The 45,838-nt window shown below is 28.3% G+C and carries 36 protein-coding genes; 32 read left to right on the plus strand and 4 right to left on the minus strand.

The window, feature by feature from the left end:
- Positions 1 to 1,194 (plus strand): SH3 domain-containing protein (locus tag ABCM86_RS08960; protein ID WP_343003867.1); only part of this gene is annotated, 1,194 nt, incomplete at its 5' end.
- A 100-nt stretch (positions 1,195 to 1,294) separates the two neighbouring features.
- Here the strand turns inward: ABCM86_RS08960 and ABCM86_RS08965 are convergent.
- Positions 1,295 to 1,951: a hypothetical protein gene (locus tag ABCM86_RS08965; RefSeq protein ID WP_343003869.1), complete on the minus strand. Its 657-nt coding sequence runs from the start codon at positions 1,949 to 1,951 to the stop codon at positions 1,295 to 1,297.
- 180 nt (positions 1,952 to 2,131) lie between these two features.
- Here ABCM86_RS08965 and ABCM86_RS08970 point away from each other — a divergent pair, with 180 nt between their 5' ends.
- The 27 genes from ABCM86_RS08970 (at position 2,132) to ABCM86_RS09100 (ending at position 36,000) form a co-directional block, all read left to right on the plus strand.
- Positions 2,132 to 6,433 (plus strand): PolC-type DNA polymerase III, encoded by a 4,302-nt coding sequence (locus ABCM86_RS08970; protein WP_343003870.1) that lies wholly within the window; start codon positions 2,132 to 2,134, stop codon positions 6,431 to 6,433.
- A gap of 249 nt (positions 6,434 to 6,682) precedes the next feature.
- Positions 6,683 to 7,144, plus strand: coding sequence for a ribosome maturation factor RimP (gene rimP, locus ABCM86_RS08975; RefSeq protein ID WP_195930222.1), 462 nt, complete (start codon positions 6,683 to 6,685; stop codon positions 7,142 to 7,144).
- 29 nt (positions 7,145 to 7,173) lie between these two features.
- On the plus strand, positions 7,174 to 8,328 hold the full coding sequence (gene nusA, locus ABCM86_RS08980; protein WP_195930223.1) for a transcription termination factor NusA: 1,155 nt from the start codon (positions 7,174 to 7,176) through the stop codon (positions 8,326 to 8,328).
- Between the two features lie 25 nt (positions 8,329 to 8,353).
- Complete coding sequence (locus ABCM86_RS08985; RefSeq protein WP_195930224.1) at positions 8,354 to 8,635, plus strand: YlxR family protein; 282 nt, start codon at positions 8,354 to 8,356, stop codon at positions 8,633 to 8,635.
- Complete coding sequence (locus ABCM86_RS08990; RefSeq protein ID WP_195930225.1) at positions 8,625 to 8,933, plus strand: ribosomal L7Ae/L30e/S12e/Gadd45 family protein; 309 nt, start codon at positions 8,625 to 8,627, stop codon at positions 8,931 to 8,933. Before ABCM86_RS08985 ends, ABCM86_RS08990 begins: the two co-directional genes overlap by 11 nt.
- 23 nt (positions 8,934 to 8,956) lie before the next feature.
- Positions 8,957 to 10,885 (plus strand): translation initiation factor IF-2, encoded by a 1,929-nt coding sequence (infB, locus tag ABCM86_RS08995; RefSeq protein WP_195930226.1) that lies wholly within the window; start codon positions 8,957 to 8,959, stop codon positions 10,883 to 10,885.
- Positions 10,886 to 10,906: 21 nt separating this feature from the next.
- Positions 10,907 to 11,290, plus strand: a complete 384-nt coding sequence (gene rbfA / locus ABCM86_RS09000; protein WP_195930227.1) for a 30S ribosome-binding factor RbfA — start codon at positions 10,907 to 10,909, stop codon at positions 11,288 to 11,290.
- A complete protein-coding gene (locus ABCM86_RS09005; protein WP_295762802.1) occupies positions 11,280 to 12,278 on the plus strand; it encodes a bifunctional oligoribonuclease/PAP phosphatase NrnA in 999 nt (332 codons plus the stop codon). Before rbfA ends, ABCM86_RS09005 begins: the two co-directional genes overlap by 11 nt.
- Positions 12,279 to 12,288: 10 nt before the next feature.
- A complete protein-coding gene (gene truB / locus ABCM86_RS09010) occupies positions 12,289 to 13,203 on the plus strand; it encodes a tRNA pseudouridine(55) synthase TruB (RefSeq protein ID WP_295572682.1) in 915 nt (304 codons plus the stop codon).
- Positions 13,204 to 13,231: 28 nt separating this feature from the next.
- Positions 13,232 to 14,161 carry a bifunctional riboflavin kinase/FAD synthetase gene (locus ABCM86_RS09015; protein ID WP_295572685.1) on the plus strand — a complete coding sequence of 310 codons (930 nt, stop codon included), beginning with the start codon at positions 13,232 to 13,234 and terminating at the stop codon, positions 14,159 to 14,161.
- 109 nt (positions 14,162 to 14,270) lie between these two features.
- Positions 14,271 to 14,525, plus strand: coding sequence for a 30S ribosomal protein S15 (gene rpsO / locus ABCM86_RS09020; protein WP_195930230.1), 255 nt, complete (start codon positions 14,271 to 14,273; stop codon positions 14,523 to 14,525).
- 116 nt (positions 14,526 to 14,641) lie between these two features.
- Entirely contained in the window at positions 14,642 to 15,484 is an 843-nt protein-coding gene (locus tag ABCM86_RS09025) for a DegV family protein (protein ID WP_195930231.1), read from the plus strand.
- Between the two features lie 251 nt (positions 15,485 to 15,735).
- Positions 15,736 to 17,841, plus strand: coding sequence for a polyribonucleotide nucleotidyltransferase (gene pnp, locus ABCM86_RS09030; protein ID WP_195931863.1), 2,106 nt, complete (start codon positions 15,736 to 15,738; stop codon positions 17,839 to 17,841).
- A gap of 286 nt (positions 17,842 to 18,127) precedes the next feature.
- A complete protein-coding gene (locus ABCM86_RS09035; RefSeq protein WP_295675647.1) occupies positions 18,128 to 18,874 on the plus strand; it encodes a polysaccharide deacetylase family protein in 747 nt (248 codons plus the stop codon).
- 85 nt (positions 18,875 to 18,959) lie between these two features.
- A complete protein-coding gene (locus ABCM86_RS09040) occupies positions 18,960 to 20,201 on the plus strand; it encodes a pitrilysin family protein (RefSeq protein ID WP_295762805.1) in 1,242 nt (413 codons plus the stop codon).
- A 54-nt stretch (positions 20,202 to 20,255) separates the two neighbouring features.
- Entirely contained in the window at positions 20,256 to 20,501 is a 246-nt protein-coding gene (locus ABCM86_RS09045; RefSeq protein WP_195931268.1) for a YlmC/YmxH family sporulation protein, read from the plus strand.
- A 9-nt stretch (positions 20,502 to 20,510) separates the two neighbouring features.
- Positions 20,511 to 21,719, plus strand: a complete 1,209-nt coding sequence (gene dapG / locus ABCM86_RS09050) for an aspartate kinase (protein WP_195931269.1) — start codon at positions 20,511 to 20,513, stop codon at positions 21,717 to 21,719.
- A gap of 499 nt (positions 21,720 to 22,218) precedes the next feature.
- Entirely contained in the window at positions 22,219 to 22,926 is a 708-nt protein-coding gene (locus tag ABCM86_RS09055; RefSeq protein WP_195931273.1) for an ATP-dependent Clp protease proteolytic subunit, read from the plus strand.
- A 152-nt stretch (positions 22,927 to 23,078) separates the two neighbouring features.
- A complete protein-coding gene (locus tag ABCM86_RS09060; RefSeq protein ID WP_330593238.1) occupies positions 23,079 to 25,550 on the plus strand; it encodes a DNA translocase FtsK in 2,472 nt (823 codons plus the stop codon).
- A gap of 18 nt (positions 25,551 to 25,568) precedes the next feature.
- Positions 25,569 to 26,906 (plus strand): 30S ribosomal protein S12 methylthiotransferase RimO, encoded by a 1,338-nt coding sequence (gene rimO, locus ABCM86_RS09065; protein ID WP_343003871.1) that lies wholly within the window; start codon positions 25,569 to 25,571, stop codon positions 26,904 to 26,906.
- The gene (gene pgsA / locus ABCM86_RS09070) at positions 26,890 to 27,432 is read left to right on the plus strand and encodes a CDP-diacylglycerol--glycerol-3-phosphate 3-phosphatidyltransferase (protein WP_195931272.1); all 543 of its coding nucleotides are present in this window, start codon (positions 26,890 to 26,892) and stop codon (positions 27,430 to 27,432) included. The genes rimO and pgsA overlap by 17 nt, the downstream gene beginning before the upstream one ends.
- Before the next feature lie 419 nt (positions 27,433 to 27,851).
- Positions 27,852 to 28,913, plus strand: coding sequence for a recombinase RecA (gene recA, locus ABCM86_RS09075; RefSeq protein ID WP_343003874.1), 1,062 nt, complete (start codon positions 27,852 to 27,854; stop codon positions 28,911 to 28,913).
- Positions 28,914 to 29,222: 309 nt separating this feature from the next.
- Positions 29,223 to 30,770: a ribonuclease Y gene (gene rny / locus ABCM86_RS09080; protein WP_195931462.1), complete on the plus strand. Its 1,548-nt coding sequence runs from the start codon at positions 29,223 to 29,225 to the stop codon at positions 30,768 to 30,770.
- Between the two features lie 170 nt (positions 30,771 to 30,940).
- Positions 30,941 to 32,719: a DEAD/DEAH box helicase family protein gene (locus ABCM86_RS09085; RefSeq protein ID WP_295675654.1), complete on the plus strand. Its 1,779-nt coding sequence runs from the start codon at positions 30,941 to 30,943 to the stop codon at positions 32,717 to 32,719.
- Between the two features lie 106 nt (positions 32,720 to 32,825).
- Positions 32,826 to 33,734 carry a tyrosine-type recombinase/integrase gene (locus ABCM86_RS09090; protein WP_195931460.1) on the plus strand — a complete coding sequence of 303 codons (909 nt, stop codon included), beginning with the start codon at positions 32,826 to 32,828 and terminating at the stop codon, positions 33,732 to 33,734.
- 164 nt (positions 33,735 to 33,898) lie between these two features.
- Positions 33,899 to 35,344 carry an adenylosuccinate lyase gene (purB, locus tag ABCM86_RS09095; RefSeq protein WP_195931459.1) on the plus strand — a complete coding sequence of 482 codons (1,446 nt, stop codon included), beginning with the start codon at positions 33,899 to 33,901 and terminating at the stop codon, positions 35,342 to 35,344.
- A 203-nt stretch (positions 35,345 to 35,547) separates the two neighbouring features.
- Complete coding sequence (locus tag ABCM86_RS09100; protein WP_195931889.1) at positions 35,548 to 36,000, plus strand: MarR family transcriptional regulator; 453 nt, start codon at positions 35,548 to 35,550, stop codon at positions 35,998 to 36,000.
- Positions 36,001 to 36,059: 59 nt separating this feature from the next.
- Here ABCM86_RS09100 and ABCM86_RS09105 read toward each other — a convergent pair whose 3' ends face one another.
- The gene (locus ABCM86_RS09105) at positions 36,060 to 37,265 is read right to left on the minus strand and encodes a pyridoxal phosphate-dependent aminotransferase (RefSeq protein WP_295677819.1); all 1,206 of its coding nucleotides are present in this window, start codon (positions 37,263 to 37,265) and stop codon (positions 36,060 to 36,062) included.
- 360 nt (positions 37,266 to 37,625) lie between these two features.
- Between ABCM86_RS09105 and ABCM86_RS09110 the strand changes: the two genes are divergently transcribed.
- Positions 37,626 to 38,387: an exodeoxyribonuclease III gene (locus ABCM86_RS09110; protein ID WP_195931887.1), complete on the plus strand. Its 762-nt coding sequence runs from the start codon at positions 37,626 to 37,628 to the stop codon at positions 38,385 to 38,387.
- Positions 38,388 to 38,465: 78 nt separating this feature from the next.
- Here the strand turns inward: ABCM86_RS09110 and ABCM86_RS09115 are convergent, their stop codons facing one another.
- Positions 38,466 to 39,239 carry a 3'-5' exonuclease gene (locus tag ABCM86_RS09115; protein ID WP_295677818.1) on the minus strand — a complete coding sequence of 258 codons (774 nt, stop codon included), beginning with the start codon at positions 39,237 to 39,239 and terminating at the stop codon, positions 38,466 to 38,468.
- Positions 39,240 to 39,575: 336 nt separating this feature from the next.
- Between ABCM86_RS09115 and ABCM86_RS09120 the strand changes: the two genes are divergently transcribed.
- Complete coding sequence (locus ABCM86_RS09120; protein WP_195931633.1) at positions 39,576 to 41,474, plus strand: glutamine synthetase; 1,899 nt, start codon at positions 39,576 to 39,578, stop codon at positions 41,472 to 41,474.
- A gap of 908 nt (positions 41,475 to 42,382) precedes the next feature.
- On the plus strand, positions 42,383 to 43,048 hold the full coding sequence (locus ABCM86_RS09125; protein ID WP_295574444.1) for a hypothetical protein: 666 nt from the start codon (positions 42,383 to 42,385) through the stop codon (positions 43,046 to 43,048).
- 118 nt (positions 43,049 to 43,166) lie between these two features.
- Here the strand turns inward: ABCM86_RS09125 and ABCM86_RS09130 are convergent, their stop codons facing one another.
- On the minus strand, positions 43,167 to 44,279 hold the full coding sequence (locus ABCM86_RS09130) for a glycosyltransferase (RefSeq protein WP_330593239.1): 1,113 nt from the start codon (positions 44,277 to 44,279) through the stop codon (positions 43,167 to 43,169).
- Positions 44,280 to 44,454: 175 nt separating this feature from the next.
- Between ABCM86_RS09130 and ABCM86_RS09135 the strand changes: the two genes are divergently transcribed.
- A complete protein-coding gene (locus tag ABCM86_RS09135; RefSeq protein WP_343003872.1) occupies positions 44,455 to 45,780 on the plus strand; it encodes a hypothetical protein in 1,326 nt (441 codons plus the stop codon).
- Positions 45,781 to 45,838 lie beyond the last annotated feature (58 nt).

Consider the following 45,838-nt stretch of genomic DNA (forward strand, 5'->3'; position numbering starts at 1 on the left):
ATAAAATATGTAAATGCAACAACATTAAATGTAAGAAGTGGACCAAGTACAACTTATAGCATAATAGATACATTAAAGCAAAATGATGAAGTAAAAGTTATATCAATAGAAAATAATTGGGCAAAAATAAAACACAATGATGAGATAGGATATGTTTCAGCAGAATATCTAAGTGATAAAAAAGTTGAAACTATACAAATAAAATATGTAAATGCAACAACATTAAACGTAAGAAGTGGACCTGATACTACTTATGAAATATTAACGACTTATAAATATGGACAAGAAGTGAAAGTAGTTAATATATCAGAAGATAAAGAATGGGCAAAAATTAAATACAATGATGAATACGCTTATGTATCTAATAAATACTTAGTTGATAAGCTAGAAGCAGATTCAGAAAATAACGATTCCAATACAGGAAGCATTACAGGTACATTTGAAAATGTAAATTGTTCATTCTCGACTATGGTGGATTATGAATATAAATTATCTCTACAAGGATTTAATAAGATAAGAGCAAATTTATCAACTAATTATTCAAATTCATCAGCTTATGTAAAAGCTACTAGAGAAGATTTAAGTAAATATCTAAACCCTGAGACATTTAGTACAAATGCTACAGGAAAACTTCAATTTTTAAGAATAGATAAGTATCGTGAGGGAATAACTGCAAGTGAATTAAATCAATTCTTCTCAAAATACTGTAAATCAAATAGCGTATTTTTAAATAAAGGACAAGCCTTTATAGATGCGGCTAAAAAATATAATTTAGATGTAACTTATTTAGTAGCAGCATCTATGGTTGAAACTGGATATGGTTCGTCTACTCTTGCTCAAGGAGTTTATGTAACTACACCTTCAGGTGAACAGGTAAAAGTTTATAACTTCTTTGGGATATCTGCATTTGATGGAACAGCTGTACCGTCAGCTGCCAATTATGCATATCAAAAGGGATGGACTTCAATTGATAAAACTATAGAAGGTTCAGCACAATGGATAGCAGGAAACTATATACATAACAGCAAATACAAACAAAATACTTTATATAAAATGAGATGGAGTTACAATACAGGCCATCAATATGCAACAGATGTAAACTGGGCTAATTCAATAGGACGTGTAATGAATAACATAGTACCTTATTACGATGGAAATGCTCGTTTAGAGTACTTAATACCTAAATATAAATAAAAAGTAATTTAAAATTCGGGGCGTTAAATAAACACAAAATAAAAAGGAAGATCTACTTTATGAGATCTTCCTTTTTGATTTAGAAGAAATTTATCAAAATCTAACATAGAGATTTTATATTATTTTCAATTACGATATTTTTTAGATTACCATAGTTATATGTTGCTAAGGCATACTCCTTCATTTTTTCAAAAATATATTGTTCAAGTTCGCTTTCAAAATCTAAAATAGTTTTTCCTATATTCCATGCATTTATTTCTCTAGCAATACTATTCTTTTTAAATTTTATAATACAATCTTCAAGTTCTAATGGTAAATTTTTTTTATAATAATATTCATCTTCCAAATCAATATTATATTTTTTTATAGTTTCAGCTATTGAAGTTATGATTTTAATAGAATGAGATTTTATATTTGATAAATCTGGGTCCAAAATATGCCCTATTTCATGGCATAGGGCTACCTTTCCTATGGAATATATATTTTGCTTTGTGATAAGAATATTTTTAGTATTAAACGAATTTATAAATAGATAGAAATTATAGCAAAATGATAAAAATCCTTTTTGAGAAATAATAACTATACCTAGTTTAGGAAGAGAACAAATAGGAATATTGTATTTTTTATAATAAAGTATATGAACTAATTTTTTATCTACATCCATCTCAGATAAAGACTTTGTAAAAATTTTTTTACCTTTTAATTCTTCATAATAAATAGGTATCTTTCTTAAATCATATATATTTGAGCAAGTCATAGCATACCTCCAAATATAAGTCCTTATTTATATAATATTAAAAAGTTTCAAAAAAGAGCTAATCCACGAAAAAAAATATAAATTATTTTAAAAAATTCAAGACCTTAAAACCTAACCCAAAATATGATATAATTTTACTTTAAAAAGAATAGAAAATTGAGATGAAAGGAGATGTCATAAATGGATAGTATAAAAGACTATTTAAAGAAATTAGAAATCAAAAATGATTTTTTATATAAAAAGTTGAGTGATGTACTTGTTACAAAAGTAGTATATTATAAAGAAAATAAGATTTTTTATATATATTTATCATCTAAAGAAATTATTTCTTATGACATTTTATCATCACTTAGAGAAGCTTTACTAGAAGAATTAGATTATTTTTCTGATATAAGAATTAAAATGAGATATAACGGACTATCTCGTAAATCTAATAAAGATATAGTTAAGAAAAATTGGGATAATATATTACACATATTAAAAGACTTATCACCTGCTATAGAAGGATGGAAACATAATGTAGAGTATATGTGTATAGACGATACTTTAAAAATAAAAATACCAAAGTCTATGATATACGATAGTTTAAAATCTAAAAACTGTGAATATATAATTAGACATGTATTTTTAGAAGAGTTTTCTATAGATTTAAAAGTAATTTTAGAAAAAGCTGTAGATGAAAAGGTAGATATTAAAAAGATTCTCGAAAAAATGGATAAAGAGATGGAAGAAAAAGTTAGAGAAATGCAAATTTCATCTCCGAAAAAAGTAAAAGATGATGAAGAAGATAAATACGTTATAAAAGAAGAAGTAGAAGATGAAAATATAATCTACGGTGAAAATGTCAATGCACTATTTGAACATATTTGCGATATAAATAAAAATTCAAAGACTGTTTGTATAACTGGAGAGATATTTAACATTGAGATAAAAGAATTAAAAAATGGGAAAATACTGCTTATAGCTGATATAACTGATAATACAAGTTCAATCAGTTGTAAATTATTCTTAAACGACTTAAATCAAGATAAAGTATTAAGTAAAATAAGTGAAGGAAGTTATGTAAGGATTAAAGGAGATGTAATTTACGATATCTTCAAAAGAGAACTTACAATGACGATAAGTGGTATAAGATTAGAAGAAAAGAAACCTAGAGTAGATACTAGCGACAAAAAACGTGTAGAGCTTCATGCTCACACTCAAATGTCTTCTATGGATGCACTATGCAATACTAAAAAACTTGTAAAACAAGCTGCTACATGGGGGCATAAAGCCATAGCTATAACCGACCATGGTGTAGTTCAAGCTTTCCCAGAGGCAATGGATGCAGGAAAGGCCAATGGAATAAAAATCTTATATGGTGTAGAAGGATATTTAGTAGAAGATAATGCACCAATTATTAGAGATGCAAATGACAAAGATCTATCTCAGACATTTGTAGTATTCGACTTAGAAACTACAGGCTTCTCAAATAAAAATGATAAAATAACAGAAATCGGAGCAGTAAAAGTTAAAAACTTTGAAATAGTAGATAGATTTAATGAACTTATAAATCCAGAAAAAGATATATCTTATAAAGTTCAAGAATTAACAGGTATAACTAATGATTTAATAAAAGATAAACCTACAATAGAAGAAATTTTACCTAGGTTTATGGAGTTTGTAGGAGATAGTGTGTTAGTTGCACATAATGCAGAGTTCGATATAGGATTTATAAACCAAAAATGTAAGGAGATGAATATAGAATTTAAAAATAAGAGTGTAGATACTCTTATGCTTGCTAGAATCCTTCTTCCACATTTAAAGCGTTTTAAATTAAACAACCTTACAAAAGAACTTGGTGTACCACTTCACAACCACCATAGAGCTGTAGATGATGCTGCGGCAACTGCACAAATATTTATTAAATTTTTAGATATGCTTGAGAAAAAGGGCGCTAAAAAACTAAGTGATGTAAATGAAGTGCTAGGTGGTATAGATTACACTAAATTAAAAACAAAACATATTACATTAATTGCTCAAAATTTAGCTGGTATTAAGAATTTATATAAAATAGTATCTGATGCCCATGTAAATCATTTTTATAGAGCACCTAGAATATTAAAAAGTGTACTTTTAGAACATAAAGAAGGTATTATAGTAGGTTCGGCTTGTGAAGCTGGAGAAGTGTTCCAAGCTGTTAAACAAAATAAAAATGACGATGAAATAAAAGAAATAATAGACTTATACGATTATATAGAAGTAATGCCGATTGACAATAATCGATTTATGATTAGAAATGGCGAAGTAAAAGACGAAGATGAACTTAGAGATTTAAATAGAAGAATGATTGAAGTGGCTAAGAAATTTAATAAAATTCCAGTAGCTACAGGTGATGTTCACTTTATAGAAAAACACGAAGCTGTATTTAGACGAGTTCTTAAATATGCTCAAGGGTTTGGAGTAGATGATGAAGAAACTTATCTACATTTTAGAACTACAGATGAAATGTTAGAAGAATTTAAGTATTTAGGTGAAGAACTGGCATATGAAGTTGTAGTTGAAAATTCAAATAAAGTTGCAGATATGGTTGAGGACTTTTTACCAATACCAAATGAAACATTCCCTCCAGTAATAGAAGGTTCTGATACAGAGCTTAGGGAGATGTGCTATAACAAAGCAACTAGGATTTATGGAGATCCGCTTCCAGACGTTGTTAAGAAAAGACTAGATAGAGAACTAAACTCTATAATAAGCAATGGATATGCTGTTATGTATATTATCGCACAAAAGCTAGTTACAAAATCATTAGCAGATGGATATCTAGTTGGGTCTAGGGGATCTGTTGGTTCATCACTTGCTGCGACAATGAGTGATATAACAGAAGTTAATCCACTTCCGGCTCATTATATTTGTGAAAATGAAGATTGTAAATATTCATATTTCTATGCAGTTGGGGAATGGGGCTCAGGAGTAGACTTACCAGATAAAGATTGTCCTAAATGTGGACGAAAATTAAAAAAAGACGGACACGATATACCTTTTGAAGTTTTCTTAGGATTTGAAGGAGATAAAGAGCCAGATATAGACCTTAACTTCTCTGGTAGTTACCAACCTGTAATACACAAATATACAGAAGAGCTATTCGGTGAAGGTCATGTATATAGAGCGGGAACTATAGGTACAGTAGCAGATAAGACTGCATATGGATATGCTAAAAAATACGTAGAAGAAAACGACTTAGATGTAACTGGAGCAGAAGTTTTAAGACTTGCAAAAGGATGCACAGGAGTCAAGAGAACATCAGGACAACATCCAGGCGGAGTTATGGTTATACCAAATTATAAAGAAGTATACGATATTACACCTATACAATACCCAGCAAATGACGTGAATTGTGGCGTTATAACAACGCACTTCGATTATCACTCTATAAGTGGTAGGATATTAAAACTAGATATACTAGGTCACGACGTTCCGACCATAATAAGAATGATAGAAGATATTACAGGTCTTGATGCAACTACTATACCTCTTGATGATAAGGAGACTATGTCTATATTTACATCAACAGAGGCATTAGATGTAACACCAGAGGAAATAAACTGTCCAATAGGTTCTTTAGCTATACCAGAATTCGGTACATCTTTCGTTAGACAGATGCTTCTTGATACGAAACCAACTACATTTGCAGAACTTGTGCGTATATCTGGGCTTTCACATGGTACTGACGTTTGGCTAAATAATGCACAGGATTTAGTTGTGGATAAAATCGTTGAATTTAAAGACGTTATATCTACGCGTGACGATATAATGAACTACTTACTATTTAAAGGACTTCCACCTAAGATGGCGTTTACAATAATGGAAAATGTAAGAAAAGGTAAAGGACTAAAGCCTGAATTTATAGAGGAGATGAATAAACATGATGTGCCACAGTGGTATATTGATTCATGTCAAAAGATAAAATACATGTTCCCTAAAGCCCATGCAGTTGCATATGTAATGATGTCGTTTAGACTTGCATATTATAAAGTTCACTATCCTGCAGCTTTTTATGCAACATATTTCACGACTAAAGCACAGGATTTTGATGCAGATTTAATCGTAAAAGGGTTAGACAGCATAAAACAAAAGATACAAGAAATCCACGAGCTTGGAAATGATGCAACTGCAAAAGACAAAACAATGCTTACTGTACTTGAAGTTGCACTAGAGATGTATGCTAGAAAAATAAAAATAATACCAGTTGATATTTATAAATCAGATGCAACTAAATTTATAGTAGTGGATGATACTACAATACTGCCACCTATGATAGCTCTACAAGGGGTTGGTGAAAATGCAGCTATTAATATTCAAAATGAAAGAGAGAACGGAGAATTTATTTCAAAAGAAGATTTGAGAAAGAGAACAAAGATATCTAAAACAGTAGTTGAGACTCTTTCTAATCATGGTTCATTAAACAATATGAGTGAAAAAAATCAATTATCATTATTTTAAATAAAAATATGAATTTTAGGGGCTTGACATAATTTTGTGAAAAAAGATAAAATATGTGTACAAGATTTAAAAAATATTGTAAAATATATAGAGTTGAAAACACATTTATTTATAAAGTCTTGTAAATAAAAAAAATTTATGTTATAGTAATAGAAAAATAGTATATGCAGAAGATAAGAGTGAGGCAATTGTTCTCACTCTTTTATTTTAAATATGTTATAATACAACTGAATAGGAGGCAAGGCACACATGAAAAAGAACATAGAATCTACAATAGAAGCATTAGTACAACCAATTGTCGATGCTAAAAACATAGAAATAGTAGATATTGAGTACGTAAAAGAAGCTGGACAATTTTATCTAAGAATTTACCTTGAAAAAGAAGGTGGAATAAGCTTAGATGACTGTGCAGATGTATCAAGAGAATTAAATCCAATATTAGATGAAAAAGACCCAATAAAAGACAACTACTTCTTAGAAGTATGTTCACCAGGTCTTGATAGACCACTTAAAAAAGATAAAGACTTTGAAAGATATGCAGGAAGAGATGTAGAAGTTAAATTATACAAACCTTTAAATGGTACAAAACAACTTGAAGGAGAACTTGTAGGTTTAACTGAAGACAAAAAAATCAAAGTAATAATAGATGACAATGAAGTTGAGTTTGATAAAAAAGACGTTGCAGTAATCAAACTAGCTATCAAATTTTAGTGATAACATTAATTAGGGAGGAATAAACAATGAATCACGAATTTATGGAAGCGTTAGACGAATTAGAAAAAGACAGAGGGATCGACAAAGAAGTTATAATAGACACAATAGAACAAGCACTTTTAACTGCTTATAAAAAGAACTTTGGATCTGCTCAAAATGTTAGAGTATCAGTAGATAGAGAAGGTGGAGAAGTTAGAGTTTACTCTCAAAGAAGAGTAGTTGATGAGTCAGACTTATACGATACTTTCTTAGAAATAGAATTAGCAGATGCTATAAAAATAGACCCAAGTTATCAATTAGGAGACATAATAGAAAACGAAGTAACTCCTAAAGATTTCGGTAGAATAGCAGCTCAAACAGCTAAACAAGTAGTTGTTCAAAGAATAAGAGAAGCTGAAAGAGAAATAGTATACAACGAATTTATCGAAAAAGAAAGCGAAATAGTTACAGGAGAAATAGCTAGAGCTACTTCAAAAACTGTTTATGTTAACGTAGGTAAAATAGAAGCTTCTATGCCAGAAAACGAACAAATACCTGGTGAAGAGTATAAAGCTGGACAAAAAATAAAAGTATATATATTAGAAGTTAAAAAGACTAATAAAGGACCTCAAATAGTAGTATCAAGAAGTCATCCAGGTCTTGTTAAGAGATTATTTGAAATGCAAGTAGTAGAAATATTCGAAGGTTTAGTTCAAATAAAATCAGTATCAAGAGAAGCTGGTTCAAGAACTAAAATAGCAGTTCAATCAATAGACGAAAAAATAGATCCAATCGGAGCATGTGTTGGACCTAAAGGTACTAGAGTTAAAGCTGTAGTAGATGAATTAGGCGGAGAAAAAATAGACATAATAAACTACAGTGATGATCCAGCTGAATTCATATCAGCATCACTTAGTCCATCAAAAGTTGAAAAAGTTGAAATAAACGAAGAAGAAAAAACAGCTTTAGTAGTAGTTCCTGATTATCAATTATCTTTAGCAATTGGTAAATCTGGTCAAAATGCAAGACTTGCAGCAAAACTTACTAACTGGAAAATAGATATAAAAAGCGTATCTCAAATGAAAGAAGAAATGGAAGCTCAAGAAGCTTTAGAAAGCACAGATTTTGTTGAAGAAGATATAGAATTACCAGTTCAAGATATAGAGTTAGATTCTGAAAATATAGACTTAGACCAAGAATAATAAGTCTAATATAGTTAAAGGAGGGATGGCTTTGAAAAAAGTAAAAAAAATACCTCAAAGAAAATGCATAGTATGTCAAGATAGAGACTCTAAAAAAGAGCTTATGAGAATTGTTAAAAACAAAGAAGGCGAAATATTTTTAGATCCATCTGGTAGGGCAAACGGTAGAGGTGCCTATATATGTAAAGACACTGAATGTCTTAAAAAAGCAATAAAAACAAAGGCTTTAAATAGAGCTTTTAAAGTAGAAGTTTCTGATGAAGTATATGAAAAATTATTAGCGGAGTTAGAATCTTATGATAAATAATAAACAAAAAATTTATTCTTATATAGGTCTAGCTATGAGAGCTGGGCAAGTAGTATCAGGAGACGACACTACATTAAAAGAATTAAAAAAAGGAAAGATAAGTTTAGTAATTGTGGCAGATGATGCTTCAGAAAATACTAAAAAATTATTTAAAGATAAATCATCTTATAGAAAAATAAACCAAATCTACTTTTCAACAAAAGTAGAGCTTGGTTTAGCTATAGGAAAATCACCAAGAGCAGTTATTGGAATAAAAGATAAATCTTTAGCTTCAAAGATAACTGAACTTATGCAATAAAAAATTTAATAGGGGGTGATCTTGTGGCAAATACAAGAATAAACCAAATCGCAAAAGAGGCAAAAGTCTCAAATAAAGAAGTTATAGCTAAGTTAGCTGAATTAGGAATAGAAATAGAAGACGAAAATACAGAAATAGATGAAGATGATGCTCAATTAGTATTAGATTTATTAAGAGAAGAAAATGGAGAAACAATCAGCATAGATGGACCTTTAACAGTTCAAAACTTAGCTGATGCTATAGGAAAATCAGTTTCAGAAGTAATAATGGAACTTATGAAAATGGGAACTATGGCTACAATAAACCAAGAAGTTACTTTTGAAGTAGCATCATTATTAGCACAAAAAAATGGATTTAATTTAGTTGTTGCAGGAAATGATGAAGATGCAGAAGAAGAAATAGAAAAATTAATGCAAATTCAAGAAGATAAAGAAGAAGATTTACAACCTAGGCCACCAGTAGTAACAGTAATGGGACACGTTGACCACGGTAAAACATCATTACTTGATGCTATAAGAAATACTCGTGTAACATCAAGCGAAGCAGGTGGAATAACTCAACATATAGGTGCATCTGAAGTATCTATAAACGGACAAAAAATAGTATTCTTAGATACACCAGGACACGAAGCTTTCACATCTATGAGAGCTAGAGGTGCTCAAGTTACAGATATAGCAATATTAGTAGTTGCAGCAGATGATGGTATAATGCCTCAAACAATAGAAGCTATAAACCATGCTAATGCAGCAGGTGTACCACTAATAGTAGCAATAAATAAAATAGATAAACCAGGTGCAAATCCAGACAAAGTTAAAAAAGAATTAGCTGACGAAGGATTATTAGTAGAAGACTGGGGTGGATCAGTAATATCTGTAGAAGTTTCTGCTAAGAAAAACGAAAATATAGACACATTATTAGAAATGGTTCTATTAGTTGCAGAAATGGAAGAATTAAGAGCTAATCCTAATAAAAGAGCTGTAGGTACAGTAATAGAAGCTCAACTTGATAAAGCAAGAGGTCCTGTTGCTACAGTATTAGTTCAAGGTGGAACATTAAAAGTTGGAGATCCTATAGTTGCTGGTGTAGCTGCTGGTAAAGTAAGAGCTATGATAAACGCTAAAGGAAAAAGAGTTAAACAAGCTGGTCCATCGACTGCAGTAGAAATATTAGGTCTATCTGAAGTACCACAAGGTGGAGATCAATTTGTTGCTGTTCCAACTGATAAAATAGCAAGAAGTGTTTCTGAAAAGAGACAATTAATACAAAGAGAAGAAATGCTTAAATCTTCTCAAAGAATGTCACTTGACGATTTATTCAACCAAATGAATGAAGGTCAAGTAAAAGACTTAAATGTAGTAATAAAAGCAGACGTTCAAGGTTCTGTTCAAGCTGTAAAACAATCACTTGAAAAATTATCAACTGAAGAAGTTAACGTAAGAGTAATCCACGGTGGTGTTGGTGCAATAAATGAATCAGACGTATTATTAGCTGCTGCATCAAACGCTATAATAATAGGATTTAACGTAAGACCAGTATCTGGTGCTGAATCTTTAGCTGATAAAGAAGGTGTTGACATAAGAACATACACAATAATTTACAAAGCTATAGAAGATATACAAGCTGCTATGAGCGGTTTACTAGACCCAGAATTAAGAGATGAAGATACAGGAAAAGCTGAAATAAGAGAAGTATACAAAATTTCAGGTGTTGGAGCTGTTGCAGGATGCTACGTAACAAGTGGTAAAATATATAGAAACTGCAAAGTTAGAATAGTTAGAGATGGTATTATAATTCAAGAATGTGAATTATTAGCTCTTAAGAGATTCAAAGACGACGTAAAAGAAGTAAATAGTGGTTATGAATGTGGTATGAGCTTTGTTAATTACAATGACATAAAAGTAGGCGATATAGTAGAAGCTTACGTTCAAAAGGAAGTAAAAAGAGAACTATAATTAACAAAAGAGGTTGATATAATGGCATCAAATAATAGAACACGCAGAATAGCAGAAGAAATTAGAAAAATAGTAAGCACAATGCTTATTAATGGAATAAAAGATCCAAGAATAAATTCTTTAGTTAGTGTAACTGATGTTGAAGTTACAAGTGACTTAAGTTATGCATATGTTTATGTAAGTATATTAGGTGGAGATGAAGAATCTACACTTGAAGGCTTAAAAAGTGCATGTGGATATATAAGAAGAGAAGTTGGAAAAAGCATAAAAATAAGACATACTCCAGAGATTATATTCAAAATAGATGATTCTTTATTAAAAGGAATGTACATGGACGAATTAATAAAGAAAGTAAACAATGGATATAAAGATTCATCAGAAGAAAACGAAAAAGATGGTGAATAACATGTATGAAAACATGGACAAAATAATTAATTGTATTGATGAGGGTAACTATTTTATAGTTACCTCTCATGTAAATCCAGATGGAGATAATATAGGTTCTACTTTATCTATGTATTATTATTTAAAATCTATAAATAAAGAAGTGTACTATGTTTTAGATGATGATACTCCTATTAACTTAAAATTTTTATTAAAAGACATAGAAATTTTAAGTTCTGAGGAGTTCATTAAATTAAATTTAAACGAATTTAATTTAATTTCTTTAGACTGTGGTGATTTAGATAGAATATGTATAGATAAAACTTTAATAGAAAACTCTAAAAAGTTAATATGTATAGACCACCATGCAAGCAATGATAATTATGGTGATATAAATTATGTAGTACCTGAAGCATCTTCGACTTGTGAACTTGTATATAATTTATTTAAGAGAATAAATGAAACTCAAAATACACAAGTTATAGATAAAAAAATTGCAACTGCACTATATACAGGTGTAGTAACAGATACAGGTAAATTTACTTATTCAAATACTCACCCTAGTACTTTTGATATGGCAAAAGACCTTTTAATATTAGGAGCTGAGACAAATAAAGTTATCTGTGAAGTTTATGGCAATAATCCTTATAATTATTATAAATTATTGGGAGAAGCACTAAATACATTAGATATAATAGATACTAAGATTGCTGTTATAACATTGACTCAAGATATGTTAACTAGAAACAATATAAGCTTTAAAGATACTGATGGTATTACGCCTTATTGTAGAGATATCGAAAATGTCGAAGTAGGAATTTTAGTAAAAGAAAAATCTTCAAATGAAATAAAAATAAGTCTTAGATCTAAAAATTATGTTGACGTAAGCCATATTGCAAAAGTATTTAATGGCGGAGGTCACATAAGAGCTGCTGGATTAACTGTATTTAATGAAACTATAGAAAATGCAACTAAGATGGTAGTAGCTGAGACTTTAAAATATATTTAAGGATGATATAATGAATAAAATTATTAATATTTTAAAGCCAACAGGAATGACATCTCATGACGTAGTAAGTTGCGTTAGAAGAACATTAAATATGAAAAAAGTTGGCCATACAGGAACATTAGATCCAGATGCAGCAGGAGTACTTCCTATATGTTTAGGAAGGGCGACTAAAGTAAGTGAGCTTATCTTAAATAAAGATAAGTCTTATATTTGTGAATTGACATTAGGAATAGAAACTGACACATACGATTCATCAGGGACTATTTTATATAGAAATGACGATTTAAACATAGAAGAGTCAAAAATAAGAGAAGCCTTTAAATCACAAGAAGGTGAGATAGAACAACTTCCCCCTGTATATTCAGCATTAAAGATAAATGGACAAAAAATGTGTGATTTAGCTAGAAAAGGGAAGGCAGATTCAATAGACATAAAACCAAGAAAAGTAAATATTAAAAAAATAGACATTTTAAATATATCTCAAAATAAAATAACTTTTTATGTAGAATGTTCAAAGGGAACTTATGTAAGAAGTATATGTCATGATATAGGAGAGTATTTAAATTGTGGAGGACATATGTCTTTCTTACTTAGAACTTCATCAGGAAGATTCAATCTAGAAAATTCGATAACTCTAGAAGAATTAGAACAACTAAAAGAAAATGGATGTCTAGAAGAACATCTATACGATATAGATTATGTTTTAAATAACCTTCAAAGAGCAGAATTAAATCCTAGTGCAAAAAAATATTACATCAATGGTGGAGCTATTGATTCAAGAAGATTTGCTATAAAAAAATCAAAAGACAACAATAATGACGACAATCTTGTCAGAGTTTATTGTGAAGATATTTTTGTAGGTGTAGGAAAAATCATAAAAGATAATAACACTATGATGTTAAAAAGTGATAAACTCTTTATATAGTAAATAATATTTCGGTGGGGAAAAGATAATGAGAATTATAACATCTTTAGAAGAATTGGAACAAATAAATAAAAGTGTTGTCACGATTGGCAAGTTTGACGGTCTTCACAAGGGACATAAAGTTCTTATAGAAAAGACTGTTCAGTATGCTAAAAAAAATAACATGAAAAGTGTAGTATTTACCTTTTCAAATCATCCAGCCAATTTTTTTGAACGTGAAAAGGTAAGAAAAATTATTACTAATAAAGATAAAATAACTACTATGAAAAACTTAGGGGTTGATATTGTCATAAATCTTCCATTTGATGAATATATGACAAAGATATCGGCTATAGATTTTGTAGAAAATATTTTAGTAAAAAAATTAAATGCAAAAAAAATATATGTGGGTCATGATTTTACCTTTGCAAGAAATAAAGAAGGAGATGCGATTTTATTGAAGGCATTAGGCGGAGAATATGATTTCGATGTAGAAATAGTAAAACCAATAAAAATAAATAATATAAGAGTTAGTAGCACATATATAAGAAATTTACTGGCTCAGGGTAAAGTTGAAAATGTAAAGGAATATTTAGGACATAATTATATCGTAGAAGGTAAAGTTATTGGAGGAAAACAATTAGGTAGAACTATAGGATTTCCAACAGCAAACCTAAAATTCAAAGAAAATTTGATACTGCCTAGACCGGGAATATACGCTACAAAAGTTTATATTAAGGATAAAGTTTATATGGGTGCTACAAATATAGGATTCAATCCGACTGTGAGAGTAGAAAAATTATCAATTGAAACTCATATATTAGAATTTAGTCAAGATATTTATGGTGAAACTATAAAAATCGAATTTTTGGAAAGACTTAGAGATGAAAAGAAATTTGACTCTCTAGATGGATTAAAAGAACAACTAAAAAAAGATACAAAAAAAATATATGAAAAGTATATTTGCAAAAGTAATTAACTTATGATAAAATAGACAAGGAAGTTAACCATTACTCGGGATTTGAATACTCCAATCAATGCTTAGTAAATGGCGCTTATTAAAAAAATAAACGGAGGTACATCAAAAGATGAACAAACAAGATATAATCAAAGAATTCGGAAGAAAAGAAGGAGATACTGGTTCTCCAGAAGTACAAATAGCTTTATTAACAGCTAGAATAAATGAACTAAACGACCACTTAAGAGTTCACAAAAAAGACCACCATTCAAGAAGAGGACTTTTAAAAATGGTTGGTAGAAGAAGAAACTTATTAGCTTACCTAAAAGAAAAAGACCTTGAAGGTTACAGAGCTTTAATAGCTAAATTAGGTTTAAGAAAATAGTTTTATTACTTTTGACTAAAAAGCAGGTATACGTAAATACTTGCTTTTTTTGTATTTAAGATACTAGGAATGGATATGATAAAGATATAATAAATTTAAGCAAGGGGGCTTAGATCATGAAAATAAAACTGATTTATGACAGTATGTGTGATATTCCAGAAGAAATAAACAATAAAGAGTTTGTAGAAATGATACCCTTGACAATAAACATTGACGGTAAGGAGTATAAAGACGGAATAGATTTCACAAAAGAAGAATTTTATAATATTTTAAATAATAGCAATAGTTTACCGAAGACATCCCAAGTTACTTACATCGATTTTAAAGAAAAATTCGAAAAGTATACAAAAGAAGGCTATGATGTTATATGTATAACAGGCTCTTCAAAGGCCTCAGGTACATATCAAAGTGCTAATTTGGCAAAAGCTGATGTTGAAGGGAATATATATATTTTTGATAGTTTATTTCTATCATTAGGAAGTGGACAATATATTATAAAAGCGAGCCACTTAATTGAAGAAGGGGATTTAAGTGCTAGTGAAATAGTTGAAGAATTAGAAAAGTTAAGAGCTAGTGTGAATTTACTATTTGTTCCTTTTACTCTTGAATATTTAAAACAAAGTGGTAGATTACCAAGTGTAGTTTCTTTTGTTGGAAATATGCTTAGCATAAAGCCTATATGCTCAATGCAAGATGGAAAGAATAAAATAGTCTCAAAAGTGAGGGGGACTAAGCAAATCGCTTCAAAACTTGTAGATATGATTTTAGAATTAAATAATGGACAATTAGAAGATAAAATTGTAACTATAGGTTATGGATCAAATGAAGTTGATTTTAAAAAATTACAAGAAGAAGTATCAAAAAGAATAAATGCTAAGAAAGTTTATATAACAAGAGGAGGATCTTGTATTTGTTCTCATACAGGACCAGAAATTTTAGCTATAAGTTCTTCTTATTAAACATATATAAATACATAACAAAACTAAGCCTTATTGTTTATAAGAGATAAATAGTTTATTTATATACATATTAAATAAACTACAAAAATATTTCAAAATATATTTCAAAATAATGACGATTTAATATTTAAAACTAAAAAAGTTTGTAGTATACATTTTTAAAATAAAGACTTTTTTATTTGTAATATTTTTGATAATATATTAGAGAGAATGAAAAAAGGGTTTTAGTATAAGAGGAGGTACAAGCATTAATGTTTGAACATAAAATTTTTAAAATGGAATTAGCAGGCAGAGAACTGTCTGTCGAGATAGGCAAAATAGCACAATTAGCAAGTGGTAGTGCAATACTTCAATATGGGGAAACTATGGTAATGGTTAACGTTTCTAAGTCAGCTGAACCTAGAGATGGTGTAGATTTCTTCCCTCTAAGTGTTGACTATGAAGAAAAATTATACTCAGTAGGTAAAATACCAGGTGGATTCTTAAAAAGAGAAGGTAAAGCATCTGAAAAAGCTACTCTTACATCAAGACTTATAGATAGACCTATAAGACCTCTATTCCCAAAAGGATTTAGAAATGATGTACAAGTTGTTGCAACTGTATTATCAGTAGACCAAGACTGTACACCAGATGTAGTAGCTATGATAGGTTCATCAGTAGCTTTATCAATATCAGAAATACCATTTAATGGACCAACAGGATCTGTTAACGTTGGACTTGTTGATGGAGCATTAGTAATAAATCCTACTGCAGAACAAAGAGAAAAAAGTTCCCTACATCTTACTGTTTCAGGAACAAAAGATGCAGTAATGATGGTTGAAGCAGGAGCAGATGAAGTACCTGAATCATTAATGCTTGAAGCTATACTTACAGCTCACGAAGAAATCAAAAAAATAGTTGCATTTATAGAAGAAATAGTAGCTGAAGTTGGTAAAGAAAAAATGGAATTTATAGAACCTAAAGCTGATGAAGATATAGAAGCAAAAGTTCGTGAATTAGCTACTGACAAAATGAAAGAAGCTGTAAGAGTAATCGAAAAATTAGAAAGACAAGAAGCTATGGATGCTGTTAAAGTAGAAGTCTTAGATAGTTTCGATGAAGAAACATTAGAAGAATTCGAAGGAGATATAGTATCTGTTTTAGATAAAATAATAAAAGAAGAAGTTAGAAAAATGATAGTGCATGAAGGTAGAAGACCTGATGCAAGAAAAACTGACGAAATAAGACCAATATGGTGTGATTGTGGATTTATACCTAGAACTCATGGTTCAGGATTATTTACAAGAGGTCAAACTCAAGTAATGACAATAACAACTCTAGGAGCACTTGGAGATGTTCAAATACTTGACGGATTAGATGAAGAAGAATCTAAAAGATATATGCATCACTACAACTTCCCAGCTTATTCTGTAGGTGAAGTTAGACCATCAAGAGGACCAGGAAGAAGAGAAATAGGTCACGGTGCATTAGCAGAAAGAGCATTACTTCCAGTAATACCATCAAAAGAAGAGTTCCCATATGCTATAAGACTTGTTTCTGAAGTATTAAGTTCAAATGGTTCTACTTCTCAAGGTAGTGTTTGTGGCTCAACTCTATCACTTTTAGATGCAGGTGTACCTATAAAAGATATGGTTGCAGGTATAGCAATGGGTCTTATAGAACAAGATGGTGAAATAGCTATACTTTCAGATATACAAGGTATGGAAGACCACTTAGGAGATATGGACTTCAAAGTTGCTGGTACAGAACACGGTATAACAGCTATACAAATGGATATAAAAATAGCTGGTATAGATGAAGAAATATTAAAAACAGCTCTTGCACAAGCTAGAGTAGGTAGACTTCACATACTAAATGAAATGAGAAAAACTATAGATGCTCCAAGACCACATTTATCTAAATATGCACCTAAAATAGTGACTATGAACATAAACCCAGATAAAATAAGAGATGTTATAGGACCAGGTGGAAAAGTTATAACTAAAATAATAGACGAAACTGGTGTTAAAATAGATATAGAACAAACTGGTGAAGTATTTATATCAGGTATAGATCAAGAAATGATAGATCTAGCTCAAAAGAAAATATCAGATATAGTTGCAGAGATAGAATTAGGACAAGTATATAAAGGTAAAGTAACTAGAATACTTAACTTTGGTGCTTTTGTAGAATTACTTCCAGGCAAAGAAGGTCTACTTCATATATCTCATATAGCTCATGAAAGAGTAAATAAAGTTGAAGATGTATTAAATATAGGTGACGAAGTAGAAGTTAAAGTTACTGAAATAGATGAAAAAGGAAGAGTTAATGTATCTAGAAAAGCATTACTTCCTAAACCAAAAAAAGACCATAAATAAATTTAAATATATAGTCTAAATTACAATATAATTTAGATATTACGAAAAATCTTTCCCAAATGGGAAAGATTTTTTATATACAAAAAAATTAAATTTCGAGTAAATGAATTAACTAAATAGAAAATCACTTACTTAAAAAGTAAAAAGAAAGTATAGACTCTAAGACATAATAAAAGCAAATTTCTAATAAATTTTATGGACAAGAAATTATTCTAAAGCGTGAATAAAAAATATACTCTTTAAATAATATGTAATATAGGATTGTACTAATAAGGAGGAACCCAATATGGTGTTGATGGTAGTTAGTAAAAAGAAATTAAAAAAGATATTAATTTTTATATTGATATTGGCATTTATAATAGGTGGCATAGCGTACATATTAAAAAATAGAACACAAGATACTATGAATTTGTTGGATTTGGCCCAAAATAATCAGCCTTATACTATGGGTACGCTTAAAAACAGTGGTCACGTTGCAATTACTTGCAACGTAGACTTAGGCTGGGAAGATGAATATATAGAAAAGATTTTAGAAGTATTAGATAAAGAAAATGTTAAAATAACTTTTGCAGTAACAGGTAAATGGGCACAAAAAAACGAAGATATGATACTCAAAATGCAAAAAAAAGGCCATGAAATTTCAAATCATGGATACCAGCATATAAACTATGATACATTATCTTATGATGAAAATTTTAATGAAATAAAAAAAGCACAAGATATTATTGACGATGTATCAAATACTAAGAGTAAATTCTTTCAAGCACCGTCTGGAGCGTTTTGTGACGATACGGTAAAAGCAGCTAATGATTTAGGATATATATGCTATAAATGGGATGTCGATACTATAGATTGGATGGACAAGGATAACCCAGATAAGATAATAGAACGAATTAAAAAGAAAGACATAAAAGATGGAAGTATAGTTTTGATGCATCCTACAAAGGCTACAACAATGTGTTTAGATGATATTATATCAATTATAAGAATAAAGGGGTATATCCCTGGCAAATTAAGTGATGTATTTGAGTAGAATAATTTTCACTTGTATAAATTAAACGTGTACACTATAATAAATACATATATAATTTTCAATATTTAAACAATTGGAGGACAGTATGTATAAATGTCAGACATTAAAAAACGGACTTACTATAATTGGGGAAGAAATACCTTACTTAAAGTCAATTTCATTAGGTGTTTGGGTAAAAGCTGGTTCTATCATGGAGACAAAAGAAAATAGTGGAGTATCTCATTTTATAGAGCATATGCTATTTAAGGGAACTACAAATAGAACTTCAAAAGAATTAGCGAGAGAGATAGATAATTTAGGTGGAGTAATAAATGCTTTTACAAGTAAAGAATGTACTTGTTTTTATGTTAAATTACTAGATGAGCATATAAATATAGGAATAGATGTACTTAGCGATATGATACTTAATTCTCGCTTTGATGAACTAGATATTAAAAAAGAAAAATCAGTAATATTAGAAGAATTAAAGATGTATGAAGATTCTCCTGATGACTTGGTATATGATTTATTACTTGAAAATATTTATAAAGACCATAGTCTTGGTATGAATATTTTAGGTGATAGACAGTCTTTAAAAAACTTAAAAAGAGAAAGTATTTTAGATTACTACAATGAATATTATGTGCCAAACAATTCTATAATATCTATTTGTGGTAATTTTAAATTTGAGGAAATAGTTAAACAAATAGAAGAAAAATTCAAAACTTGGCAACCAAAATCAGTAGATACAACCACTACAAAGCCAAACTTTAATCCTTGTATTGTTAAAAAGAACAAGGATATAGAACAAGTAAACTTAGCAATTAATTTAGATGCTATACCTATGACAAATAATAGGGAAGTTTATGCTTTATCTGTTGTAAATAATGTATTTGGAGGAAGCATAAGCTCTAGATTATTCCAAAAGATAAGAGAAGAAAAAGGCTTAGCTTATTCTATATATTCATCACAAACTTTATATGAAGATTGCGGTGAGTTAGGGATATTTGCTAGTACTAGTACTGAAAATATACAAGAAGTGTATAAATCTATATTAGAAGAAATAGAACTAATTAGAAATGAATATATTTCGCCACAAGAAATACATGAAAGTAAAGAACAACTAAAGGGAAGCTATATGTTAGATCTTGAAAGTACTAGTAGCAGAATGATGTCAAATGGGAAAAATCTGCTTATGAGAAATAAAGTAGATGACGAACAAGATATTATAGATTATATTAACGCAGTAGAATACGACGATGTAGTTAAAATAATCAAAAAAGTATTTAATACAGAAAATATGGGTGTTTGCATAGTAGGTAAAGATGTAGAAAACATAAATTTATAAATCTTGACAATATTAAATTTGAAATGAATAATTTCTTATATTGGAGGGATATTTATGTATTTATCTGAAATAGCAGGTAAAGAAATTGTAAATTTAATCACAGGAGAGAGATTAGGGGTAGTCGGCGAATGTGATATTATAATAGATGAGGCTACAGGAAATATACTAGCCTTATCTATACCTAGAGAAAGAGGGTTTTTAGGTCTTAGAAAAGACAAAGAAGTATTGGAAGTTCCGTGGAGAAATGTAAGAAAAATTGGAAATGATATGATAATAATAGAATATGAAGGAATATATTAGGAGGATATTATGGAGGTTTTAGTACAAAAGTTTGGTGGTACATCAGTAGCATCATACGAAAAGATGAAAGAAGTATGTAAAATAATAGAAGCACATAAAGAAAAATATAAAAATATAGCAGTTGTTGTTTCAGCTATGGGGAGAAAAGGGGCTCCATATGCTACAGATACACTTATAAGCATGTGTACTAATATAAATGATAGACCTACAAAAAGAGAGCTTGATATGATAATGTCATGTGGAGAAATTATATCAGGTACAATACTTGCAACTATGCTAGATTCAATGGGAATACCAGCTACATTTTTAACTGGGACTCAAGCAGGTATAATAACTACAAAAGCATTTTCAAATGCTAAAATAAAAAAAATAAATCCTAAAAAAATTCAAAGAGAATTAGCTGATGGAAAAGTTGTAATTATAGCAGGGTTCCAAGGAGGAACTGAAGATGGTGAAATAACTACACTAGGCAGAGGCGGTTCTGATACATCAGCAGTTGCTATAGGAAAGGCATTAGGCAGTGATTTAGTACAAATTTATACAGATGTAGATGGTATAATGACGGCAGATCCAAGAATTGAGCCAGATGCTAAAGTATTAAAATATGTAGATTATGATGAAGTATTTCAAATGGCAGAAAAGGGAGCAAAAGTTATACATCCAAGAGCAGTAGAACTTGCTAAAAATGCAGATATAATACTGCAAATAAAAAACACTTATAATCCAAATTATGAGGGGACAAAAATAGGTCCAGCAAATGTGCTAAAAGATGTATATGAAGACAGCTCAAAAGTTAAATTTATGAGTGCTGTTGCTCATAAAGATAAGATAGCACAAGTTAAAGTTATAGCTACAGAAGATATATTTTCTAGAATATTAAATGAAATGGAAGATAGACATATAAATATGGATATGATAAATTTCTTTACTGAAAAGAAAGCTTTTGCACTTGATGTAAGCAATCTTGAAGAAGTTGAAAATATATTAAAACAATACGATGTAGAATATGAAATAAAACCTGACTGTGCTAAAGTAACATTAATAGGAAATAAAGTGACCGAGACACCAGGGGTTATAGCAAAAATAATGAGAGCTTTAAATGCTGAAAATGTAACATTACTCCAATCTTCAGATTCATACAACTCATTGTCTTGTCTTGTAGATGAAAAAGATATGGTGACAACAGTGCATGTTATACACAATGCATTTTCTGTTTAATAAAATACATAATGATATATCGATAATAGGCTTACCTTATATTAGGTAAGCTTATTTTTATTCTAATAAATATACAAAGTTGTTGGCGTCATGAACGGAGTGAATTTTCTATAATAAAATATTCTATTTTGGGCAAAATATTTCTGTATAATAGTTGACAAATTGCTATATAAACTTAATTTTTTATAATAACTTTTGTCTAATATATTTATAAAATATAAGGGGTGAAAATATGCCAAAAAACGAAAATACTCAAAATCCGTACATAAATTTATGCGATTGGAATTTTTCAGATGCAAATGATATTAATTTATGTAACTTAGGTGTTGATGACGACCAAGACAACAATCTAGATAATCTAGAAGGAAAGGTACAAAATCCAAATACTATAGATAATCCAAAAGAAAACCCAGATCAAAAGCCAAAAGAAGGCCACGGAAATTTAATAGGTAGCTCTAATAAAAATATTACAGAATACGATTTGAAAAGTGAAGCTAAAATACCACAAAATAACGATAATGATGATGAAGATGAAGAAGACAATAAACAAAAACAAGTTGTCCAAAATATAAAAGAACTTGGGACAACACAAGTACCGACAAAAGAAAATAAAGAAATTCAATGCATTACGATTATCGGTGAAATAGAAGGCCACTTTATGGGGAATCCTCAAAAGAAAGCGACTAAATATGAACATATCATACCAATGCTTTACTCAATAGAAGAAGACCCAGAAATAAAAGGGATATTAGTAATACTAAATACTGTTGGAGGAGATGTTGAAGCTGGTCTTGCTATGGCTGAGCTTTTACACAGCATATCTAAAAAAGTAGTAACACTAGTACTAGGTGGAAGTCACTCAATTGGAGTTCCGCTTGCAACAGCGGGTGATTATTCATTTATCGCACCTAGTGCAACTATGATAGTCCATCCAGTAAGAACAAATGGACTAGTAATAGGAGTAAATGAAACATTTGAGTATTTCAAAAAAATGCAGGAAAGAATAAACGAATTTATAATTAGAACATCAGACATATCAAAAGAAGAGTTGACTAAGCTTATGTATACAAAAGATGAACTTGTAAGTGATGTGGGTAGTGTTCTAATAGGTAAAGAAGCAGTAGACTGTGGACTTATAGATGAAGTCGGAGGTCTTAAAGAATCTCTTACAAAACTTAAAGAATTAATAAAGGAAAATAACAATTAAACAAACAAATTGAATCTCCTGTGTTTAAATACTATAATTTATGATATAATATTAAAATACAAATAAAGTGTTAGTGTTTATGCATTAACACTTTTTGCTGTGAATATAGAATTTTTACAGTATTAATATCCTTAAAATAAGAGGTGAGATTGGTGGCAAAGAAGAAGCAGGGTAAATTTTCGAAAAAGAAAACAACAAATATTAATATTGGATCAGAGTATAGTAATTTAATAACAATATTTATAGGTATCTTTTTATTATACAGTTTAAACTCAAGCTCTATGGGGCTTATAGGAAGTATAACTCAAGAAGTATTTAAAGGATTGTTTGGTGCTTTGGCGATGTTAATACCTATACTTATTATTTTAACAGGGATTTTAGGATTCTTTGACAATAATGAATATATATTCAGGCTGAGAAAAAGTAAGGTATACTACATAGCAATAATATTTATATTTATTTTTTATGGTCTTTTTAATTCAAATCTTATACCGGTTGATAATCCACTAAGACCAGAGATGATAAGTTCAATTATGAGAGTTGGTGTTGAAGATGGAGGAATTGGTCTTATAACATCTATAATTGCCTACTTTATCAAAGAGATATTTGGAATTACTGGTGGCTGGTTAATAAGTTTATTTGCATTATTTTTAAGCATTATATTTGTATTTAATATATCAATTAAAGACATTATATTGAGTGTAAAAAATAAATCAACTGTTGCTAAAGATGAAAATTTAACTTTCAAAGATATGCTTAATAATTTAAAAAATTCAGCATTAGATATGATAACAGATGAAGTCGACGATACTACAATAGTTGATGAAAAGACAGGATTCTTTAAAAAGTTAGCAAATAAGAAAAATCACAAAGATGACCAAAATGAAGATAATCTATCAGAAAATGAAAACACAGTTTCTCAAGATTATGATGACGAAAGAACAGTAAAAATAGTAGGATTTAATCAAGCAGAAGACGACGTACTAGAAATATTAGAAGGAACACAGACTATGGAGCCTGTGGATAGTGGTTTAAAAGAATTAAATGACCTTATGAAAAGAGAGTCTAATAAAGAATATGATTTAGAAAGTACTAATAATTACGATAAATCTGTATTTGATACAAAATCTACTTCAAATAAGACAAGTGATTTAGAACAACTTCATTTTAATTTACAGACAGATTCTAAAAAAGGAGATGTTTCAAATATAACATCTAAATATAAAAAACCTTCAATAAAATGTCTTAAAAATTATAATATAGGAAAAAATGGATATAAAGAGCAAAATAAAAGTGCAGCAGTAAAAGAAACGCTTAAAAACTTTAATATCGAGATAGATAGTTGTCTTGCTACTTTCGGACCTACTATAACTAGATATGAGGTCTCTCCAAAACCAGGAACAAAAGTAAGTAAAATCGTAAATCTATCTGATGACTTAGCTCTTAGCTTAGCTGCTAGAAGCATAAGAATAGAAGCTCCAGTTCCAGGAAAATCTGTAATAGGAATAGAAGTTCCAAACGACAAGCCTCAAGTAGTAGGACTTAAAGAAGTTATAACTAGTGAAGAATTTTTAAATAATCCATCTAGCTTGGCTGTAGGGCTTGGTAAAGAAATAAGTGGAAAACCGCTTATAGCAGATTTAGCAAAAATGCCTCACTTACTAGTGGCAGGGGCGACAGGCTCTGGTAAGAGTGTTTGCATAAATACAATAATAACATCTCTACTATATAAATCATCACCAGAAGAAGTAAAACTTCTTTTAATAGATCCAAAAGTAGTAGAGCTTGCACATTATAATGGAATACCTCATTTATTGTCACCAGTAGTTACAGACCCTAAAAAAGCATCAAATGCTTTAAACTGGGCAGTTAATGAAATGAACAAAAGATATCAATTATTCGCAGAAAATGGAGTAAAAGATATCACAGGTTATAACAAAAAATGTGAAGATAAAATGTACAAAATAGTTATAATCATAGACGAGTTAGCCGACTTAATGATGGCTTGTGGTAACGAAGTCGAAGATTATATATGTAGACTTGCACAGATGGCAAGAGCGGCTGGTATGCATTTAATTATAGCTACACAAAGACCTTCTGTAGATGTAATCACAGGTATAATAAAAGCAAACATACCATCAAGAATAGCATTTGCAGTTTCTTCACAAACAGACTCTAGAACAATTCTAGATATGGGTGGAGCAGAAAAATTACTTGGAAAAGGTGATATGCTTTATTATCCTTTAGGTGCAGCAAAACCAGTTAGAATACAAGGGGCGTTTATATCTGAGGAAGAATCAGAAAAAGTAATAGACGAAATAAAATCTCAAGAACAAGAGGAAGTAAAATACGAAGAAGAAATAATAGAGACAATATCTAGACCTGTTGCTGTAAAAGACAACGATGTAGATGAGTTTTTAGAAGAAGCTATAGATTTTGTAGTTTCAAACAACCAAGGTTCGGCATCAATGCTTCAAAGAAAATTCAAAATAGGATTTAATAGAGCGGCAAGACTTATAGATTCTATGGAAGAAAGAGGTATAGTTGGACCGAGTGAAGGAAGTAAACCTCGTAAAGTTTTAATAACAAAAGAGGAATTAGAAAATTTAAAAAGAGAAAGTTAAATAAGGAGCAAGTAATTTATGTTAAAAATAGCATTAGAATCTCTAGGATGTTCGAAAAACCTAGTGGATGCAGAAATAATGATGGGTATATTAAATGAGAAAGGATATAAGCTAACAGGTAGTTTTGAAGATGCGGATGTAATACTAGTAAACACTTGTGGTTTTATAGAATCAGCTAAACAAGAATCAATCCAAACTATACTTGAATTTGCACAACTTAAAGAAACAGGAAATCTAAAATTATTAATAGTTACAGGATGCCTAGCTCAAAGATATGCAGACGAATTAAAAGAAGAAATACCAGAAATAGATGCTATAGTAGGTACAGGTAGTTATCAAAATATAGATGAAATATTAGCAGAACTTAGCGAAAAACATCAAATAGTAAGTTTAAATAATATAGAATTTGCATATGATGAAAACTTACCAAGATATGTATCAACTCCAAGTCATATGGCTTACTTAAAAATAGGTGAAGGATGTGACAATAAATGTACTTACTGTATAATACCTAAATTAAGAGGAAAATACAGAAGTAGAAAGATGGAAGATGTAATAGCAGAAGCTAAAAAACTTGCAGAAAACGGAGTTAAAGAATTATTAGTAATAGCACAAGATACTACTAAATACGGATTAGATTTATACGGAGAAGAAAGATTAGCAGATCTTTTAGAAGAATTAGCTCAAATAGACGGATTAAAATGGATCAGAGTTATGTATTCTTATCCAGAATCAATAACAGAAGACTTAGTAAAAGTAATCAAAAAATACGATAATATATGTAACTACTTTGATATGCCTATACAACATGCAAGCAACAGAGTATTAAAATTAATGAACAGAAAAACAACTAAAGAAGATATATTATCTAAAATAAATATGATAAGAAGTCATATACCAGATGCTACTTTAAGAACTAGTATAATAGTAGGTTTCCCTGGTGAAACAGAACAAGACTTTGATGAGCTTTCAGAATTTATACAAGAAGCTCAATTTGATAAATTAGGAGTATTCACTTACTCAAGAGAAGAAGATACTCCAGCTGATAAACTTCCAAATCATCATGATGAAGAGACAAAAGTTGAAAGACAAGAAAGATTAATGATGATTCAACAAGGAATATCAGAAGAAAAGAATAATAATAAAGTAGGGAACAAATATGAAGTATTAGTTGAAGAACAAATAGAAGACAACGTGTATGTAGGTAGAACTATATACGATGCAGAAGAAATAGATGCAGTAGTATATGTTAAATCTATAAGAAATCTTCAAGTAGGGGAATTTGTAAATGTAATCATAACTGATGCTTTAGAGTATGATCTAATGGGGGTAATAGAAGATGAATTTACCAAATAAGCTGACATTGCTTAGAATATGCCTTATACCAGTATTTGTGATAGTTATGTTATCACAAATGAATAATTTCTTTTTAATATCATGCATAATATTTATATTAGCATCTATAACTGACTTCTTAGATGGAAGAATAGCTAGAAAACACAATCTAGTTACTGATTTTGGGAAGTTTATGGATCCATTAGCAGACAAATTATTAGTTTTATCTGCGTTAATATGCATGATAGAATATAATTTAGTTGCTGGTTGGATGGTAATAATAATTGTTGCAAGAGAACTTACGGTAAGTATTTTAAGAGCAATTGCTGCTGATAATGGAAAAGTAATAGCTGCAAGTGGTGGAGGAAAAATTAAAACTACAAGCCAAATGATAGCTATAATACTATTATTAATAGGAGCTAATTACTCAAATGAAACTATAGTATTTATTGGAACAATAGCTATGTATATTGCTACAATATTTACACTTTATTCAGGAATAGACTACTTATACAAAAATAAAGAGTTATTTATGAATAGCAAATAAAAGTAATTTAAAGAGTTGTTTACTGTGTATTATTAATATACAAAGTAACAACTCTTTTTTTAATTCTAAGGAAATTATAATCATTTACAAATTGTGAATAAGTATAATTTCTGTATATGTGTTTTAAAAAAATCTATATTTTTCAATATATTTATGATAAAGATTTTTTAAAAAGGCTATAAAGGAGTTTTACAAACTGTGAAAAATATTTTATATAGATAAAATTATAAAATTAAAGGTATAAGATTTTAAAGATTTGTTTATAAAATAAATATAAAATGAAAATATATAAGATAAAGGGTATAAAATAATTAGTTAATCACATTGACGGAAAAACCTTTATAAGTTATAATTAATATACAAGCGAACAAGTGTTTGTTTTTATAAATTAGTATATGGAGGAATAAATAATTATGACTATAGAAAAAGAAAAATTAGACGCGTTAAATCACGTCTTAGGAAAAATAGAAAAAGACTTTGGAAAAGGATCAATAATGAGATTAGGTGAGGCTTCATCTATGGTAGTAGACTCTATATCAACAGGTTCAATAGGACTTGATATAGCAGTAGGTATAGGTGGACTTCCAAGAGGTAGAATAGTTGAAATATACGGACCAGAATCTTCAGGTAAGACAACTGTAGCACTTCATACAGTTGCAGAAGCTCAAAGAAATGGCGGAATAGCAGCATTCATAGATGCTGAGCATGCTCTAGACCCTGTTTATGCAAGAGCATTAGGTGTAGATGTTGACAACCTTATAATATCTCAACCAGATACTGGTGAACAGGCTCTAGAAATAACAGAAGCATTAATAAGAAGTGGTGCGATAGACATAATCGTAATAGACTCAGTTGCTGCATTAGTTCCAAAAGCAGAAATCGAAGGAGATATGGGTGATTCTCACGTAGGTTTACAAGCGAGACTTATGTCACAAGCTCTTAGAAAATTAACTGGTTCAATCAAAAAATCAAATTGTGTTGCAATATTCATAAACCAACTTAGAGAAAAAGTAGGTATAATGTTCGGAAACCCAGAGACAACAACAGGTGGACGTGCACTTAAGTTCTACTCTTCAGTTAGATTAGACGTAAGAAAAATAGACACAATAAAACAAGGAGACAAAATTCTAGGAAGTAGAACTAGAGTAAAAGTAGTAAAAAATAAAGTTGCACCACCATTTAAACAAGCTGAATTCGACATAATGTATGGAGAAGGTATATCTAAAATAGGTGATTTATTAGATATAGCTGCTAATGTAGATATAGTTAAAAAATCTGGTTCTTGGTACAACTATCAAGATATAAAACTAGGACAAGGTAGAGAAAATGTTAAGAAATTCCTAGCTGACAATATGGATTTAACAAATGAAATAGAAGAAAAAGTTAGAAAATACTACAAACTAGGTGCAGAATATAGAAATCTAGAAGAAGATGAGTTAGATGAAAACATGCAAGATTCAAATGATGTTACAGGTGAATAATAATTCTTATAAACCTCCTATTAACTTGACATGCGCTAGAAAAAATTATAAAATTAAATGAGGTAAAGTATTCTAATTTAATATAATTTTTTGTTGTCAATTAGTAAATATTATTAATAAGTTTTATTTTAATTGACAAATAAGTTATCTAATTTATTAGATAACTTAAAGAGCAGTATTCCAAGATTATAAATGTAATACTTATCATATTAAAAAATGTTAGCTTTTTATCTTAAAAGTAGATTGTTAACCTAAATAAATGTGAAAATAAGGAGTAATATTGAATTTTGGGATTAAATAACAAAGGAGGTGGATGTCATAATAGCAACAGCAATTATAGCAGCAGTAGTTGGTTTGGCTATAGGAATTGTAGCTGGATATTTTACAAGAAAAAATATATCAGAAGCAAAGATTGGCGAAGCAGATAGCTTAGCTAAGAATATAATAGATCAAGCAAACAAAGATGCAGAAACAATCAAAAAAGAAAAACTTTTAGAAGCAAAAGAAGAAATTCATAAATTTAGAAATGATGCTGAAAAAGAAAATAGAGAAAGAAGAAATGAATTACAAAAATATGAAAGAAGAGTAATTCAAAAAGAAGAATCTCTAGATAGAAAACAACAAAGTATGGAAAACAAAGAATCTAATTTAAATCAAAAGTTAAGAGCAGTAGATGAAAAACAAAAAGAAGTCGAAGCTATAAAAGTAAAACAACTTGAAAAATTAGAGGATATATCAGGTATTACAAGTGAAAAAGCAAAAGATATAATACTAAGTAATGCTGAAAAAGAAGTAAGACATGAAATGTCTATAATGATTAAAGAAATTGAAACTCAAGCAAAAGAAGATGCAGAGAAAAAATCGAGAGAGATAATTGGGTATGCAATTCAAAAATGTGCAGCAGACCATGTTGCAGAAACTACAGTAACAGTAGTTAATCTACCAAATGATGAAATGAAGGGTAGAATAATAGGTAGAGAAGGTAGAAATATTAGAACTTTAGAAACTCTAACAGGAATTGATTTAATAATAGATGATACTCCTGAAGCTGTAATATTATCTGGTTTCGACCCTATTAGAAGGGAAATTGCTAGAATAGCATTAGAAAAACTTATATCAGATGGAAGAATCCATCCTGCAAGAATAGAAGAAATGGTTGAAAAAGCTAAGAAAGAAGTGGACAACATCATAAAAGAATATGGTGAACAAGCTATATTCGAAACAGGTGTTCATAGTCTACATCCAGAATTAGTTAAACTATTAGGTAGACTTAACTATAGAACAAGTTATGGACAAAATGTTTTAAAACACTCTATAGAAGTTGCTCATATAGCTGGTATTATGGCAGCCGAAATAGGTGCTGATATTAAATTGGCGAAAAGAGCTGGTTTACTTCACGATATAGGTAAAGCAGTTGACCACGAAATGGAAGGTACACATGTTGAAATAGGTATGGATTTACTTAGAAGATACAAAGAATCTAAAGATGTTATCCATGCAATGAGTACTCACCATGGAGACTATGAACCTCAAACTGTTGAAGCCGTATTAGTCACTGCAGCAGATGCGATATCTGCAGCAAGACCAGGTGCTAGAAGAGAAACTCTAGAAGCCTACATTAAGAGATTAGAAAAACTTGAAGAAATTGCAAATTCATACGAAGGCGTAGATAAATCATTTGCAATTCAAGCAGGTAGAGAAATCAGAATAATGGTTAAACCAGAAAAAATAAATGATGAAGAAATACATCTATTAGCTAGAGATATAACTAAGAAGATCGAGGAAGAACTTGAATATCCAGGTCAAATAAAAGTTAGTATAATAAGAGAAACAAGAGCTGTAGAGTATGCAAAATAATGATTAAAATAGCCTCTCTTGAATTATTTCAAGAGAGGTTTTTTGTATAGAAATGTATTTATGGTAAATTATATATTTAAATGATATAATTTAAATATATATAAAATCTCTATCATAAAGCTATTAAAATCTACAGTTAATTTTACAATAAGAAAGAGAGGGGGCTTGCTATGAGTCAGTTTATAAGAATTAACTCTCAATTAGATGCATTAAGAATGAAAGAATTTGAAAAGAAATTTTATGAGAAGTTATCTGACAATGTAAAAATAGTACCAAAAGTAACGCCTTTTAAAGGAATAAATACAGATTTGATGTATATTAAAGATAATAAAATATTATTTATTAAATTTATGGATACTTCAGAAGAGATATTTTCTATATTAGATGAAGAATTAATTGAAGTGATGAATGAAGAATTTAATTTACTTAGATTAAAAATGGCCCAACATCACAGCAATATTTCATATAACTTTATTTATGTAATGCCATATGTAGAAATAGAAGATAAATATGAATTTGAAGAATTTGTAGATAATAATATTATAGACAAGACAAAATTAAACCAAATTATTGAAAATGAAATATATGTAGATAATTACTTAAAAGATAGAAATAATGAGATAGAGTTAAATATGTATATCTTAGATATATGCCCAGAATACTATACTTTAAATAATGAGATGCATATAAATAAAGATTTTAAAAAGATTACATTTGTAAATGACGATTATGAATACAGTGCAAATATGTTAGAAACAAATCAACTTATTAATGCATTGTCAATTGACTATGGAAATAATATATTTAAAGGTGGTTGTGGAACAGGGAAAACGACTATTTTATTGTCTAGAGCAATTAAGTTGGCGCGTGTATATCCACAACATAGATTTGCTATATTCGTATCTTCAAAAAAATTATACAATCAATTAAAAGAAGAGATAGATATTTTGTATAAAGAAAACTCTAATTTAGAGGTTCATACTTTAGCAACATTTTTATTTAAACTAGCTAAGAAATTTGACTTAATAGCTGATTATAGACTATTTAAACAAGACTATGAAAAATACCTTAATAATTTGATTAAACAAGCTAGAAATGTAATAAAAAATAAAAATATGTTTAAAGGTGTATTCATAGATGAGGCTGAAAACTTTAAACATGAAGAAATTGAATTTATTTCAGAATTTTTATATAAAACAAAAAATATATTTGATGTATATTATTGTGATGCTTTAAATATAACTAATGATTTAAATATATTTAAAAATAAACAAGATATAAATCCAGATAAGATGGTTTATTTAGATATAAATTATAGGCAAAGTAAAAGTTTAGTTGATTTTGTAAATAAATTTTGTCAAAACTCTAATAGCTATATAAGAGATTTAAGACCTCTTATAAATCATGATATATATTCACTAACTAAACCAATTCACAAAAAGGGACAAGATCCTGAGATAATAAAAGTAACTGACTTAGAAGAACAAATAGAATCTATTTTATGGGAGATTGATTATCTTACTAATAAAAAAGGATTAGATTACACAGATATAGCTATAGTATATCCATATAATAAGAAAAAATTAAAGAATGGAAAAACGATTTATTTCCAATACATTCTAAGAAAAGCTTTAGAAGAAGCTAAAATACCTTATATGATTGCTGAAGATGAGATAACAAAAATAACAAAAAAAGTAGGTATAACAATTTCGAATATATATGGAATAAGAAATTTAGAATATAAAGCAGTGATTTTCTGTGAATTAGAAATGCTATACAATCAAACAATTAGTGATACAAAGCAAGATTATCAGATAAATGATTTTGTAGGAGATTTAAATAAAATATATTTAGCTCTAAATGTTCCTACAGAGTACTTAAAAATTATAACTACATTTAATGAAGATTCAAGCGAAATAATAAAAATTCTAATAAAGTCTAGACAGTAAATAATTTAATTATAAGAAATAACTTATAAAAATCGCTTTAATCATGAAAATGATAAAGTGATTTTTTAGCTAAAGAATAAACTTGATATTGGGAAGGATAAAAGATATGGTTGAATCAAAAATACTTACAAAGCAAGAATTAAAGTTATACGATGAATTTTCAACAAATTTCACTCCTAAAACAAAAAGGGACTATTTATTGAAAATAATATATTTTAAAAAGTATTTAGAAGGACAATATTTATTAGAAGTAGATAAAGATGATTGTTGTAAATTTATAGAACATATAAAAGAAAAATACGCAAAATCGACGACAGAAAAGATATATAGTTATTTACATAGTTTTTACTCATTTTTATATAGAAACAAATACATGGAGATAAACCCATTTAATTATGTTCAAAAACCTATGGTAACAAGAGAAAAAGGAAAAGACGACGTATTAAGCATTCAAGAAATAAATAAACTTATAGATTCTTTATATAAATTAAATGCGAGAGATAGACTTATAATGGTATTTTTAACTACGACAGGTTGCATGTTAAATGAGCTAGTAGAAGTTAAATGGAAAGATCTAATTGTGGATGATAAAGATAATTACTATATAAGACTTGGTAAAGGTAAAAAAGAAAGAGTAGTAAAACTACACCCTTATTGTTTTAAACTTATAGAAGATTATAGATATCATTCAGGACTAAGCGAAATAATACTACCTACTGATGAATATATATTCACAACACAAAAGAGTAATTCTATAACAGATAGAAACGTGAGAATAATAGTAAAAAAAGCATTTGACTTAGCGGGACTTAAAAATTATTCTGCAAAAGATTTAAGACACTCTTATGCTGCAATAAGTTTAATGTTAGGAGCAGATAAAGAAGATATCCAAAAACAACTTGGTTGGAGCGATAAATACTATGCTATAAGATATAAAAACGTAATTGATTTTGTAGATAGTGAGAGTATAGATTATATAATGCAAAAGGAAAATATGAATATAAATAAAAAATAATAATAATGCCGTTAAAAGATAATACTAATACTAAAACATCATAATATTTTTAGATATGAAAATATAATAAATTAGAACAAATTTAAAAAAAGTATTGTTATAGTTCGCTAAATTATATATAATTATGATGTTAAAAAGAAATGAATTAAGGACGGTGCACAAATATGGATAATAAATATAGTACATATTCTAACCCTCTTACTGAAAGATATTGCAGTAAAGATATGAGTTATATATTCTCTCCACAATTTAAGTTCTCAACTTGGAGAAAATTATGGGTAGCTCTTGCAGAAGGTGAAAAAGAACTAGGAATAAATATAACAGATGAGCAAATAGCAGAATTAAAAGCTCATATAGATGATATAAACTTTGATGATGCGAAAAGAATCGAAAGAGAAGTAAGACATGATGTTATGAGTCATGTTCAAGCTTATGGTCTTCAATGTCCAAAAGCAAAAGGTATAATACATTTAGGTGCTACTTCAGCTTATGTTGGAGATAATACAGATGTAATACAAATGGATGAAGCTTTAAAATTAATAAGAGTTAAATTAGTAAACTTAATAAACAACTTAAAACAATTTGCTCTTAAAAATAAAGATATTCCGACTTTAGGATTTACTCACTTCCAAGCAGCTCAGCTTACAACAGTTGGAAAAAGAGCAACTTTATGGGCGCAAGACTTAATAATAGACTTAGAAGACTTAAACTACAGATTAGCTAACATGAAACTTAGAGGAGTTAAAGGAACTACTGGTACTCAAGCTAGTTTCGTAGCTTTATTTGAAGGTGACAGTGCAAAAATAAAACAATTAGACAAAATAGTATGCAACAAAATGGGATTTGAATCTTCTTATGCTGTAAGTGGACAAACTTATACAAGAAAATTAGACTCTCAAGTTTTAAATGTACTAGCAGGTATAGCTCAAAGTATGCATAAAATGACTAACGATATAAGATTACTTCAACATCTTAAAGAATTAGAAGAGCCATTTGAAAAGAAACAAATAGGTTCATCAGCTATGGCATATAAGAGAAATCCAATGAGAAGTGAGAGAATATCATCACTTTCAAAATTCATAATAGCTGAATCTATTTCTCCAGCTATGGTAGAAGCTACTCAATGGTTAGAAAGAAGTTTAGATGACTCTGCTAACAAAAGACTTTCTATACCACAAGCATTTATGGCAGCTGATGCTATACTTGAAATAGGTATAAATGTAACTGATGGATTAGTAGTTTATGAAAGCATGATAAATAAACACATAAACGAAGAACTACCATTTATGGCAACTGAAAATATATTAATGGAAGCTGTAAAAAGAGGTGGAGATAGACAAGAGCTACACGAAGAGATAAGAGAATTATCTATGAAAGCAGCTTACAGAGTTAAACACGAAGGTTTAAACAACAACTTAATAGACTTAATACTAGAATCTGACAAATTCGACATGTTAAAAAGAGAAGAAATATCAGATATACTAGACCCTATGAAATTCGTAGGTAGAGCTCCAGAGCAAGTTGTAGAATTTGTAGAAGAATACTTAAACCCAGCAATAGAGCCATTTAAAGAATTTATAGGTGGTTTAGACGTAGACTTAAAAGTTTAATTTTAAAAATAAATATTATAAAATATATTAAAAAGGCTCCTAGAAATAAGATATATTTCTGGGAGTTTTATTTATGAGATAAATCAAAAAATATAATAAAATTAAAAATATTAATAAAATATATCCAAAAAATATTGTACTGAAAATAACTTTAGTGTAAAATATACACAGAAAACAAAATAACAGCAATCTGAGGTGATCAAATGAAATGTATAGTGACAGATACAATAAGCTTTTTATCAAACACATTTCCAAAAATTTATTCTAGTTTATACTTAAACTATTTAAAACAATATTCTGGATTATATGATGTAAACAAAACTCAATTAAGAGCATTAGTATTCATGAGAAATTATGGCGAAATAAGTATGACAGAATTATGTGCTAAGTTAAACATAGAAAAGGGTAGTTTAACTAGTATGATAGATGATTTAAGTAAAAAGGGATATGTTTATAGGGAGAAAAATCTTAAAGACAGAAGAAAATACATGATAGTTATAACTGAAGAAGGTAAGCAAATAGCTGCTGACTTTACAGAAAAACTAAGCAATGATTTAGAAGAAAAATTCTTTAAATTAAATACTGAGGATAGAGAGAAATATCTAGATGCTATAGAGACTCTAGAGACTTTATTAAATAAAAGTGAATTAAACTAATAACTTAAAGGGGATATGATAACGTATCCCCTTTAATATTTTTAACTAAGTTTTATTAACTAAGCGTTTGCCATAGCAGTTTTATAAGCTTTTAATCCCTCTGCTAACAATTTACCTGCGACTTTAAGATCTTCTTCTTTTAATATGTAAGCAAGTCTTACTTCGTCACGTCCAAGGCCATGAGTAGCGTAAAAACCTTCAGCTGGAGTGGCCATTACAGTTGCATTATCCATACGGAAATCAGTCAACATCCATTTTACAAAATCCTCAGCATTATCAACTGGAAGTTTAGCAACTATATAAAAAGCACCCATAGGTTTTTTACATATAACGCCGTCAGCTTTCATAAGTTCGTTATACAATGTATCTCTTCTCTTACAATATTCTTCATTTACTTGTTTTAGATAAGAAGCTGGAGTTTCATTGAATAAAGCAGCAGCACCTAATTGTTCTAGAGTAGCTATACAAAGTCTACCTTGGCATAATTTCATGATTTCACCTATTAATTCAGCGTTTTTACAAGCTATAGAACCTATTCTAGCACCACAAGCGCTATATCTTTTAGATACGGAATCAATTATTACACATCTATCTTCTATTTCTTTTACATTACCAAAACTAGTATAGTCAAGACCTTCATATATAAATTCTCTGTAAACTTCATCAGCAACAATCCATAAATCATGTTCTTTTGCTATTTCAGCTAACATATAAACCTCATCCTTAGTATAAACACATCCAGTTGGATTTCCAGGATTAGAGACTAATATACCTTTAGTTTTTTCATCTATTAAAGCTACTATTTTTTCTTTTGGAGGAAGGTGGAACCCATCTTCAGCTTTAGTAGTTATAGGTTTAACTTCCATATTAATAGATTGACCAAATCCATTGTAGTTAGTGTAGAAAGGTTCAGGTATTAAAATATTATCCCCAGGGTCACATATAGCCATAAATGTGAATAATAAAGCCTCACTACCACCATTAGTTACTAAGAAATCATCTTTAGAAAAATGCATATCATAAGTTTCATAGTATTTTTGTAAAGCATTTATTAATTCAGGGAGACCTTGAGAGCCAGCATATTCAAGAACGGGTTCATTGAAGTTTTTAACGGCTTTAAAGAAACATTCTGGAGTTTTTATATCAGGCTGTCCGATATTTAAATGATAAACTTTAACACCGTCTGATTTCGCTTGAGCAGCGAATGGTGCAAGTTTTCTGATTGGAGAAGCTTGCATAGATTTTAATCTTTTAGAAAATTTCATAGAAGAATACCCCCTTTTATATTTAAAAATAAAATTAGATTTATATATGTTAACCTATTAATATATTAGCATAAATTGGTAAAAAAATCATAAATTATCTGATATAAAAAAATATATTGAATTTCAAAAATAATATAAAAATAAATATAGACGATACTTTTTTATATTATTTTTGTGATTAAATATAAAATATGTAAGATTTAAAACGAATATTTATATTTAAATGAATAATAAATAAATTATTCTTAAAACAAAAGTAAAGGCTTAAAAATATATTGTGAAATTTATTTTAAAATATATAGTTAAAAACCTTTAATATAGATATAATAAAGAAGAGAAAATAAACAAAAGGAGAAAATAATGAAATTTATATCATGGAATGTCAACGGAATAAGAGCTTGTGTGACAAAAGGATTTTTAGACTTTTTTAAGGAAATAGATGCAGATATATTTTGCTTACAAGAAACAAAACTTCAAGAAGGGCAAATAAATTTAGAGTTAGATGGATACCATCAGTATTGGAATTACGCTGAGAAAAAAGGGTATTCAGGAACTGCTATATTCACAAAACAAAAACCGCTTTCTGTAAATTATGGAATACAAATAGAAGAGCACGACAAAGAAGGAAGAGTAATAACACTAGAATTCGAAAATTTCTATTTTGTAACAGTATATACTCCAAATTCACAAACTGAATTAAAGAGATTAGACTACAGAATGAAATGGGAAGATGATTTTAGAAACTACCTACTTAACTTAAATTCTAAAAAAGGCGTAGTAGTTTGTGGAGATTTAAATGTAGCACATAAAGAAATAGATTTAAAAAATCCAAAGACAAATAGAAAAAATGCAGGATTTACAGATGAAGAGAGAAATAAATTTACTGAGCTTTTAGATAGTGGATTTATAGATACATATAGATATTTTAATCCAGATAAAGAAGGAATATATTCATGGTGGTCTTATAGATTTAAAGCTAGAGAAAAAAATGCTGGATGGAGAATAGATTACTTCTGTACTTCAAAAGATCTAGAAGAGAATTTAGTCAGTGCATATATACATACAGAGATATTAGGCTCAGACCATTGTCCAATAGAATTAATAGTAAAAGACTTAAAATAGATTTATTATAGAAGTAAAAAGAAGCTGTTTTATTAGTAAATATAGACTAATATAATAGCTTCTTTTTACTTCAAATACTTACGTATTTTTGTTATTTTTTGTATTAAGTAGATATTTATTTTTTCTCCCCATATTATAAGCTGCATTGATTACTTTTTTCTCTTCCTTTGTAAGTTCTCTTTTTAACATATTTTTAAATTCACCAAATAATTTATCATAATCTATCTTTAATTTCTGCTTTTGCTTTTGTTTTTCTTTTTTTGAAAGATTATAAGTATAAGTTTCTGGCTTTATATTTTTATTATTTATTTTTTGAAAAACAAGTGATGTATAATATGCATCATTTAAAGCGTTGTGATACTTTTTGTCTTGTTCTAATTCTAATATTGAAATAGCATTTTGTAATCCAATACATTTTCCTACAGGATTATTAAAAAAGCTAGAAGCATGTTGTTGAATATTGATATACATTGTTGGAAGATTATCTAAAGGTATATTGTAAAAAAGTATATTTCTATGAAGTTCTTTTAAATCATTTGTTCCCCAAGTACCGAATATAGCATTTTTAGAACCTATAAATTGTAAAAAGTCTTTATATACATCTTTAAAAGAAGGTGCATTTTTTAAATCACTATTTGTTATCCCAGTCATTTTTTTTACAAAAGGATGTATATCCTTATAAATTTCAGACTTGATATAACTTGAAAAAGTATCTAATATATTTAAATTAGAATCTAATTTAATCGCACCAATTTGTATTATTTCAAATGGACATTTAGCATTTGAAACAGTTTTATTATTAACCCTGTCAAAACCCTGGTTAAATTCTAAATCAAAAATTATATAGTTCATAATAATTTCTCTCCTAAAATCTGTATAGTTGTATAATATATTTATGTCGCATATTTCAAAATTTAAAAATCTTGAATAAGTGAATTTATTAGCCTCAAAATTGGATTTTACATATATTTAATTATAGCATTAAATCGATAAAAAATATGCTTTTACTATTAATATATGAGAAAATTAATTTTTGTTATCATAATGAAATAATGATAAAATAAATAAAATATATTGCATATTTTTATAAAATTTTATATAATAAGTAAAACATTTAATACGAATGAAATGTGCAAAAATGCGCAAAAAATACGGATTTATTTGAGATTGTAGGGGGACTATTTTTTTATGAAAAAACAAATTCATGTAATAGACAAAAGAAAAGTGAGTAATGAAGAGTTAAAACAAATATTATTAGAAAACAAAAACATAAAATTTGTATCTCTAATGGGTGTTGACCTTGGTGGAAATGCCACAGATGAAAAAATACCAGTAAGTTTATTATTAGATGATGTAGATGATTTTCTAAAATCTGCAATACAAACAGATGGATCAAGTGTTGAACTTCACAACATAGCAACATTAAACAATGCAAAAGTAGATTTAATGCCAGACCAAGATTGTAACTGGTATGTAGATTATAATTTACAAAATATCGACAGTGAAACAGGACTTCCAGTAGGAACTCTTAAAATACCAGCTCTTTTAATACACGATAATAAAAGAGTAGGTTCAAGAGGAATACTTAGAAAAGCTCAATCTAACTTTAAAAAATCATTAATAGAGATATTTACTGAGTATCCAAAAATGTTAAACAGTATAGGTGTAGATAGTGTAAATGATATAGAAGATATTGTTTTAACTGCAGCTACTGAATTAGAATTCTGGGTAAATACTCCTGAAGATAAAGCTGATTTAGAGCAATTATCTGTATCACAAAGTTTAAAAGAACAATACTGGAAAAGAACTCACGGAATAATAAGAACTTGTTTAGAACAATCACTAGAAAAATTAGAAAAAATGGGAATATCTCCAGAAATGGCTCACAAAGAAGTTGGTGGGATCGCTAGTTCTATAACTAGAGATGGAAAAACTAAGCATGCTATGGAGCAGCTTGAAATATCTTGGAAATTCGATACTCCAATACAAGCAGCTGACAATGAAATGGCAGTAAGGGAAGTAGTAGAAGATATATTTTCAATGAACGGTCTAGAAGTTACATTTAAAGCAAAACCAATTCAAGGAGTTGCAGGAAGTGGTGGACATACTCACTTTGGAGTAAGTTTAATACTTAAAGATGGAACATTTAAAAATTTATTTGCTCCGCAAGATATGACGAAAGACTACTTAAGTGAAGCTGGATACGGTGCTTTAATGGGACTTTTATACAACTATGAAGTTATAAGCCCTATAGTTACTAATAGTATAGATGGATTTGAAAGACTTGTACCTGGATTTGAAGCTCCAGTTTGTGTAGTTACTTCACTAGGACATACTTATGAAACTCCATCAAGAAACAGATCTGTACTTGTAGGACTTATAAGAGATGCTAAAAAGCCTAAATCACTTAGATTTGAACTTAGATCTCCAAATCCACTTTCAAACACTTACTTAGTAATGGCAGCTGGATACCAAGCTATGTTAGATGGTATAAAATTTGCAGCTAAGAGTGGTTTAGATACTAAAGCTTTAGAAAAAGAATTATCTAAAGATATCGGGGAAGAAGGTTTATACCTAGAAAAAGATAGAAAATACAGAGATGAAAACAATGTATTTGATTATTATAATGATGAAGAAAGAAATGAAAGATTTGGAATGCCACCTGCTACAGTATATGAAAATATGCTAAATCTTGATAAATATAAAGAAAAATTAGAATGTTTAAAAGATGGAAATGTATTTACTGATAGTATAATTGACTCATTTAAATACGGTTCACTTGATAAGTGGAAAAAAGAATTAAGACATAGAATAATACATGATGACATGGAATTATTAAGAGGTTATGTAAAATTACACAATAAAGAAAATATGGATGCTCTAGATGAAGTTAATTGGAATAAAATTTCTGATATAAAATTCAATATCATGAAAGATACATTAACTAGAAAATCATTATTTACAAGAATAAATGATGCTATAGATGCTAAGGATTATGAAAAAGTTTCAGAATTACAATTAGAGCTTAGCAAATATATGAAAGAAATAAGAGTACTATATTCAACTTACAAAAAAAATATTTATTAATTTAAAATTTAAACTGCTATATAGAAATTTTATCTATATAGCAGTTTTTTAATTGCAAGGAAATTATATTTATTTATAAATTATGGATAAGTATAATTTCATTACATGGATTTTAAAAAATCTAAACTTTTAAGCCTCTTTATGATAATGATTTTGTAAAAAATTAAAATATAATAATGGGAGATATATAAACTTGGAAATTAAAGTGTTTATAAGTATATAAAGTAGATATGAAATAATAAAAATATTATAATCAGATATGATGCAATCTTCCTCAAATAACAATATGTATCGTGTTTTAATATAGGAAAATCAAAGGTAATAATTATTATTAATAAAAAAGAAATTAAAATATTAAAATTAAAAAAATTGATATATCTAAACATAGAAGCTGAATAAATCAAAAATGATATAAAACAAATCCCTACAAAAAATCTATTATTTTTTGATAAAAAAGGCAAAGTTCTATTTATCAATTTCCTTATACTTATTTTATTTATTTTAAAATAAATATCTTTTAGAAGGTATAAGAGCAAATTAATAAATAACATTATAGTGCATATAATTCCACTAATCATGCCTAATATTTTAATCATAAGATCACTCCTCAATATAAAATATTTGTTACTAATTATATATTTAATAAGATGACAAAAAAGTATATTTTAAACAAAAAAATATAGGGGTTTTAAAAGTTAATTACAAATTTGTTAAATATAAAGTTAGTGATAATTTAGAGGAATTATAATTCTAAAAATAGAATATATAAATATAAAATGTATTTATTTGATATATGATAACAATCATTATATTTTATAAATAACAAAAAGTGATTTTTAACATATTTTATAGTATATATGGTCTTTTCATTATCTAATTAGAAAAGTAAAAAGAGGGGAGCCGATTTTATGAAACGTAAACTAATACAAGAGAGTTTAATTTATTGTATCTTACCGATAATTGCAATCGCAGTTTTTTATAATCAATATTCAAGTATCCCATGGCTAATTTTAACTGTAGGTTTTTTATATACTTTTTATACTAAGAAAAAAGAAAATAGAATAAACTATACATTTATGTCGTTTTTTATAATATTTAGTATTTATTTTCTAATAACAAACAATATGAAAAGTAATCTATTAATTCAATTTAACTTAGGGTTTGTTATGTTTTTAGCTATACTGACATTAATCTTAGAAGCTGTAGATATGAGTATATGTAAAATTGCATTTCAAGATATTTTAATGATGTTAGGCGAAAGCAAGATGAGCATATATAAAATAGGCAAGAAAAGTAAAGTAAGCTTAAACTTAAAAAAATTATCTACAATAATTATAGTAGAATTATTGAGTTGTGATTTGATAGGGATTTATTGTATCAATATCAAAAATATGAAGAACTTAAGTTATATGGTAAGTTATGAAATTTTAGCTATTATAATCTTCACATTAATAGAATTATATCAATTAAATATAATCAGAAGTAAAATAAAATACATAAAATATAAGAATAACAAGCTTATAAAAGAAAAAGTTGACTTAGGTAAAGTTATTAATTTAGAACAGTATAGATAATAAAAAAGAGGTTTTTAAAACCTCTTTTTTAATTCCAACCTATTAACTAAAGCAACGGAATCTTTGATTTGTTGGCGCCATAAGAAAAGAGAATTTTTAAATTCTAAGGAAACTATACTTATAGAAGCTCCATTACGTAATCGCCGATTTTTTCTGGATTTATATTTTTCTTCACATGGACTAAATTTTCTAACATAAAATTAAATCTATGGTCTAAATCACCATTTACCATTAAATCAAAAATTTCTTGTAATTCTGCATCATTATTATATACAATGCCGATTCCTTTATCTATTATAAATTTTGAGTTTTCGATTTCTTGACCTACCTTAGGTGTCTTTATAATAATTGGTATTTGAGCATTTATAGCTTCAAATAAAGTTGCACCACCGGGTTTAGTTACTAAAAGATCATTATCTTTAAGAAGTTCAGGCATATTAGTTACAAATCCCAATACTTCTATATTTTTTAGCGGTTTTTTAACTGTTAAATTGTTAAATAGTTTTTCGTTTTTTCCAGTTACAATAGTAACATGAAGTTTGTCTTTATAATTGTCACAAAACTCATCTAGCCATCTAACAAAATCTTCATCAAAGTCAAATAAACCTCTACCACCGCCCATAAGAAGTACATTGTATTTTCCATCTTGGAAATATACTTTATCTTTTATATTAAACCTCTTATCTGTCGGCACACCAGTAACTCTAAAAATATCAGGATTTAATCCTTTTTGAACATATCTATGTTTAATCTCATAAGTAGGAACAAAATACATATCAGTATTTGGGAAAATCCACTCTAGACTATCTACAACATCAGTTATAACTGTTATACAGGGGATAGGTGTATTTTCCTTTTTTGAATTAAAATCATGAACACATCCAGCAGCTGATGGAAATGTAGATATTATTAAATCTGGTTTTATTTCTAATATATACTCTGTTAATTTTGGAGTATATATTTTATAAGTTATATCAAACTTTGAATTAAAATTCTTTTTAGCATAATAGTAATAATTATAAAGTTCTGGAACATACTTAGTATTTCTCTCGTACATTTTAACCATTGGGTTATTTATGCGTGGGATACTGGCATTTATAAAGTTTTGAATTACTATATTATAATTTGGATTTTTTTCTAAAATATATTCTTTTATAGCATTTGCTGCACTGACATGACCAGCACCAAATTGAGCAGTTAATATTAATATAGTCTTATTAATATTATTCAAAATATCACCTCCAATTAAAAATAATACCATTTATAGTATTATACAGTTATATCAAATTTAAAGCAAATTTTATACAAATATTTACTAAAATTAATAACAGGTTTACTAAAATAAGTAAAAATAAAAAATAAAGGAAAAAGATAATAAAGAGCAAATTAGATATAGAGGTGATTTTATGGATGATGTAAAATCTAAAAAAACTCAAGAAATAAAAGGAGACGATTTTTCTGAATTAATAAAGTTGGTATTATTTTCGGGAATAGGATGTTGTATATTTTTCTTACCACTTAGTATAAATAGACAAGTTGTTTTTCCTGTATTTTTTATTACAAATTTAGTTTATTTAAAATATGAAGGATTTGTATATATTTGTATAATCGTATTTATTGCACTTTTAGCTATAAAAGAAATAGCAAAAAATGAAAAGACTCTAATAGATAAAGTAGATATTGTATTAAAGTTCATATCGTTACTAATATTAATTGTTTTAACTACTAAAAATGAATTTATATTTTTTAAGGATGAAAACTTAATTCAGATAATGAAAGAAAGTATATTTAAAATTATAATATTTCTACCAATAAGCTCTATATTTTTACCGTTTTTACTCGATTATGGATTATTATATGTTTTTGATTGTTGCTTTGGAAGATTTACAAAAAAGTTTTTTAGAGCTAGCGGAAAAAATATACTTATATGTGCGCTATTCTTTTTTGTAGATGGATTTTTAGGATTTTATGTAATTTATAAATTATACAAAGAAGGAAGGCTTAGAAAAAATGAAGCTATTTCTGGAATATTAAACTACCCAATTTTACATATTTCAATAGTAGTATATATAGCAGATCAATTGAAAATAAATTTTTTACCTCTCATAATATGTTATTTATTTGTATTTATAATAACAAATCTAATTATATGCAGAATATATCCTATAAAAAATAAAGAAAAGACATTTTTTATAAAAAATAAATTTAAAGAAAAATCATTTAAAAGAAATAAACTTAAGATGTCTATATTGTTGTACTTAGAAAATTCTCAGAAAAAGAATTTATTTAAAACTATTTTGCGTAATTTCAATGAAACTATAAATATAGCTTCAAATATTATACCAATTTTATTAATTGTATTTTTATTTATAGATATAATAACGAGAAATGTAAATATAGTAAATACGATTGGATGGGGATATGAAGTTATTTTGACTAAATTAAAAATGCCTTATCCAGATTATATTTCAAAATCAATTGTATTAGGATTTTTTAATCAAATTTATTCTATTGAAGTATTAAATAATGGGATTACATTTATATCTAGATTGACAATTGCAATAATTATTATTTGCCAGGGAATATCACTTACAACAAATATAATTTTTATTAGAGTATATATGAGATTTATTGATTATAAGGATATTATTTTAGTTTATTTAGAAAAAATATTAATTATGACATTTATAATATTTATAATTTATTATTTTTATCTCGGATTTTCAGCATAGATTTTTTAAAACAGACTTTTATTCCTCTTGTAACCAGTTTTTTAACTTTACATATAAT

Source organism: Clostridium sp. 2218st1_F5_2218SCRN_220325, assembly GCF_039062665.1.
Taxonomy (GTDB): domain Bacteria; phylum Bacillota; class Clostridia; order Peptostreptococcales; family Peptostreptococcaceae; genus Intestinibacter.

What these genes read in the sequence shown, in the direction of transcription:
- ABCM86_RS09025 (WP_195930231.1), top strand. Translation starts at nt 14,642, where the DNA reads ATGAAAATAAAACTGATTTATGACAGTATGTGTGATATTCCAGAAGAA.
- ABCM86_RS09105 (WP_295677819.1), bottom strand. Translation starts at nt 37,265, where the DNA reads ATGAAATTTTCTAAAAGATTAAAATCTATGCAAGCTTCTCCAATCAGA.
- dapG (WP_195931269.1), top strand. Translation starts at nt 20,511, where the DNA reads ATGGAGGTTTTAGTACAAAAGTTTGGTGGTACATCAGTAGCATCATAC.
- nusA (WP_195930223.1), top strand. Translation starts at nt 7,174, where the DNA reads ATGAATCACGAATTTATGGAAGCGTTAGACGAATTAGAAAAAGACAGA.
- ABCM86_RS08970 (WP_343003870.1), top strand. Translation starts at nt 2,132, where the DNA reads ATGGATAGTATAAAAGACTATTTAAAGAAATTAGAAATCAAAAATGAT.
- ABCM86_RS09040 (WP_295762805.1), top strand. Translation starts at nt 18,960, where the DNA reads ATGTATAAATGTCAGACATTAAAAAACGGACTTACTATAATTGGGGAA.
- ABCM86_RS09090 (WP_195931460.1), top strand. Translation starts at nt 32,826, where the DNA reads ATGGTTGAATCAAAAATACTTACAAAGCAAGAATTAAAGTTATACGAT.
- ABCM86_RS09085 (WP_295675654.1), top strand. Translation starts at nt 30,941, where the DNA reads ATGAGTCAGTTTATAAGAATTAACTCTCAATTAGATGCATTAAGAATG.
- ABCM86_RS09115 (WP_295677818.1), bottom strand. Translation starts at nt 39,239, where the DNA reads ATGAACTATATAATTTTTGATTTAGAATTTAACCAGGGTTTTGACAGG.
- ABCM86_RS09035 (WP_295675647.1), top strand. Translation starts at nt 18,128, where the DNA reads ATGGTGTTGATGGTAGTTAGTAAAAAGAAATTAAAAAAGATATTAATT.
- purB (WP_195931459.1), top strand. Translation starts at nt 33,899, where the DNA reads ATGGATAATAAATATAGTACATATTCTAACCCTCTTACTGAAAGATAT.
- rpsO (WP_195930230.1), top strand. Translation starts at nt 14,271, where the DNA reads ATGAACAAACAAGATATAATCAAAGAATTCGGAAGAAAAGAAGGAGAT.
- ABCM86_RS09005 (WP_295762802.1), top strand. Translation starts at nt 11,280, where the DNA reads ATGGTGAATAACATGTATGAAAACATGGACAAAATAATTAATTGTATT.
- ABCM86_RS08990 (WP_195930225.1), top strand. Translation starts at nt 8,625, where the DNA reads ATGATAAATAATAAACAAAAAATTTATTCTTATATAGGTCTAGCTATG.
- ABCM86_RS09135 (WP_343003872.1), top strand. Translation starts at nt 44,455, where the DNA reads ATGGATGATGTAAAATCTAAAAAAACTCAAGAAATAAAAGGAGACGAT.
- pgsA (WP_195931272.1), top strand. Translation starts at nt 26,890, where the DNA reads ATGAATTTACCAAATAAGCTGACATTGCTTAGAATATGCCTTATACCA.
- ABCM86_RS09120 (WP_195931633.1), top strand. Translation starts at nt 39,576, where the DNA reads ATGAAAAAACAAATTCATGTAATAGACAAAAGAAAAGTGAGTAATGAA.
- ABCM86_RS09100 (WP_195931889.1), top strand. Translation starts at nt 35,548, where the DNA reads ATGAAATGTATAGTGACAGATACAATAAGCTTTTTATCAAACACATTT.
- ABCM86_RS08965 (WP_343003869.1), bottom strand. Translation starts at nt 1,951, where the DNA reads ATGACTTGCTCAAATATATATGATTTAAGAAAGATACCTATTTATTAT.
- pnp (WP_195931863.1), top strand. Translation starts at nt 15,736, where the DNA reads ATGTTTGAACATAAAATTTTTAAAATGGAATTAGCAGGCAGAGAACTG.
- ABCM86_RS08985 (WP_195930224.1), top strand. Translation starts at nt 8,354, where the DNA reads ATGGCTTTGAAAAAAGTAAAAAAAATACCTCAAAGAAAATGCATAGTA.
- ABCM86_RS09110 (WP_195931887.1), top strand. Translation starts at nt 37,626, where the DNA reads ATGAAATTTATATCATGGAATGTCAACGGAATAAGAGCTTGTGTGACA.
- rbfA (WP_195930227.1), top strand. Translation starts at nt 10,907, where the DNA reads ATGGCATCAAATAATAGAACACGCAGAATAGCAGAAGAAATTAGAAAA.
- truB (WP_295572682.1), top strand. Translation starts at nt 12,289, where the DNA reads ATGAATAAAATTATTAATATTTTAAAGCCAACAGGAATGACATCTCAT.
- ABCM86_RS09045 (WP_195931268.1), top strand. Translation starts at nt 20,256, where the DNA reads ATGTATTTATCTGAAATAGCAGGTAAAGAAATTGTAAATTTAATCACA.
- ABCM86_RS09015 (WP_295572685.1), top strand. Translation starts at nt 13,232, where the DNA reads ATGAGAATTATAACATCTTTAGAAGAATTGGAACAAATAAATAAAAGT.
- ABCM86_RS09125 (WP_295574444.1), top strand. Translation starts at nt 42,383, where the DNA reads ATGAAACGTAAACTAATACAAGAGAGTTTAATTTATTGTATCTTACCG.
- rimP (WP_195930222.1), top strand. Translation starts at nt 6,683, where the DNA reads ATGAAAAAGAACATAGAATCTACAATAGAAGCATTAGTACAACCAATT.
- rimO (WP_343003871.1), top strand. Translation starts at nt 25,569, where the DNA reads ATGTTAAAAATAGCATTAGAATCTCTAGGATGTTCGAAAAACCTAGTG.